The organism is Micromonospora sp. NPDC048040, assembly GCF_055587185.1.
Genome location: NZ_JBVJGT010000007.1, coordinates 114434 through 170928 on the forward strand (window position 1 = coordinate 114434; position 56495 = coordinate 170928).

Annotated in this window: 49 protein-coding genes (2 of these 49 running past the window's edge); 30 read left to right on the forward strand and 19 right to left on the reverse strand. The window is 73.0% G+C overall.

Going from position 1 to position 56495, the window contains the following annotated elements; all coding sequences use genetic code 11:
• The 4 genes in view from argF to argH are tightly spaced (at most 17 nt apart) and all read left to right on the forward strand, a layout consistent with a single transcriptional unit that may run on beyond the window.
• Positions 1–492, forward strand: the 3' portion of a protein-coding gene (gene argF / locus ACZ6O2_RS10935; RefSeq protein WP_350708883.1) for an ornithine carbamoyltransferase. Its footprint begins 486 nt before the window's first position; the window shows 492 of its 978 coding nt (coding positions 487–978); its start codon lies off the left edge, out of view; the stop codon is at positions 490–492.
• Positions 489–1004, forward strand: a complete 516-nt coding sequence (locus tag ACZ6O2_RS10940) for an arginine repressor (RefSeq protein WP_350708881.1) — start codon at positions 489–491, stop codon at positions 1002–1004. The genes argF and ACZ6O2_RS10940 overlap by 4 nt, the downstream gene beginning before the upstream one ends.
• Positions 1001–2203, forward strand: coding sequence for an argininosuccinate synthase (locus tag ACZ6O2_RS10945; protein ID WP_466022709.1), 1203 nt, complete (start codon positions 1001–1003; stop codon positions 2201–2203). Before ACZ6O2_RS10940 ends, ACZ6O2_RS10945 begins: the two co-directional genes overlap by 4 nt.
• Positions 2204–2220: 17 nt before the next feature.
• Positions 2221–3684 carry an argininosuccinate lyase gene (gene argH, locus ACZ6O2_RS10950; protein ID WP_350709060.1) on the forward strand — a complete coding sequence of 488 codons (1464 nt, stop codon included), beginning with the start codon at positions 2221–2223 and terminating at the stop codon, positions 3682–3684.
• A 40-nt stretch (positions 3685–3724) separates the two neighbouring features.
• Here argH and ACZ6O2_RS10955 read toward each other — a convergent pair whose 3' ends face one another.
• Positions 3725–4081, reverse strand: a complete 357-nt coding sequence (locus ACZ6O2_RS10955) for an MmcQ/YjbR family DNA-binding protein (protein WP_350708879.1) — start codon at positions 4079–4081, stop codon at positions 3725–3727.
• A gap of 50 nt (positions 4082–4131) precedes the next feature.
• Positions 4132–4548 (reverse strand): DNA-binding protein, encoded by a 417-nt coding sequence (locus tag ACZ6O2_RS10960; RefSeq protein WP_393263732.1) that lies wholly within the window; start codon positions 4546–4548, stop codon positions 4132–4134.
• A gap of 108 nt (positions 4549–4656) precedes the next feature.
• On the opposite strand from ACZ6O2_RS10960, the gene ACZ6O2_RS10965 reads away from it, so the two are divergent.
• The 3 genes from ACZ6O2_RS10965 (at position 4657) to ACZ6O2_RS10975 (ending at position 7142) form a co-directional block, all read left to right on the forward strand.
• On the forward strand, positions 4657–5286 hold the full coding sequence (locus tag ACZ6O2_RS10965) for a DNA-3-methyladenine glycosylase (RefSeq protein ID WP_466022761.1): 630 nt from the start codon (positions 4657–4659) through the stop codon (positions 5284–5286).
• Positions 5287–5418: 132 nt separating this feature from the next.
• Positions 5419–6522: an LLM class flavin-dependent oxidoreductase gene (locus tag ACZ6O2_RS10970; RefSeq protein WP_357457738.1), complete on the forward strand. Its 1104-nt coding sequence runs from the start codon at positions 5419–5421 to the stop codon at positions 6520–6522.
• Complete coding sequence (locus ACZ6O2_RS10975; protein WP_350686777.1) at positions 6519–7142, forward strand: FMN reductase; 624 nt, start codon at positions 6519–6521, stop codon at positions 7140–7142. The genes ACZ6O2_RS10970 and ACZ6O2_RS10975 overlap by 4 nt, the downstream gene beginning before the upstream one ends.
• Positions 7143–7193: 51 nt before the next feature.
• On the opposite strand, the gene ACZ6O2_RS10980 is transcribed toward ACZ6O2_RS10975, so the two are convergent.
• The 3 genes from ACZ6O2_RS10980 to ACZ6O2_RS10990 all read right to left on the reverse strand — a co-directional run bounded on the left by ACZ6O2_RS10980 (position 7194) and on the right by ACZ6O2_RS10990 (position 11988).
• Positions 7194–8075, reverse strand: a complete 882-nt coding sequence (locus ACZ6O2_RS10980; RefSeq protein WP_466022710.1) for a universal stress protein — start codon at positions 8073–8075, stop codon at positions 7194–7196.
• A gap of 248 nt (positions 8076–8323) precedes the next feature.
• Complete coding sequence (locus ACZ6O2_RS10985; protein ID WP_466022711.1) at positions 8324–9202, reverse strand: universal stress protein; 879 nt, start codon at positions 9200–9202, stop codon at positions 8324–8326.
• Between the two features lie 47 nt (positions 9203–9249).
• A complete protein-coding gene (locus ACZ6O2_RS10990; protein ID WP_466022712.1) occupies positions 9250–11988 on the reverse strand; it encodes a cation-translocating P-type ATPase in 2739 nt (912 codons plus the stop codon).
• 208 nt (positions 11989–12196) lie between these two features.
• On the opposite strand from ACZ6O2_RS10990, the gene ACZ6O2_RS10995 reads away from it, so the two are divergent.
• Positions 12197–12673: a cyclic nucleotide-binding domain-containing protein gene (locus ACZ6O2_RS10995; protein ID WP_350708868.1), complete on the forward strand. Its 477-nt coding sequence runs from the start codon at positions 12197–12199 to the stop codon at positions 12671–12673.
• 21 nt (positions 12674–12694) lie between these two features.
• Here the strand turns inward: ACZ6O2_RS10995 and ACZ6O2_RS11000 are convergent, their stop codons facing one another.
• Positions 12695–13351 (reverse strand): bifunctional 4-hydroxy-2-oxoglutarate aldolase/2-dehydro-3-deoxy-phosphogluconate aldolase, encoded by a 657-nt coding sequence (locus ACZ6O2_RS11000; RefSeq protein ID WP_350708866.1) that lies wholly within the window; start codon positions 13349–13351, stop codon positions 12695–12697.
• Positions 13352–13516: 165 nt separating this feature from the next.
• On the opposite strand from ACZ6O2_RS11000, the gene ACZ6O2_RS11005 reads away from it, so the two are divergent.
• The 6 genes from ACZ6O2_RS11005 to ACZ6O2_RS11030 all read left to right on the forward strand — a co-directional run bounded on the left by ACZ6O2_RS11005 (position 13517) and on the right by ACZ6O2_RS11030 (position 19173).
• Positions 13517–14452, forward strand: a complete 936-nt coding sequence (locus tag ACZ6O2_RS11005) for a sugar kinase (RefSeq protein ID WP_466022713.1) — start codon at positions 13517–13519, stop codon at positions 14450–14452.
• Between the two features lie 124 nt (positions 14453–14576).
• Positions 14577–15752: a mandelate racemase/muconate lactonizing enzyme family protein gene (locus ACZ6O2_RS11010; RefSeq protein ID WP_466022714.1), complete on the forward strand. Its 1176-nt coding sequence runs from the start codon at positions 14577–14579 to the stop codon at positions 15750–15752.
• On the forward strand, positions 15749–16666 hold the full coding sequence (locus ACZ6O2_RS11015) for a dihydrodipicolinate synthase family protein (protein ID WP_350708860.1): 918 nt from the start codon (positions 15749–15751) through the stop codon (positions 16664–16666). The genes ACZ6O2_RS11010 and ACZ6O2_RS11015 overlap by 4 nt, the downstream gene beginning before the upstream one ends.
• A 13-nt stretch (positions 16667–16679) precedes the next feature.
• On the forward strand, positions 16680–17819 hold the full coding sequence (locus tag ACZ6O2_RS11020; RefSeq protein WP_466022715.1) for a mandelate racemase/muconate lactonizing enzyme family protein: 1140 nt from the start codon (positions 16680–16682) through the stop codon (positions 17817–17819).
• Complete coding sequence (locus ACZ6O2_RS11025; protein ID WP_393456536.1) at positions 17816–18544, forward strand: SDR family NAD(P)-dependent oxidoreductase; 729 nt, start codon at positions 17816–17818, stop codon at positions 18542–18544. Before ACZ6O2_RS11020 ends, ACZ6O2_RS11025 begins: the two co-directional genes overlap by 4 nt.
• Positions 18541–19173: a YesL family protein gene (locus ACZ6O2_RS11030; protein ID WP_466022716.1), complete on the forward strand. Its 633-nt coding sequence runs from the start codon at positions 18541–18543 to the stop codon at positions 19171–19173. Before ACZ6O2_RS11025 ends, ACZ6O2_RS11030 begins: the two co-directional genes overlap by 4 nt.
• Positions 19174–19225: 52 nt before the next feature.
• Here the strand turns inward: ACZ6O2_RS11030 and ACZ6O2_RS11035 are convergent, their stop codons facing one another.
• Together ACZ6O2_RS11035 and ACZ6O2_RS11040 are read right to left on the reverse strand one after the other, a co-directional pair.
• Positions 19226–20047 carry an IclR family transcriptional regulator gene (locus ACZ6O2_RS11035; protein WP_350708852.1) on the reverse strand — a complete coding sequence of 274 codons (822 nt, stop codon included), beginning with the start codon at positions 20045–20047 and terminating at the stop codon, positions 19226–19228.
• Between the two features lie 93 nt (positions 20048–20140).
• Positions 20141–24835 (reverse strand): golvesin C-terminal-like domain-containing protein, encoded by a 4695-nt coding sequence (locus tag ACZ6O2_RS11040; protein ID WP_466022717.1) that lies wholly within the window; start codon positions 24833–24835, stop codon positions 20141–20143.
• 293 nt (positions 24836–25128) lie between these two features.
• On the opposite strand from ACZ6O2_RS11040, the gene ACZ6O2_RS11045 reads away from it, so the two are divergent.
• Genes ACZ6O2_RS11045 through ACZ6O2_RS11070 form a run of 6 tightly spaced genes read left to right on the forward strand, consistent with a single transcriptional unit; the run spans position 25129 to position 31185 of the window.
• Complete coding sequence (locus tag ACZ6O2_RS11045) at positions 25129–26604, forward strand: ABC transporter substrate-binding protein (RefSeq protein ID WP_466022718.1); 1476 nt, start codon at positions 25129–25131, stop codon at positions 26602–26604.
• Entirely contained in the window at positions 26601–27587 is a 987-nt protein-coding gene (locus tag ACZ6O2_RS11050; protein ID WP_350708846.1) for a carbohydrate ABC transporter permease, read from the forward strand. The genes ACZ6O2_RS11045 and ACZ6O2_RS11050 overlap by 4 nt, the downstream gene beginning before the upstream one ends.
• A complete protein-coding gene (locus ACZ6O2_RS11055; protein WP_466022719.1) occupies positions 27587–28405 on the forward strand; it encodes a carbohydrate ABC transporter permease in 819 nt (272 codons plus the stop codon). Before ACZ6O2_RS11050 ends, ACZ6O2_RS11055 begins: the two co-directional genes overlap by 1 nt.
• Complete coding sequence (locus ACZ6O2_RS11060; RefSeq protein WP_466022720.1) at positions 28389–29279, forward strand: SMP-30/gluconolactonase/LRE family protein; 891 nt, start codon at positions 28389–28391, stop codon at positions 29277–29279. The genes ACZ6O2_RS11055 and ACZ6O2_RS11060 overlap by 17 nt, the downstream gene beginning before the upstream one ends.
• Positions 29276–30421: a mandelate racemase/muconate lactonizing enzyme family protein gene (locus ACZ6O2_RS11065; RefSeq protein WP_466022721.1), complete on the forward strand. Its 1146-nt coding sequence runs from the start codon at positions 29276–29278 to the stop codon at positions 30419–30421. Before ACZ6O2_RS11060 ends, ACZ6O2_RS11065 begins: the two co-directional genes overlap by 4 nt.
• Positions 30422–30426: 5 nt before the next feature.
• Positions 30427–31185, forward strand: a complete 759-nt coding sequence (locus ACZ6O2_RS11070) for an NAD-dependent epimerase/dehydratase family protein (RefSeq protein WP_350708838.1) — start codon at positions 30427–30429, stop codon at positions 31183–31185.
• A gap of 12 nt (positions 31186–31197) precedes the next feature.
• Here ACZ6O2_RS11070 and ACZ6O2_RS11075 read toward each other — a convergent pair whose 3' ends face one another.
• Positions 31198–31788, reverse strand: a complete 591-nt coding sequence (locus tag ACZ6O2_RS11075) for a dienelactone hydrolase family protein (protein WP_350708836.1) — start codon at positions 31786–31788, stop codon at positions 31198–31200.
• Positions 31789–31851: 63 nt separating this feature from the next.
• Here ACZ6O2_RS11075 and ACZ6O2_RS11080 point away from each other — a divergent pair, with 63 nt between their 5' ends.
• The 3 genes from ACZ6O2_RS11080 to ACZ6O2_RS11090 all read left to right on the forward strand — a co-directional run bounded on the left by ACZ6O2_RS11080 (position 31852) and on the right by ACZ6O2_RS11090 (position 37887).
• Positions 31852–32472 (forward strand): helix-turn-helix domain-containing protein, encoded by a 621-nt coding sequence (locus tag ACZ6O2_RS11080; RefSeq protein WP_466022722.1) that lies wholly within the window; start codon positions 31852–31854, stop codon positions 32470–32472.
• Positions 32473–32741: 269 nt separating this feature from the next.
• Positions 32742–33947: a low temperature requirement protein A gene (locus ACZ6O2_RS11085; RefSeq protein ID WP_466022762.1), complete on the forward strand. Its 1206-nt coding sequence runs from the start codon at positions 32742–32744 to the stop codon at positions 33945–33947.
• Between the two features lie 193 nt (positions 33948–34140).
• On the forward strand, positions 34141–37887 hold the full coding sequence (locus ACZ6O2_RS11090; RefSeq protein WP_466022723.1) for a S8 family serine peptidase: 3747 nt from the start codon (positions 34141–34143) through the stop codon (positions 37885–37887).
• A gap of 55 nt (positions 37888–37942) precedes the next feature.
• Here ACZ6O2_RS11090 and ACZ6O2_RS11095 read toward each other — a convergent pair whose 3' ends face one another.
• Together ACZ6O2_RS11095 and ACZ6O2_RS11100 are read right to left on the reverse strand one after the other, a co-directional pair.
• Positions 37943–38899, reverse strand: a complete 957-nt coding sequence (locus ACZ6O2_RS11095; RefSeq protein ID WP_466022724.1) for a helix-turn-helix domain-containing protein — start codon at positions 38897–38899, stop codon at positions 37943–37945.
• Between the two features lie 391 nt (positions 38900–39290).
• Entirely contained in the window at positions 39291–39782 is a 492-nt protein-coding gene (locus ACZ6O2_RS11100) for a hypothetical protein (RefSeq protein WP_350708828.1), read from the reverse strand.
• 238 nt (positions 39783–40020) lie between these two features.
• Here ACZ6O2_RS11100 and ACZ6O2_RS11105 point away from each other — a divergent pair, with 238 nt between their 5' ends.
• The 5 genes from ACZ6O2_RS11105 (at position 40021) to ACZ6O2_RS11125 (ending at position 44241) form a co-directional block, all read left to right on the forward strand.
• Entirely contained in the window at positions 40021–40338 is a 318-nt protein-coding gene (locus ACZ6O2_RS11105; RefSeq protein ID WP_466022725.1) for a WXG100 family type VII secretion target, read from the forward strand.
• A 3-nt stretch (positions 40339–40341) separates the two neighbouring features.
• Complete coding sequence (locus tag ACZ6O2_RS11110) at positions 40342–41556, forward strand: hypothetical protein (protein ID WP_466022726.1); 1215 nt, start codon at positions 40342–40344, stop codon at positions 41554–41556.
• Entirely contained in the window at positions 41556–42197 is a 642-nt protein-coding gene (locus ACZ6O2_RS11115; RefSeq protein ID WP_466022727.1) for a hypothetical protein, read from the forward strand. The genes ACZ6O2_RS11110 and ACZ6O2_RS11115 overlap by 1 nt, the downstream gene beginning before the upstream one ends.
• Before the next feature lie 182 nt (positions 42198–42379).
• On the forward strand, positions 42380–43174 hold the full coding sequence (locus ACZ6O2_RS11120; RefSeq protein WP_466022728.1) for a helix-turn-helix transcriptional regulator: 795 nt from the start codon (positions 42380–42382) through the stop codon (positions 43172–43174).
• Positions 43171–44241: a flavin-containing monooxygenase gene (locus ACZ6O2_RS11125; protein ID WP_466022729.1), complete on the forward strand. Its 1071-nt coding sequence runs from the start codon at positions 43171–43173 to the stop codon at positions 44239–44241. The genes ACZ6O2_RS11120 and ACZ6O2_RS11125 overlap by 4 nt, the downstream gene beginning before the upstream one ends.
• 294 nt (positions 44242–44535) lie before the next feature.
• Here the strand turns inward: ACZ6O2_RS11125 and ACZ6O2_RS11130 are convergent, their stop codons facing one another.
• Genes ACZ6O2_RS11130 through ACZ6O2_RS11145 form a run of 4 tightly spaced genes read right to left on the reverse strand, consistent with a single transcriptional unit; the run spans position 44536 to position 48302 of the window.
• A complete protein-coding gene (locus ACZ6O2_RS11130) occupies positions 44536–45126 on the reverse strand; it encodes a GTP-binding protein (RefSeq protein ID WP_350708818.1) in 591 nt (196 codons plus the stop codon).
• A complete protein-coding gene (locus ACZ6O2_RS11135) occupies positions 45107–45496 on the reverse strand; it encodes a DUF742 domain-containing protein (RefSeq protein WP_350708816.1) in 390 nt (129 codons plus the stop codon). The genes ACZ6O2_RS11130 and ACZ6O2_RS11135 overlap by 20 nt, the downstream gene beginning before the upstream one ends.
• 6 nt (positions 45497–45502) lie before the next feature.
• Complete coding sequence (locus tag ACZ6O2_RS11140; protein ID WP_466022730.1) at positions 45503–45925, reverse strand: roadblock/LC7 domain-containing protein; 423 nt, start codon at positions 45923–45925, stop codon at positions 45503–45505.
• Positions 45918–48302 carry a sensor histidine kinase gene (locus ACZ6O2_RS11145; protein WP_466022731.1) on the reverse strand — a complete coding sequence of 795 codons (2385 nt, stop codon included), beginning with the start codon at positions 48300–48302 and terminating at the stop codon, positions 45918–45920. The genes ACZ6O2_RS11140 and ACZ6O2_RS11145 overlap by 8 nt, the downstream gene beginning before the upstream one ends.
• Positions 48303–48954: 652 nt before the next feature.
• Here ACZ6O2_RS11145 and ACZ6O2_RS11150 point away from each other — a divergent pair.
• Both ACZ6O2_RS11150 and ACZ6O2_RS11155 read left to right on the forward strand, forming a co-directional pair.
• Positions 48955–49434 carry a DUF2975 domain-containing protein gene (locus tag ACZ6O2_RS11150; protein ID WP_350708810.1) on the forward strand — a complete coding sequence of 160 codons (480 nt, stop codon included), beginning with the start codon at positions 48955–48957 and terminating at the stop codon, positions 49432–49434.
• The gene (locus ACZ6O2_RS11155) at positions 49434–49640 is read left to right on the forward strand and encodes a helix-turn-helix domain-containing protein (RefSeq protein ID WP_091094605.1); all 207 of its coding nucleotides are present in this window, start codon (positions 49434–49436) and stop codon (positions 49638–49640) included. The genes ACZ6O2_RS11150 and ACZ6O2_RS11155 overlap by 1 nt, the downstream gene beginning before the upstream one ends.
• Positions 49641–49686: 46 nt before the next feature.
• On the opposite strand, the gene ACZ6O2_RS11160 is transcribed toward ACZ6O2_RS11155, so the two are convergent.
• The 4 genes from ACZ6O2_RS11160 to ACZ6O2_RS11175 form a co-directional block, all read right to left on the reverse strand.
• The gene (locus ACZ6O2_RS11160) at positions 49687–50838 is read right to left on the reverse strand and encodes an MFS transporter (RefSeq protein ID WP_466022763.1); all 1152 of its coding nucleotides are present in this window, start codon (positions 50836–50838) and stop codon (positions 49687–49689) included.
• A gap of 478 nt (positions 50839–51316) precedes the next feature.
• Positions 51317–52012 (reverse strand): hypothetical protein, encoded by a 696-nt coding sequence (locus tag ACZ6O2_RS11165; RefSeq protein WP_466022732.1) that lies wholly within the window; start codon positions 52010–52012, stop codon positions 51317–51319.
• A 76-nt stretch (positions 52013–52088) separates the two neighbouring features.
• Positions 52089–53792: a tetratricopeptide repeat protein gene (locus tag ACZ6O2_RS11170; RefSeq protein ID WP_466022733.1), complete on the reverse strand. Its 1704-nt coding sequence runs from the start codon at positions 53790–53792 to the stop codon at positions 52089–52091.
• A 466-nt stretch (positions 53793–54258) separates the two neighbouring features.
• Positions 54259–56495: the 3' portion of an ATP-binding protein gene (locus tag ACZ6O2_RS11175; protein ID WP_466022734.1), read on the reverse strand. Its footprint extends 3229 nt past the window's final position; 2237 of the gene's 5466 nt are visible here — the last part of the coding sequence; its start codon lies beyond the right edge, outside the window — the gene reads right to left on this strand; its stop codon occupies positions 54259–54261.

The window sequence follows — 56495 nt, forward strand, 5'->3', positions numbered from 1 at the left end:
CACTCGTACCTGCTGGCCGGGGCGACCGCCGGGATGCACGTGCGGGTCGCCGGGCCGGCCAACTTCGGCCCCGACCCGGAGGTGCTCGCCCGGGCCGAGAAGATCGCCGCCGGCACCGGCGGCTCCGTGCAGGCGCTGACCGACCCCGTCGCGGCGGTGGCCGGGGCCGACGTGGTCGCCACCGACACGTGGACCTCGATGGGTCAGGAGTCGGACGGCCTGGACCGGATCACCCCGTTCCTGCCGTACCAGGTCAACGCCGCGCTGCTGGGCCACGCCGCGCCCGACGCGATCGTGCTGCACTGCCTGCCCGCGCACCGGGGCGAGGAGATCACCGACGAGGTGCTCGACGGCCCGCACAGCGCCGTGTTCGACCAGGCGGAGAATCGGCTGCACGCCCAGAAGGCGCTGCTGACGTTCCTCCTCGGGGCCGCGCCCGCCGCCCCGGACGCGGCGGCGCCGGGCGCCGCCGCGACCAGGGAGACTCCATGACCGCCCCGTTGACCCGCGCCGCCCGCCACGCCCGCCTCGTCGAGCTGATCCGCGACAAGGCGATCCACTCGCAGACCGAGCTGGCCGACCTGCTCGCCGGCGACGGCATCCAGGTCACCCAGGCCACCCTGTCCCGCGACCTCAAGGAGTTGGGCGCGGTGACCGTACGCGGCGGCGACGGGCGGGCGGTCTACCTGATCCCCGAGGACGGCCACCGGCCGCTGCGCGACGCCGAGGCGGCGCCGGCCCGGCTGGTCCGGCTCCTGCGCGAGCTGCTCAACGGGGTCGACTCCAGCGGCAACATCGCCGTGCTGCGCACCCCGCCGGGCGCAGCCCACTACCTGGCCAGCGCGTTGGACCGAGCGGGCCTGCCCGAGGTCGTCGGCACCATCGCCGGCGACGACACCATCCTCGTCGTGGCCCGCGAGGCCGTCGGCGGGGCCGCGCTCGGCGACAAGCTCGCCGGCTGGGCCCGCCGGGAAGAGAACGTTGAAGGGAGCACCACACCATGACCGAGCGGGTCGTTCTTGCCTACTCCGGAGGGCTCGACACCTCCGTCGCCATCCCGTACCTCGCCGAGCAGACCGGCGCCGAGGTGATCGCGGTCGCGGTCGACGTCGGGCAGGGCGGCGAGGACCTCGACGCCATCCGGCAGCGCGCCCTGGACTGCGGGGCGGTCGAGTCCGAGGTGGTCGACGCGCGCGACGAGTTCGCCGCCGAGTACTGCCTGCCGGCCATCCGCGCCAACGCGCTCTACATGGACCGCTACCCGCTGGTCTCCGCGCTGTCCCGGCCGCTGATCGTCAAGCACCTGGTGGCCGCGGCCCGCAAGCACGGCGGCACCATCGTGTCGCACGGCTGCACCGGCAAGGGCAACGACCAGGTCCGCTTCGAGGTCGGCCTGGGCGCGCTCGCGCCCGACCTGAAGATCATCGCGCCGGCCCGGGACTTCGCCTGGACGCGGGACAAGGCGATCGCCTTCGCCGAGGAGAAGGGGCTGCCGATCGACGTGTCGGCGAAGTCGCCGTACTCCATCGACCAGAACCTGTTCGGGCGCGCCGTCGAGACGGGCTTCCTGGAGGACATCTGGAACAGCCCGATCGAGGACCTGTACTCGTACACCGCCGACCCGACGCAGGAGCGCGACGCCGACGAGGTCGTGATCACCTTCGACGCCGGCGTCCCGGTGGCGATCGACGGCGAGACCGTCACCCCGTACCAGGCGATCCTGGAGCTCAACCGGCGCGCCGGCGCCCAGGGCGTGGGCCGGCTCGACATGGTCGAGGACCGCCTCGTCGGTATCAAGAGCCGCGAGGTGTACGAGGCGCCCGGCGCGATCGCGTTGATCACCGCCCACCAGGAGTTGGAGGCGGTGACCGTGGAGCGGGACCTGGCCCGGTTCAAGCGCGGCGTCGACCAGCGCTGGGGCGAGCTGGTCTACGACGGCCTCTGGTTCTCCCCGCTGAAGAACAGCCTGGACGCGTTCATCGACGACGCGCAGCGGCACGTCAGCGGCGAGGTGCGGCTCGTCCTGCACGGCGGCCGGGCCACCGTCACCGGCCGGCGCTCCGAGGCCAGCCTCTACGACTTCGGCATGGCCACCTACGACACCGGCGACACGTTCGACCAGTCCCTGGCCAAGGGATTCGTCCAGCTCTGGGGCCTGCCGAGCAAGATGGCCGCCGCGCGGGACGCCCGGCTGGGCGGCTGAAGATCGTGGGCACCACAATGGGCGGCGTGGACGACAAGAGCCTGACCGAGAACAGCGCCGCCACCAACCGCACCAGCCTCTGGGGCGGCCGGTTCGCCGGCGGCCCCGCAGAGGCCCTGGCACGGCTGTCGGTGAGCGTGCAGTTCGACTGGCGCCTCGCCCCGTACGACATCGCGGGTTCCCGGGCGCACGCCCGGGTCCTCGCGGGCGCGGGCCTGCTCGACCCGGAGGAGCTGGGCCGCATCCTCGCCGCCCTGGACGACCTGGAGGCCGCCTGCGCCTCGGGGCAGTTCCGCCCCACCGTCGACGACGAGGACGTGCACACCGCGCTGGAGCGCGGGCTGCTGGAGCGCCTCGGCAGCCTCGGCGGCAAGCTGCGCGCCGGCCGGTCCCGCAACGACCAGGTCGCCACCGACCTGCGGCTCTACCTGCGCGACCACGCCCGGGGCGTGGCGTCGCGGCTGGTCGAACTGGCCGAGGCGCTGGTCGAGCAGGCCGGGCGGCACGTGGACACCGCCGCGCCGGGGATGACCCACCTCCAGCACGCCCAGCCGGTCACCTTCGGGCACTGGCTGCTCGCCCACGTGCAGCCGCTGCTGCGCGACCTGGAACGGCTGCGGGACTGGGACCACCGCACGGCGATCAGTCCGCTCGGCGCGGGCGCGCTGGCCGGTTCCGGCCTGCCGCTGGACCCGGTGGCCGTCTCCAAGGAGTTGGGCTTCCGCACGTCCTTCGCCAACTCCATGGACGCCGTGGCCGACCGGGACTTCGTCGCCGAGTTCCTCTTCGTCACCGCGATGGTCGGGGTGCACCTGTCCCGCCTCGGCGAGGAGGTGGTGCTCTGGACGTCGCAGGAGTTCGGCTGGGTGGAGCTGGACGACGCCTTCGCCACCGGCTCGTCGATCATGCCGCAGAAGAAGAACGCGGACATCGCCGAGCTGGCCCGGGGCAAGTCCGGCCGCCTCGTCGGCGGGCTGATGAGCGTGCTCACCATGCTCAAGGGCCTGCCGATGACCTACGACCGGGACATGCAGGAGGACAAGGAGCCGGCCTTCGACGCGGTCGACACCCTGGAGCTGCTGCTGCCGGCCCTGGCCGGGATGATCTCCACGATGACCGTCCGGGTGGACCGCCTCGTCGCCGCCGCGCCGGTGGGCTTCTCGCTGGCCACCGAGGTGGCCGACTGGCTCGTCCGCCGGGGCGTGCCGTTCCGCGACGCGCACGAGATCACCGGGAAGCTGGTCGCGCTCTGCGTGGCCCGGGACTGCGCCCTCGACGAGGTCTCCGACGCCGACCTCGCGGCGGTCAGCGAGCACCTCGACCCGTCCGTGCGGGACGTGCTCTCGGTCCGGTCGGCGCTCGCCGCCCGGACCACCCCCGGCTCGACCGGTCCCGGCCCGGTCGCCGACCAGCTCGCCGCCGCCGCGGACAAGCTGGCCGGCTGGCGGGAGTGGGCCGCCGAGCGGGTCGTGCCGCGCTGAGTGCGTGACCCCGCGCGGCGCGACATGCGCCGCGCGGGGCTCAGGCCGTCGGCCGCTCCCGCTTCGGCAGCTTCGCCACCACCGCGTCGTACGACCCGTCGACCGCCTCGGTCAGCTCCTCGTCGTCGATCCCGCCGGCCAGGCGCAGCGTGTTCCAGCCGGAGCGCCCGATGTACGCCGAGGCTCGTGCGTCGCCCGGGTGCCGGTGCAGCCACTCGTCGGCGATCTCCCGGCTCGGGCCGCACTTCACCCCGACCGTCGGGTCGTCGCCGCCGGCGGAGCCGAGGAAGGCGAAGATCCGGCTGCCGACCTTCACCACCTCGTCGCCCTCCCACGGCTGGTCCAGCCAGGCGCCCGGCTTGCCCAGGCAGTACGCCAGCATCTCCTCGCGCGTCATCGCGTCCTCCTCGACAACGGTCCCGCGCCCAGTCTGGCCCATCGGGGGCGTCAGTCGGTGGCGGCGGTGCGGGCGGAGAGGCGCTCGAAGCGCTGCTTGGCGGCCTGCGCGCTGCCCAGCCCGAGCCCGTACGCGATCTGCTGCCAGGTCAGCCCGCGGCCACGGGCCAGCGTCAGCAGCCCCGCCTCCATGGCGTCGACCTCGGCGCGCAGGTGCGGTACGAGGGTGAGGGCCGCGACGAGGTCCGCGTCGTCGACCCGCTCCTCCCCGGGCTCCACCTCCGCCCCGCCGGCGGCGAGCGCCGTGACCAGCGCGACCGCCTCGTAGGTGTCCGGGACGTAGGGGTTGGTGTGGCGGCGGCGGCGCGTCTCGGTGCCGGCGTGCCGCTCGGTGATCCGGTGCAGCGCGTCGTACGTGCGGTGCGCCCGGGCCCGGCCGGCGTCGGGCGTGGTGAAGGAGTCGGTCATGGCCCGACCCCATCACATCAACGATTGCTTGTCAACGAATTGTTGATACGCCGAGCGGTCGAGCGCCGGAACGAGGCGGCGTCGCGGCGGGATAGGGTCGGGTCCGTGGTGGCGTCCTCCGACCGCCGTCCCGCCGACCTCGCGGGGCTGGCCGACCTGCTCTCCGGGCCCGTGGTGCCGGCCGCGCGCGGCCTGCTCGGCTGCCTGCTCGCCACCGGCGGCGTCACCGTCCGGATCACCGAGGTCGAGGCGTACGCCGGCACGGCCGGCGACCCCGCGTCGCACGCCCACCGGGGCCGCACCCCGCGCAACGCGGTGATGTTCGGGCCGGCCGGGCACGCCTACGTCTACTTCACCTACGGCATGCACTGGTGCGTGAACGTGGTCACCGGGCCGGACGGGGAGGCGTCGGCCGTGCTGCTGCGCGCCGGCGAGGTGGTCGACGGGCTCGACGTCGCCCGGGCCCGGCGCACCGCCGTACGCCGGGACGTCGACCTCGCGCGGGGGCCCGCCCGGCTCTGCGCGGCGCTGGGGATCGACAAGGGTGTCTACGGCCGCTACCTGCTCGGCGACGGCCCCGTCCGGCTGCGTCCGGCCGACCGGCCGGTGCCGGCGGACTCGGTGGCCGCCGGCCCGAGGGTGGGCGTGACGGGGGCGCACGACGTCCCCTGGCGGTTCTGGATCGCTGGCGACCCCACGGTGAGCGCCTACCGCCGGCACGTCCCGCGCAGCCGCTGAGCCTCCGCCTGCCGGCGTGACGGCGCCCACCACGGTCGCCTCCGCGGGCGGAATAGTTGACTCGTCAAATATGTTGTGCGGTGCGATACGGGAACCGCACCGGCCCCGGCCGGACAACGCGAGGAGCTGGTCATGCAGTTCGGAGTCTTCACCGTCGGCGACGTCACGGTCGACCCGACCAACGGTCGCGAGCCGACCGAGCATGAGCGGATCAAGGCGATGGTCACCATCGCGCTGAAGGCCGAGGAGGTCGGCCTGGACGTCTTCGCCACCGGCGAGCACCACAATCCGCCGTTCGTGCCGTCGTCGCCCACCACCATGCTGGGATACATCGCGGCCCGCACCGAGCGCCTGCTGCTGTCCACCTCGACCACGCTGATCACCACCAACGACCCGGTGAAGATCGCCGAGGACTACGCGATGCTCCAGCATCTCGCCGACGGCCGGGTGGACCTGATGATGGGGCGCGGCAACACCGGGCCCGTCTACCCGTGGTTCGGCCAGGACATCCGCAACGGCATCCCGCTCGCCATCGAGAACTACGACCTGCTGCGCCGGCTCTGGCGCGAGGACGTGGTCGACTGGAAGGGCCGCTTCCGCACCCCGCTGCAGTCGTTCACCTCGACGCCGCGCCCGCTCGACGGCGTGCCGCCGTTCGTCTGGCACGGCTCGATCCGCAGCCCGGAGATCGCCGAGCAGGCGGCCTACTACGGCGACGGCTTCTTCGCCAACCACATCTTCTGGCCGAAGGAGCACACCCAGCGGATGGTCGGGCTCTACCGGGAGCGGTTCGCGCACTACGGCCACGGCTCCGCCGACCAGGCCATCGTCGGGCTGGGCGGGCAGGTGTTCATGCGGCGCAACTCGCAGGACGCCGTGCGGGAGTTCCGGCCGTACTTCGACAACGCCCCCGTCTACGGGCACGGCCCGTCGCTGGAGGAGTTCAGCGCGCAGACCCCGCTGACCGTGGGCAGCCCGCAGCAGGTCATCGACCGTACGCTGGGCTTCCGCGACTACGTCGGCGACTACCAGCGCCAGCTGTTCCTCATGGACCACGCCGGCCTGCCGCTGAAGACCGTGCTGGAGCAGCTCGACCTGCTCGGCGAGGAGGTCGTCCCGGTGCTGCGCAAGGAGTTCGACTCGCTGCGCCCGGCGCACGTGCCCGAGGCGCCGACGCACGCGTCGCTGCGGGCCGCCGCCGAGCAGGCCGGGGCGGGCACGGAGGCCGGCCGATGACCCGCCGCACCCTCGCCGTGGTGTCGGCCGGGCTCGGTCAGCCCTCGTCGACGCGACTGCTCGCCGACCAGCTCGCCGCGGCCACCCGCGACGAGCTGGCCCGGCGGGGCGACGACGTGGACGTGCGCCCCGTCGAGCTGCGCGAGCACGCCCACGACATCGTCAACCACCTGCTCACCGGCTTTCCGCCGCCCGCCCTGCGGGAGGTGCTCGACACGGTTACCGGCGCGGACGGGCTGATCGCCGTCACGCCGATCTTCAACGCGTCGTACAACGGGCTGTTCAAGTCCTTCTTCGACCTGGTCGACTCGGGCGCGCTGGCGGACCGGCCGGTGCTGGTCGGCGCCACCGGCGGCACCGCCCGGCACTCGCTCGCCCTGGAGCACGCCCTGCGGCCGATGTTCGCCTACCTGCGGTCGGTCGTGGTGCCCACGGCGGTCTTCGCCGCGCCCGAGGACTGGTCCGACGGCGGCGCCGACGGTGCGCTGCGCGCGCGGATCGCCCGCGCCGGGGGCGAGCTGGCCGACCAGATCCACCGGCGCCCGCCGGCCGCCGGCCCCGCCGACCCCTTCGCCCTCACCACCAGCTTCGAGGAACTGCTCGGGGGCCGGGACCACTGACCGCCGCCGCCGACCCGCCGGCCCGTCGTGGGCCGGCGGGTCCGCGCCGGCTCAGCGGGCGTGGCCGTACGGGTGGGCGACCAGCACCGGGCAGCGCGCGTGCTGCACCAGGGCCTGGCTGACCGAGCCGAGCAGCATCCCGGCGAACCCGCCCCGGCCCCGCGAGCCGACCACCACCAGCGCCGCCTCGCCGCTCGCCTCGATCAGCGCCTGCTCCGGCTTCTCCGCCCGGAGCACCCGCTCCTCGACGGCCAGCCCGGGGTGGCTGCCGCGCACCGCCGCCCCGGCGGTGGCCAGCAGCTCGGCGGACTCCGCGTGCGCGGCGGCCGGCGTCTCGGCCACCTCGTCCGGCGTCCGGCGCTCCCCGTCCGGCGGTCGGACGTGCGCCAGCACCAGCCCGACCCCGCGCCGGGTCGCCTCGTCGGCGGCGTACCCGACGGCCAGTTCGGCGGGCTCCGAGCCGTCCACCCCGACCAGCACCGGCCCGTCGACCGGGATCGGTTCCTCGGCCGGGCGGACCACCAGCACCGGGCAGTGCGCGTGCGCGGCCACCTGCGTGCCGACCGAGCCGAGCAGCAGCCCCGCGAAACCGCCCAGGCCGCGGCTGCCCACCACCACCAGCTCCGCCCGCCGGGACTCCTCGACGAGCGTCGCGCCCGGCCCGCCGGCGACCTGGCGCACCTCCACGGTCAGCCCCGGCCAGCGGTCCACCAGGTCGGCGGCCGTCTGCTCCAGCATCTTCTGCCCCTGCTCGGTCGGCGCCGGCAACCCCAGGTCGTACGGGTTGACCGGCACGCCGTAGCCGAGCGGATGCAGGTAGCCGTGCACCAGGTGCAGGGGGCGGGACCGCAGCACGGCGGCCCGGGCGGCGTGCTCCGCCGCCACCAGGCTCGACGGCGATCCGTCCACACCCACCACGACGGGTCGATTCATCAGCTCTCCCAGAGGTCGATCAGGTCATTGTCGACGCGGCTCCACCGGCGCACCCGGATTTCCCGACGCGCCACCCACCGAACCGGACCTGTCACCACGCCCGCCGGCCACCCCGTGAGGCCCGGTGTGGCGGCTGTCCACGCTGCGCCCGCGCACCGGCCTTCCACCGGGTCCCGTCGCGCCGGCCGGGGGAGCGGCCGACGCGACGGGAAGGGTGGTGGCCGGGAAGGTCGGGACGCGTCGGCCCGCTACGGGTGCCGCACGATCGCCAGCGGGGAGTGCGCGTGGTGCAGCACGGCGTGGCTGACGGAGCCGAGCAGCAGCCCGCTCAGTGGGCCCCGCCCGCGCGCCCCGACGACCACCAGCTGGGCCGTTTTCGACTCGTCGACCAGCACCCGGGCCGGGGAGCCCCGGACCAGCCGGTGCCGCACCGGCACGTCCGGGTAGCGCTCGGCGAAGCCGGCGACGGACTCGGCGAGCGCGCGCTCCTCCTCCGCGGCGTAGGCGTCCAGGTCGTACACCAGGGGCAGGATGTCGCCCGGACCGACCGGCGAGGGGTAGAGCCAGGCCTGCACCGCGAGCAGCGGGGCGCCCCGGTGGGACGCCTCCTCGAAGGCGAACGCGACGGCCTCGGTGGAGTTCGCGGAGCCGTCGACGCCCACCACCACCGGACCGTCGGCGCGCGGCTCGCCGCGCACCACGAGGACCGGGCACAGCGCGCGGGCGGAGACCTGCACGGTCACCGAGCCGATCAGCAGCCCGGCGAAGCCACCCAGACCGCGGTGCCCGAGCACCACCAGCGCGGCGTCCCGGGACTCGTCGAGCAGGACGGGGGTCGCCGCGCCGTCGACCACCACGCCGGTGACCGCCACCTCGGGGGCGGCCTTGCCGGCCTCGGCGATCGCCTCGGCGACGTACCGCTCGGCCTGGTTGCGCAGGCCGGCACCGGCCGGCGCGCCCGGCGCCGGGTCGACCGGGACGCGGGTCAACGGCCAGATGAAGGCGTGCACCACCCGCAGCGGACGCTGTCGCTGCGCCGCCTCCCGCGCCGCCACCCGGACCGCGTCCAGTGCGGCGGCCGAACCGTCCACACCCACCACGACGGGGGCACCGGTGTTGATGGCCATGATTCCTCCTTGTTCACCTTCATCCTGCTCTGCCCGAACGCTACCGGTCAGAGGCGCTCGTCCCGGCCGTCGGGACCTTGGTCCCGATCCGCCGCTCCGACGGTCACGGCCGGGTCGCCCGCCGCCCGCGTGCCCTGGCCGGGCCCGCCGACCAGGGCTGGCGTGACCGCGTCGTGCGGCGCGGTGCCCGACGACGACCCGGCGGCGGGGTCGACCGGTCGGCGGGCCAGCCGCAGCACCAGCCCGGGCAGCACGCTGACAGCGGCGCAGGCCAGCAGCTCCACCGCGCCGAGCGGCTCCGTGCCGAGCAGCTCCCGCAGCGGGGGCAGCAGCACCCCGGCGATCTGGAGCAGCGCCGAGACCGCCACCGCGACCGGCAGCGCGCGGTTGCCGCGTCGGGCGCCGCCCGCCCGGGGTGCCCGGACCGCGAGCGCCACCCCGAGCTGGGCCAGGCCGAGGACCACGAAGACCACGGACTGCCAGGGCCGGTCCCAGTGCGCGGCGAGCACACCGGCGCCGAGCACCACGGCGGCGATCAGGGCGCCGGTGACCAGCACGTCCCGGCCCAGGCCGGCCCCGAGCACCGATTCGGAGGGGGAGCGGGGCGCCCGGCGCAGCGTGCCGGGCTCCGCCGGCTCCGCGCCCAGCGCCACGCCCGGCACGCCGTGGGTGAGCAGGTTCACCCACAGGATCTGGGCCGGCAGCAGCGGCACGGCCAGCCCGAACAGCGGACCGAGCAGCATCACCGCGATCTCGGCGACGCCCCCGGAGAGGGCGTAGCGCAGGAACCGCCGGATGTTGTCGTAGATGCGGCGGCCCTCGCCGATCGCCGCGGCCACGGTGGACAGGTCGTCGTCGACGAGCACCAGGTCGGCGGCCTGCCGGGCGACCTCCGTGCCGCCGCCCATCGCCACGCCGATGTCGGCGCGGCGCAGTGCCGGAGCGTCGTTCACCCCGTCGCCGGTCATCGCCACCACGTGGCCCCGGGACTGCAGCCCGGCGATGATGTCGAGCTTCTGGTCCGGCTGCGTACGCGCGAACACCCGCGCCTGCGGGTGCGCCCGCGCCGGGTCGCCGTCGTCCCCGCGTACCAGCGGGTCGCCCTCGTGCCACAGCCCGAGCTGGCCGCCGATGGCCGCGGCGGTCGCGGGGTGGTCGCCGGTGACCAGCACCAGCCGGACCCCGGCGTCGTCGAGGCTGCCCGCGATGTCGGCCGCGCCCGCGCGCAGCGGGTCGCCGACGGCGACCAGCCCCACCGGCCGCAGCCCGGTCGGCCGGGCGGGGTCCGCCGGCGGCGCGTCGGCCACGGCGGACGCGACCGCGAGCACCCGCAGCCCCTCGGCGGCCAGCCGGTGCGCGGCGGCCGACAGCTCGGCGAACTCCTCGTCGGAGGCGTCGACCAGCGGCGCGACCAGCACGTTCTCTGGCGCGCCCTTGCACACCACCAGGTACCGGCGGTCGCAGGAGCGGTGCACCGTGGTCATCCGGCGCAGCTCCTGGTCGAAGGGGTGCTCGGCGACCCGGGGCCAGGCGGCGCGGGTGGTCTCCGGCTCCAGCCCGCAGCGGGCGGCGAACGCGACCAGCGCCGCCTCCAGCGGGTCGCCCACCGCGGCCCACTCCGGCCGCTCGTCGGTGGGCGGCGCCAGCGTGGCGTCGTTGCAGAGCAGCCCGGCCCGCGCCAGGCGGCGCAGCTCGTCCGGTACGGCCACCGGCTCGCCCCCGTGGTGCACGGTCCCCTGCGGCGCGTAGCCGGTGCCGGTGACGCCGTAGCGGGAGCCGTCGGCGGTGACGGCGTGCTGCACCGCCATCCTGCCCTCGGTGAGGGTGCCGGTCTTGTCGGAGGCGATCACGGTGACGGAGCCGAGCGTCTCCACCGCGTGCAGCCGCCGGGGGATCGCCCGCGCCCCGGCCATCCGGCGGGCGCCGAGGGCCAGGGCGAGGGTGACGACCGCCGGCAGCGACTCGGGCACGGCCGCCACCACGAGGCTCACCGCGGTGACCGCCATGTCGACGACCGGCCGCCCGCCGACCACGCCCACGACGAACACCAGCCCGGAGAGCAGCACCGCGGCGAAGCCGAGGATCCGGCCGAGCCCGGCGAGACGGCGCTGCAACGGGGTGGCGGCGGGCCGGGTGGACGCCACCAGGGCCGTGATCCGGCCGAGCGCGCTCGCGGCGCCGGTGCGCACCACCGTGCCGGTGGCGCGCCCGGTGGTGACCACCGTGCCCGCGCTGGCCTCGTCGCCGGCGCCCCGTCCCACGGGCACCGACTCGCCGGTCAGCGCCGACTCGTCGAGGGTCAGCCGGGCGGCCTCGGCCAGGAGCAGGTCGGCGGGGACCACGTCGCCGGCCTCGACCCGCACCAGGTCGCCCCGGACCAGGTCGGCGGCGGGCAGGACCAGGTCCCGCCCGTCGCGGACGACCCGGGCGGTGGGTGCCGCGAGCTGGTCCAGCGCGGCGATCGCACGGTCGGCGCGGACCTCCTGCACCACGCCGATGGCGGTGTTCACCAGCACGACCAGCACGATCACGGCGGTGTCCGGGTAGTCCCGCAGCACGGCGGTGACCACGGCGGCGGCCAGCAGCAGCGCCACCAGCGGGTCGGTGAGCTGGTGCAGGACCCGGGTGGCCAGGTGTCGGCGGGGCGGCGCGACCGCCGCGTTCGGACCGTCGGCCCGCAGGCGGGCGGCGGCCTCCGCCGAACTGAGCCCGGTCGCCGGCCTGGTCGAGGTGTCAACGGGCACGGCTGGGCCCCCGTCCTCGCCGTTCCCCGGACGTTCCCACATCACCCTCCGCCCTGCCGCGGCGCCGTCCCGGCGCATCGTCCCGGTTCCACCCTGGCTCCGCCGGTGACGGGCCGACCAGGGCAGTTCGCCCGCGCGGCCCGGGACCAACGGCCCTGTCGCCAACGGACACGGCGCGGTGTACTGGGAGATAGGACGACCGACCGTCGCAGGGCCCGCGCCGCGCCCTCCCGACGAAAGGGGCACCCGCATGACGACGCTCGACGTGCTCCGCGCGCACCCGTTCCTCGCCGGCCTGCCCGAGCCGTGGCTGCCCCGGCTGGCCGGATACGCCCGGCCGGTGGTGTGGCACCCCGGGCACCGGCTGTTCCGGGCCGACCAACCGGCGGAGCGTTTCTGGCTGGTCCGCGCCGGCCAGGTGGCGCTCGACTTCCCGGTGCCCGGTCGGGGCGACGTGGAGATCGAGACGATCGGTCCGGGCGGGGTGCTCGGGTGGTCGTGGCTGTTCCCGCCGTACCGCTGGCAGTTCGGGGCGGTGGCGGCGCAGCGCAGCACGGCGGTGGAGTTCACCGCCCCGGGGGTGCGCCGGCTGATGGAGTCCGACGACGCGCTCGGCCGGCAGCTCACCACCCGCTTCATGAGCGTGGTGGTGGACCGGCTGCACGCGGCCCGGGGTCGGCTGCTCGACCTGTACGGCTATCCCGCGGTCGCCCCGCCCGCGGCCTGATCACCGTCGCCGGCCGCCGCCCTACCTGTCGGGCCAGTGCGCGGCTGCGGCGGCGGAGAGGAACGCCCGGGCGCGGCGCCGCAACGCCGCCCAGTCGCCGACGGCGACCTCGGCGGCGTCGACCAGGGCGCCGCCCGCACCGACGGCGACCGCTCCGGCCGCCGCCCACTCGGCCACCGACTCCGGCCGCACGCCGCCGGTCGGCGCAAGCGGCACGTCGGGCAGCGGGGCGAGCAGTTCTCGGAGGTACGGCGGGCCGGCGACGCCGGCCGGGAAGAGCTTGACCAGGGCGGCGCCGGACGACCAGGCGACGTCGACCTCGGTGGGGGTGAACGCGCCGCAGACGACCGGCAGCCCGGCCGCCTTCGCCTGCGCGAGCACCTCGACCCGGGTGGTGGGCGTGACGAGGAACTCCGCGCCGGCGTCCCTGGCCGCGGTCACCTCGGCGGGGGTACGCACGCTGCCGACGCCGACCCGGCACGAGCCGGCCAGCTCGCCCCGGAGCGTCGTGACGGCGTCGAGCGCCCGGGGCGTGGTGAGCGTGACCTCGATGCTGTCCAGTCCCGCCTCGGCCAGTTCCCGGCCGGCGCGGACCGCTGCGCCGGGCTCGGACAGCCGGATGATGGCGATCACCCGGCCGAGAGGGACGGCGTCCCGCGTCTCGTGCCCTGATGACATGCCGGGCCCTCTTCTCTCTGGAACCGTCTCCCGGGATGTGGCAACGTATCCCGCATTATGCATGACACTCACCATAGTGCCGCTGGGGCGGCCGGGGAAAGTAGCGGTCCGGCGGCCGACGGGGGCCAGTTTCTCGCCTCGGCGTCCGGGCTGGAGATCGTCGGGATGGGCGAGGCGATGGCCCTGTTCCAGCCGCCGCCCGGCCAACTGCTCGCCGACACCGCGACCCTCGAGGTGCACGTCGCGGGGGCCGAACTGAACCTCTGCACGGCCGCCGCGCGGCTCGGCGTCCGCGCGGCGTTCTGCAGCCGGGTCGGCGCGGACCCGCTCGGCACCCGGGTGCTCACGGTGGCGGCGGCCGCCGGCGTGGACACCTCGCTGGTGACCGTCGACCCGGCACACCCGACCGGCCTGTTCGTCAAGGACGCCCGGCCGGACGGGCGTCGACGGGTCTACTACTACCGGGGCGGATCGGCGGCGACGCACCTCGACGCGTCCGACGCGGCGAGGCTGCTCGCCGCCCGGCCGCGGCTCGTCGCCGTCTCCGGGATCACCCTCGCCCTCGGCGCGGCCCCCCGGGCGGCGGTCGAGGCGGTGCTGCGCGCCGCCCGGGGTCGGGGCGTCGCGGTCGCGTTCGACCCCAACCTACGCCCCGCGCTCGGCGACGTCGGCCGGCAGGCCGGTGCGGTGCGGGCGCTGCTGCGGTACGTGGATGTCCTGCTGCTCGGCACCGACGAGGCCGGGCCGGTCCTGGGCGTACGGGACCCGGACGACGCGGAGGAGGTCTTCGCCGCCGCGGCCGCCGCGGGTGTCGGCGAGACGGTGCTCAAGGCCGGCGCGGACGGCTGCCACCACGCCGGACCGACCGGGGCCCCGGTGCACCTGCGGAGTACGGCGACCACGGTGGTGGATCCGGTCGGGGCCGGCGACGCCTTCGCCGGCGGCTACCTGGCCGGCCGGCTGCGCGGCGCCTCGCCGGCCGCTGCGGCCGGGTTGGGCAGCGCCCTCGCCGCCGGTGTGGTGGCCCGGGCCGGCGACACCGCCGGCCTCCCGGAACGCGCGGCCGCCACCGACCTGCTGCGCCGGGCGCTCGCCGGCTGATGCCGCTGGGCTGGACCTCGCCCGACCATTCCGGCCGCCCGGACGGGGGTTTGACGAACATGCAACCCGTAGTGTGGAATCTACTTCCGTAATGTGGCAGACAATGGTGAGGGGTGGAGTGGCGATGACCCGGCCACGGATCACAGCGGTGGACTGTTTCGTCCTCAAACTCCCGAACCCCGAGCGCTACCTCGGCCCCACCGACGAATCCTCCGACCCGGACCCGCCCGGGTACGCGGTGCGCCCCCCGTGGCGCAGCCTCTACTCGCCCCGCTTCGAGACGCTGCTGGTCCGGCTCACCACCGAGTCGGGCGTCAGCGGCTGGGGCGAGGCCCTCGCACCGGTCGCCCCGGAGGTCCCCGCGGAGGTGGTGCGCCGGCTCCTGGCGCCGACGCTGGTCGGGGCCGACCCGCGACGGGTGCGACCGCTCAGCGCGCGGCTGCGCGACCTGATGCGGGAGCGGGGACACCTCGGCGGGCACCAGGGCGACGCGCTCGCCGCCGTCGACATCGCGCTCTGGGACCTGACGGGACGGCTGGCCGGGTTGCCCGTGCACGAGCTGCTCGGCGGCGCGTTCCGCGAGCACGTCCCGACGTACGTCTCCGGGCTGCCCAGGCGGGACGACCCGGGGCGGGCGGCGCTGGCCGCCGAGTGGGCGGCGAAGGGCGTCGAGCGGATCAAGCTGCACCTCGGGAAGGGGGTGGCGGCCGACCTGGCCAGCGTGGAGGCGGTGCGGGCCGCCGCGCCGCAGGTGCGGTTCGCCGTGGACGCGCACTGGACGTACGACCTGGCCGCCGCGATCCGGTTGGCGCGCGGACTGACCGCCATCGGCGGGGTCGAGTTCCTGGAGGCGCCGCTGGCGCCGGAGGACCTGGCCGGCCACGCCGACCTCGCCCGCCGTACGGACCTGCCGGTCGCCGTCGGCGAGGCGATGCGTCACCGGTACGAGTTCCTGCCCTGGCTGCGGCAGCGGGCCGTCGGCCTGGTGCAGCCGGACGTCGCCCGCACCGGCATCACCGAGGCGATGGCGATCGCCGAGCTGGCCGGGGCGCATCACGTACCGACCGCGCCGCACCACTCGGTGGGGCTCGGTGTCGCGCTCGCCGCCGGTCTGCACGTCAGCGCCGCCGTCGAGAACCTGAGCTGTTTCGAGTACCAACCCACCACCACCGACGTCGGGCAGCGGATCCTCACCGCACCGCTGCCGGGCGGGCCGGACGGGTTCGCCGTACCGGCCGGACCCGGCCTCGGCGTCGAGGTGGACGTCGCCACTGTCAGCGCCCTCGCGGAGGAAAGTTGAGCACCCTCGAGCCCCGGGCCCGCGTACGCGGGCTGGTCCCCATCCTCGCCACCCCGTTCGACGACGCCGGCGCGCTGGACGTGCCGAGCCTGCGCCGGCTGGTGGAGTTCCAACTCGCGGCCGGCGCGGACGGGCTCGCCGTCTTCGGCATGGCCAGCGAGGGGTTCGCGCTCACCGCTGCCGAGCGGGCCACGATCCTGACCGAGACCCGGGCGGTCGCCGGCCCGGGCGTGCCGCTGGTCGCCGGGATCAACGGCACCAGCACGGCCACCGCCGTCGAACTGGCGTTGGCGGCGCGGGACGGGGGTGCGGACGCCCTGATGGTCCTGCCCCCGTACCTGGCCAAGCCCGCGGGTGGGCAACTCGTCGATTTCTATGCCGGCGTCGCCGAGGCGAGCGGGTCGCACGTGATGGTGCAGGACGCGCCGGCGGCGACCGGGGTGACGATGCCCGTCGCCCTGATCGTGGAGCTGAGCAAGCTGCCCGGCGTCGAGTCGGTGAAGGTGGAGACCCAGCCCACCGCGCCGAAGGTGGGGGAGGTGGTGACCGCGACCGACGGCGAGTTCGACGTGCTCGGCGGCCAGAACGCCTTCTTCGTGCTCGAGGAGTACGCCCGCGGCGCCGTCGGCACGATGCCGGCCTGCGAGTTCACCGACGTGCTCGCGCCGATCCTGGCGGACTGGCGGGCCGGCCGGCAGGAGGCGGCCCACGTCGCGTTCAACCGGCTGCTGCCGCTGGTCCGCTTCGGCCTGCAACCCCGCCTGGCCTGGGCGGTGCACAAGGAGGTGCTGGTGCGCCGGGGCATCATCGAGTCCGCCTTCGTGCGCGACCCCGCCGTGCCGCTGGACGCCGGCAGCCGCGCCGCGCTCGACGCGGTACTGCGGCACGCCCCGCTGCCGGCCTGGCGGCCGTGAGAGGCTGGCCGCCATGACGAAGATCGTTTCGGTGGACGTCTACCCCCTGGCGCTCGGCCGTCCGGACGGCGCGCCCCGCGCCTACGCCACGCGGCCGCCGTGGCCCAGCGTCTACGGCAACCAGCGGGAGACCCTCGTGGTCCGGCTGACCGCCGACGACGGCACGACCGGCTGGGGGGAGGCACTCGCCCCGGTCGCCCCCGAGGTGCCCGGCGAGATCGTCCGCCGGCTCCTGGCGCCGGTGCTGCTCGGCGCGGATCCTCGCCGGGTGCGCCCGCTACGGCACCGGCTCGGCGAGCTGATGCGCGAGCGGGGGCACCTCGGCGGCCACCAGGCCGACGCGATCGCGGCCGTGGACATCGCGCTGTGGGACCTCGCCGGCAAGCTGGCCGACCGGCCGGTCGTCGAGCTGCTCGGCGGCGCGTTCCACGACGCGGTCCCGACGTACGTCTCCGGGCTGCCCGGCCGCACCGACGCCGACCGGGTCGCGCAGGCCCGGGACTGGGTCGCGCAGGGGGTCCGGCGGGTCAAGGTCGGTCTCGGGTACGGCGTGGACGCCGACCTGGCGACCGTGTCGGCGCTGCGCCAGGTCCACCCCGACCTGCGGGTCGCCGTGGACGTGCACGGCGTCTACGGGCTGGCCGACGCGGTGCGGCTCGGCCGTGGCCTGGCCGACCGGGACGGCTGGTTCCTGGAGATGCCACTGGCCTTCGAGGACGTCGCCGGCCACGCCGACCTGGCCGCGCGCGTCGACGTGCCGGTGGCGCTGGGGGAGAGCCTGCGGCACCGCTGGGAGTTCCAGCCGTTCGTGACGGCCCGGGCCGCGGGCCTGCTGCAACCGGACATCGGACGGACCGGGATCACCGAGGGGCTGGCGATCGCCCAGTACGCCGAGACCCACCACCTGCCGGTGGCCCCGCACCACTCGGCCGGGCTCGGGCTGGCCCTCGCCGCGGGACTGCACGTCGCCGCCGCCTGCGCGAACCTGGTCGCCTTCGAGTGGCACCCGACCCTCTTCGACCGGGTCAACGACATCCTCACCGTGCCGATCGAGCCGACGCCGACCGCGATCCCGCTGCCCACCGGCCCCGGGCTGGGGGTCTCGGTGGACGCCGAGGCGGTCGCCCGGCACAGCACGTGGGGCTCGCGGTGAGGCGCGTACTGCTGGTCGGCGCGTCGACCCCGATCGGCCGGGCCATCGCGGCCCGCTTCGCCGCCGCCGGCGACCGGGTCGTCGGCTACGGCCTGGAGCCGGCCGGCGAACCGAGCCTGGTCGCCGACCTCACCGGCGACTGTTCCACCGCCGACGGGGCCGCCGCCGCCGTCGAGGCGGCGCGGGAGCGGTTGGGCGGGCTGGACGTGCTGGTCGCCGCCGCCGGGGCGATGCCCGTCGCGCCGGCCCACCGCACCAGCGACGAGCAGTGGCGGGCCGCCCTGACGGGCTGCCTGGACACGCTCTTCTTCCCGCTGCGCGCGGCGTTGCCGCTGCTGCCGGCCGGCGGGGCGGTGGTCGCCGTCTCCTCGGTGAACGCGTTCCTGGCCGCCCCCTGGGTGGCCGCCTACGCCGCGGCCAAGGGCGCGGTGGAGGCCCTGGTGCGCCAGGTCGCGCTGGACTACGGCGCGCGTGGCATCCGGGTCAACGCGGTGGCGCCGGGCATCGTCGGTGCCGAGTGGCTGCCCGACGCCGCCGGGGGTTACCCGATCGGGCGGACGCTGCGCCCCGAGGAGGTCGCCGCGGCGGTGCACTTCCTCGCCTCCGACGCCGCCAGCGGCATCACCGGGGTGGTGCTGCCGGTCGACGGCGGACTGTCGATCGCGTCGCCCGCCGCCTACGCCCGGGCCGACCTGCGGCAGCGCCTGGCCGAGTTGGCCCCGTGACCACCCCGCAGGTGCCGATCGACGGCCGGTACGCCCGCCTCTACCGGCTGCTCGACTGGCCGCCGCGGCTGGCCGGGCTGAACCTGCTGTGGCTGGCCGGGGTGCTCGCCGGTGGCGTGGTCGCCGGCGTGTCACCGGCCACCGTGGCGCTCTTCGCGCTGCTGCGGGACTACCAGCGGGGCGGGCATCCGCAGCCGTGGCGCGACTTCTGGCGGCACTGGCGGGCGGAGTTCGGGCGCTCGCAGATCCGGCTGGGCCTGCCGCTGCTGACCGTGTGGGTGCTCGCGTTCTACCTGCTCGCCGCGCGGGGCACTCCGCTCGCCGGCGCGGTGGCCGTGCTCGGGCTGGTCTATCTGGCGGTGCTGGCGTACCTGCCCCCGGTGCTGGCGCACTTCGACGTGCCGACCACCACCGCCTGGCGGATCGCCGTGCTCACGGCCGCGCGCACCCCGCTGTGGACGCTCGGCCTGGGTGCGACGGTGGCGTTGCTGGTCCTGGCGATGCTCGTCGCCGTACCCGTCGCCGTCCCCCTCTTCCTGCCCAGCGCCCCGGCGGCGCTGGTCGCCCTGGTCGCCGCGCGAGGCTTCGCCTCGTTGCCGCCGGCCGTCGGCGGCCACGAACCCGGGTGAGACCGTCCACCGTCGCGGCGTCCGCCGTCGTCGGTCGGGGCGGCTCCCGCCGTCAGACGACGGCGGAGAGCGGGGCGGCGCTGGCGTGGTAGCCGAGTCCGGTGGAGATCTGGTCGGCCTGTTCGATGACCTTCATGGCCAGTTCGTCCTGGCGCCTCGGTAGGTCCATCGCCGAGAGCGGGCCGGAGACCGACAGGGCCGCCACGGCCTTGCCCGAGCGGTCCCGGATCGGCGCGGCCAGGCAGGCCCGGCCGAAGGCCAGTTCCTCCAGTTCGGTGGCGTAGCCGCGCCGTCGTCCCTCGCCGATCGCGGCGAGCAGCCCGTCGAGGTCGGCGACGGTCTTCGGGGTGTACGCCGGATAGCGCGTCCCGATCAGGGACTCGATCTCCTCGGCGGTCAGGTCCGACAGGAGCGCCTTGCCCAGGGCGGTCGCGTGCAGCGGGCCCCGGCGGCCGACCAGGGTGAACGAGCGGGGGGCGAGTCGGCCTTCGAAGTTGCAGAGGTAGAACAGCTCGGTGCCGTGGCGCTCGGCGATGTTGGCGCCGAGGCCCAACTCGCCGGCGAGGTCCTGGGCGATCTGCCGGGACTGGCGGTGCACCGCCGACTGGTTGAGCGCGACGCCCGCCAGCCCCACCACCGTCGGCCCGATCCGGTAGAGGCCGCTGCGCTGGTCGTGGGTGACGAAGCCGAGCGCCTCCAGCGTCCCGACCAGCCGGGACACCGTCGACTGGCCCAGCCCGGTGAGCTGGACCAGCTCGGAGACGCGCCGCTCCGGGTGCTCCTCGGTGAACGCACGCAGCAGCGACAGCGCGCGCTCGACACTCTGCGTGCCGCCGCCGACCTCGCGGGTGGTGGAGCGTGGCATTCTGCCCATCCCTCAAAGCGTAGGAGTGTAATCCAGATTACGGATCATACATCGCGTGGCGGTGCGGGCCGCCGACCGTCACGACCGGCGGCCCGCACCCTGTCAGCAGCTTGGCGTCCGCGCCGGGACGACCGGCTCGAACCGGACCGCGTCGGCCCGGTGATGCCCGAGCTGCTGCGCCGACAGGCTCACCGCGGCGGTCGCCGGGTCGAGGTGCCAGGCGCCCAGCACCCGCCACTGCCCGGCGTCCTTGGTCTGGTCGACCGTCCGGGTGTCGGTGCCGGTGCTGTGCGCCACCCGGTAGGTGGCCGCGTTGGTCGTGGTGGCGTTCGTCGGATACCACACACTGACCCGGTACACACCGGTCGCCGACAGCGTCGGCCGCCAGGTCGCCACGGCACCCGTGCCACCGCCGGCGACCCGGGTGGTGCCGTCCGCGTACCCCTTGAGCGCGCTGGCGCTCCAGCCGCCCGTCTCGGTGTAGCCGTCCTGGCCGTCGTCGACGACGACCGCCGCCGCCGGGTCAGGCGTCCCGACGGGTACCGCCGTCCGCCCGACCGCCCCGGCCACGTGCAGGGCCACCTCGTGCAACGCGCCGACGCTCGCGCCGGGCGGAGCCGTGATCGTGAAGCTCACCTGCTGGGTGGCGTTCGGGGCCAGCGCGACCGGGACGGACGCCGGGGTGCTGCTCCAACCCTCCGGCAGGCCGAGGGCCGCGCAGCCGGTCGCGCCCGCCACCGCGGCCGCGGTGACGGTGGCCTTGACCGTGGTGCTGCCCCCCGGTGCCGCCACCGGATCGGCCGAGAGCCCGCTGATCCTGGGCTGCACCACCGCCGGATCCACCGGCCGGAACCGGGCGGCGCTGACCCGGTGGAAGGCCGGGTCGTCGACGCTGATCCGGACGAGGCCGTCCTCACCGGCGGCGAACGGGAAGGTCCCGAGGACCCGCCAGCTGCGCGGGTCCTGCTGCTGGTCGACCCGGATCGGGGTCTCCCCGTCGCGGTGCCGCACCACGTAGTCGGCCTCCCGGGTGGTGTCGGCGTTGGACGGGTACCAGACCGCGACCTCGTACCACCCGGCCTCGGCCAGCGCCGGCCGCCAGGTCGCGGTGCCGCCGAGCCTGCCCTCCGCGCTGAAGCGCGACTGGGTGCCGTTGAACCCGGCGAGGCCGCTGGCGAGCCACTCGCCGGTCTCCGTGTACCGGGGACGGATGTCCTGCGTGGTGATGACGATGTCCTGGCTGGCGATCCGGACCTGTGCCGTGGTCTCGGCGCCGCCGTCGAGCGCGGCGCTCACCCGGTACGTCTGGTCGCGTTGGGCGTTGGCCGGCGCGGTGAGGGTGAAGGTGTACGCACGTTCCCCACGGGCGTCGACCTCGTACTCCGCGCTCGCCGGGCTGATCGTCCACCCGGCGGGCGGCGTCAGACGGAGAGTGCCCCGGGCGGCGGCCGGGCCGACGTTGAGCACGCTGGCGGTGACCGTGGTCGAGTCACCCGGCTTGGCGAGTTCCGCCGGTGCCGCGACCAGCGAGCTCAACCGGGTCGGCGGACGGACGGTGAGCCGTCCGGCCGTCAGCGCGACCTCGCCACCGTTCCACCGCGCCGTGCCCTTGAGCGCCACCGTGCCACCGGCGGCGTCGGGTGCGACGGTCATCTTGTAACGCCAGGTGGCCGCGCCCTCGGCCGGCACGGTGGACGGCTGGGTGCCCTCCGGCCGGGCCGACCAGCCCGCCGGGAGGTCCAGCGTGACCGCGGGGTCGGTGAGGGCGGCGGCACCGTCGTTGCGGACGGTCACCGCGAGCCCCACGGTGTCGCCGGGCGTGGTGTCCGGCGAGGCCGGGGTGGCCGCACCGCAGACGGTCGTTCCCGCCGGGCAGCGGCCGGTGACCGCCGGCGGCAGGCGCAGGGTCGTCTCGCTGGTCTGCGCGGCCTCGGTGCTGATCCGGTACCGGAACGACGTGTCGAGGTCCTCGACCGGGATCGTCCACTCGTTCGGGTAGATCCGGTCCTCCTGCTTCTTCCAGGTGGTGCCCCCGTCGGTCGACCAGTGCAGCGTCGCCGGTGCCTCGGTCGCCGCCTGCAGGTAGGCGTCGTAGCCGCTGCCGTCCGGTCGGGTCAGCAGCATCCCCCGGGCGGTCCCGATCGGGCTCGCGTCGTCGAAGTGGTAGCTGTCCTGCCCGACGTCGGCCTGCCCGCCGCCGACCTGGTGGGCGACGTTCGGCACCGACACGTCGCGGACGACCAGCGCGGTGATGCCCCGGGCGGAGACGGTGACCGGCAGGACGCCCCCGCGCATCGTGGTGACGGTCCGGTTGCCGTTGTCGCGGATCACCTCGACCTGGTACTCCCGGTCCGGGCGCACCCCGCTGACCTTGGGGTCGAAGCGCACGACGCTGCGGGAGGTGCCGGTCGCCTCGTTGGTCAGGCTGAGGTAGAGGCTGTCGTTGCCGTGCCCGGTGACCCAGTTGAGCTGCGGGTCGGCGACGTCGACGATGCCCTTCGGCAGGTACGGCCAGACGCCGTCCTCACCGTAGAACGTGCCGGGCTGGTGCCCGTAGACGTGGTACTTGAAGTAGACGTAGTTGGTCTCGAACACGGCCGGGAAGCTGATCCTGCCATCCGAGCGGTGGGTCTGCTCGGAGATCAGGTAGTCCATGGCCAGCCCGAGCTGCGCCGGGATGTGGTGGTAGTAGATGGAGGTGAGTCCGGCGGGGCCGGTCAGCGGGAAGTCCGGGCGCATCTGGGCCGCGGTGAACTCGCGGTAGTAGTAGCCCGGGTAGTTGGTGAAGCGGCCGACGACGAGGTTGTGCGCCACGTCGGCGAGCAACTGGTCGTCGGTGTGCGCGGAGAGCCGCAGCAGGAACGGCGCCCAGATCGGGTTCATCACCAGACCGCCGCCGGGGTTCTCCCGACCCGCTGCGATCTTGTAGGTGCTGAGCTGTTCGAAGGTCATGCCGTTGGTGGAGACCATCCAGGCCGGTACCTCCTCGGCCGGCACGTCCTTCTTCGGGTAGTCGTAGGTCACGGGAGGCTTCCAGCGGTCCACCTGCGCGTCGATCCAGTCGTCGGCGTTGACGGTGATGTTGCCCTCGGGCACCGGGCGCACCATCGTCTGCGTGACGAACCGCTTCGCCTCGGTGTAGGCGGCGTTCAGGTAACGCTTGTCGCCGGTCTCCTCGTACAGCTCGAGCAGCTCGATCCAACCCTTGGAGTAGTTGAACTGGAAGCCGTTCTCGGCGATGTTCGTCGTGTACGGCGGGTCGATCTGGGCGGTGATGTAGCGGTCCGCCTCGGCCTTCGCCTCCGCCAGGTACGCCGGGTTGCCGGTGAGCCGCCACGCCGCGAGGGGGGTGCTGACCGGCGTCCGGCTGTCCTTGCGGACCCGGTCCTCGATCGACTTCAGGGCCAGTTCGTGCAGGCCGGCCACCTGGCCCCGGGTCTGCTGGTAGAGCGGTACGAGGGTGGAGGCGTCCCCGGCCACGCTGCCGACGCGCCAGGCGTTGGTGTCGCCGTAGACCGGGTTCTCCTTGATCGGGGTCCACCCGATGTTGTTGCGCGACACCTGGTACTCCAGGGACGGCCGGGCCCGCTTGTCGTAGAGGTCCCGGTTTCCCGTCAGGTAGTAGGCACCGAGCAGGACACCGCTGGTGGCGGTGCGCACCGCCCGGTCGTTCTCGGTGTCCACGAAGCCCTTCGCCCGGTCCCACCACCCCGACAGCGAACGCTGGTAGGTCTCGCTGTCGTCGGCCTCGGTGTCCTTCATCGTCAGGTCGACCAGGTTGTGCACCGTCTCGGTGAGCGAGGTGTCGTAGATGTTCTGCCGGTACGCGCTGTAGTCGTACTCGTCGCGCGTCAACTGCGTGTACGCCTGGTACATCGTCGCGGGCCGGGCGTAGACACCGAAGGTGAACCGGTGCTGCTGTCCGGTCTGCAGCGGCGAGAGCCGGCCGACCTGCGGCGCGAAGGCGATCGGCTGGATGGCGCCGTTCTCGTTGCGCAGGCTCATCCCGAAGGGTTGTCCGTCCGCGCCGGCGTCGCGCTGGTGTTCGAAGGGGATCACCTCGCCGGGTGCGTAGACCCCGCTGGTCACCTGCTGTCCGGCGACGGTGCGCTCCAGCAGGCAGGCCGGGGTCATCAGCTCCCAGGCGCTGAGCGCCTCGGCGCCGTAGATGACCCGGGCGTGCTGGCGGCTGCCGCAGAGCACCTCGTCGACGTCGTTGAACGAGGTGACGTCGAGCGACTGGTAGCCGACGACGAAGTTGTCGGCGCGGCGGGCGGTCAGGGTCCAGGACGCCTCGGGATTGTCGCCCGCGACCGACCAGCGGACGGTCAGTTCGTACGCCCCGGGAGCTTCGGTGGTCAGCTCGACGGTGCGGCTGTCGACGGTGCGGAGTCCGGTGAAGCCGACCCAGCCGGGGTTCATGGAGCTGTAGTAGTCGGTCGGTGTGCCGTTCGTGCCGCTGAGCACGAGCCACTGCTCGTCGAAGCGTCGCTCGGCGTCGGTGACGGGCAGCCAGCCGCCGGGGGTGCGGACCCGGATGTCCCGCAGGTACGTCTGCCCGCCGCGCCAGGTGGCGTGGTGGAAGATCATCCGGTGGTGGTCGCCCTCGATGGTGGCCACCTGCCGGATCCGCAGGTCGGGCTTGTCCGTCTCGCGCAGCGGGGTGGCGAAGGGGGCCTGGTCCTGGGTGGCCGGTGCCGCGACGGCCGCCCCGGAGGGCAGCACCAGTGCCGTCAGGACGAGGAGGAGGGTGAGTAAGGAACGATGTCGCCTCGATACTGTGGGCTTCACATCCATGAAATGGATAGTTAATGCAATCAATTCCCGTGTCAAGGGCGTCCGTCGGGAGAGGCATGCGCGCTCGGCCGTAGGCGCTCCGCCCGGCTCTGCGCCGTGCGACGCGGCGTCAGTCGCCCCAGGGCAGCTCGCGGCCTCCGTGCGTATCTGACCCACATAGCGGATGCCTATTGCACGAGGTGGTAGGTGAAGCTACTGTCCTCAACACGCTCTTCACCGCGACGAAACAGACCGAAGCCTCGCCCTCGTTGGCCGAGCGGCTCCGCCAACCGGTGATCGAACAGGAGTAGGACATGAAGCAACCAGAGCTCACCCGCCGGTCCTTGCTGCGGATCCTGGGCGTGGGTGCGGCCGCGACCGCGGCGGGCGGGCTGACCACCGCGTGCAACCTGGTCGGCAGTGGCGACGGGTCCAGCGGGGACACGGTGACGATCAAGGTCATGCTGGTGCCCGACCCCTCCGGCGCCTCCCAGTTCTACCGCGAACAGTTCGACCTGTTCGAGGAGAAGAACCCCGGCATCAAGGTCCAGGTCATCGAGAACCCGACCGACCAGCAGATCAACGCCATCGAGCTCAGCTTCCAGCAGGGCAACGCGCCGGACGTCTTCCGTGCCCAGGACCAGGGCTTCGACCGTATCTTCGCGCGGGGCTGGGTCGCGCCGCTCGACCAGTACGTCACCGACGAGTTCAAGGCCCGGTTCCCCGAGGGCGCTCTCGACCCCGCCACCTCGGGTCTGCACCGCGACGGAAAGCTCTACACGCTGCCGCTGGTCTGGGGCAAGTGGTCCGTGGTGCGGTTCCTCCTGGTGAACAACACCGCCGCGAAGCTCGGCGGCGTCACCGCCGCACCGAAGACGTGGGAGGAGTTCGAACAGGCTGCCGCCGCGATCACCCGCGCCGGCGGGGGCAGGACGTTCGGCTTCGCCGGCCCGTGGAGCAAGAGTGTGCTGGCCCGGATGCTCCAGCACACCGCGGGACCGTCCTCGATCGACAACGGCATCGACCTGCGCACCGGCAAGGCGGCGATCACCCACCCGTCGCTCGCCGGGGCCGTCGACCTGCTCCGGCGGATGCACGCCGCGAAGACAATGACCCCGGGCTGGGAGACCTGGACGGACCCGGGCAAGATGCACACGGCGTTCGCCAAGGGCGAGCTGGCGATGTTCCTCGCCGCGCCGTTCCAGATCAACGAGGTCCGCAAGCTGAACCCGCAGCTCGACATGACCATCGCGGCCGTGCCCGTGCCGGCGGCCGGGCGCGGCGGCTACGCGGGGCAGACGGCGAGCTTCAGCCCGCTGTGGTCCATGTCGGCCCAGTCGAAGCACCCTGAGCAGGCGTGGAAGGTGATGGACTTCCTCGCCTCCAAGGAGTTCCACCGGGCGTACTACGAGAAGTTCGGCACCCTGACCGCACTGGAGAGCGCCTGGCAGGACAAGGCGGCGGCCAACCCGGATCAGAAGGCGATCATGGACATCGCCGCAGAGACCGTCCGGCTCATCCCCAACCCGATCCTCGCCAGCAAGGGCGGCGCGCAGCTGCTCGCGGCCATCCGCGGCAAGCAGGACCTCCAGTGGTCCGAGATCGCGCTGCCGGCCATCCTGCGCAACCAGCCCTTCGGCCCGGCCGCCGCGGGCCTCAACGGCAAGCTCGACGCCTTCATCGACGAGCAGATCAAGACCCTGTCGGGCAAGGGGGTGCCGGCCTCGCGCGCCGACCTCACCTTCCCGGGTTGGGACCCGCTGCAGCCGTTCACCCCGAGCCAGAAGTGACCAGCACCCCCACCATCGTCCCGGGTGGCGCCGCCGGGAAGGCGGCGCCGCCCCGGCGCACCCCCGCCGCCCGGCGGCGCCGCCCCGGCAGGCTGCGCCGGCACGCCTGGCAGTACGTCTTCCTCGCCCCGATGCTGCTGCTCTTCGTGGCCTTCACGCTCTGGCCGATGGTGGCGAGCTGGTGGTACTCGTTCTTCGACTGGGACGGGGTGGGCCCGGCCACCGAGTGGGTCGGCTTCGCCAACTTCACCGAGGTGCTCGGCAACGAGCGGTTCTGGCACGCGTTCCGCAACTCGTTCCTCTTCTCCCTGGCCGCGATCTGCGTCGAGATGCCGCTGGCGCTGCTCGTGGCGATCCTGCTCAACAGCCGCCGGCTGCGCGGGCGCAACCTCTACCGGCTGTTCCTGTTCCTGCCGGTGGTGACCACCACGGCGGTGGTCGGCATCGTCTTCGCGGTCCTGCTGGACCCGGCCGGCGGGTTCGTCAACGAGGTGCTGCGCTCCGCCGGGATCGTCGACTCGCCGGTGAGCTTCCTGTCCGAGTCGTCGGCCCTGCCGACGGTCATGGCGGTCGACGTGTGGAAGGGCTTCGGCATCACCCTCGTCTACTGGCTCGCCGCGCTGCAGACCGTCCCCGAGGACCTGTACGAGGCGGCGAAGGTCGACGGCGCGAACGGGCGCCAGACGCTGCGGCACGTCACCCTCCCGGTGATCGCCCCGATCGGCGTGGTGATCCTGCTGCTCACCTTCCAGAAGAGCATGAACCCGTTCGACCTGGTGCAGGCGATGACGCAGGCCGGCCCCAACTACGCCACCGACGTGGTCGCCACCTACATCTACCGGTACGCCTTCAACCCCGAACTCAACGCGCCCCGCTACGGCTTCGCCTGCGCCGCCGGCGTCGTCTTCGGGGTCATCACGCTGGTGATGACGGCACTGCAGGCACCGCTGCTGCGCCGGCAGTACCTGAAGGGGAGCCGCTGATGCGTCGGATGCACCTCTGGCACCTGCTGCTGGTGCCGCTCTGCCTGGTCTGGATCTACCCCTTCGTCTGGATGGTCTCCACGGCCTTCAAGTCGGAGCGGGAGGTCTTCCTCGGCGGGCTCTCGGTGCTGCCGGAGGAGTGGAGCCTCGACAACTTCACCCGGGCGTGGGACACGGCGCACTTCGGCACCTACCTGTCCAACACGGTCGTCTTCTCCGTCACCACCGTGGCCATCGTCCTGCTGGTCTCCGCCACCTCCGGGTACGCCCTCGGCCGGGGCGACCTGCCCGGCAAGAAGGTGATCGTCGGGCTGCTCATCGCCACCATGTTCATCCCGCACGGCTACACGATCATTCCGATCTTCAAGCTGGTCGACGGGCTCGGGCTGAGCAACGGGCTGCTCGGTGCGGTGCTGGCCACCGCCGGGCCGGCCCACGTCGTACCCATCCTGCTGTTCATGGGGTACTTCGCCGGCATGCCGCAGGAACTGGAGGACGCGGCCCGGATCGACGGCGCCGGCTACCCGCGCATCTTCTTCCAGATCATGTTGCCGCTGGCCAAGCCGGTGATCGGCACCGTGGCGCTGTTCAACTTCATGGCGGCGTGGAACGCCTTCTTCATCCCGCTGGTGTTCACCCTGGGTCGGCCGGAGCTGCGCACGCTCGGCGTCGGCATGTACAGCTTCTTCGGCCAGGAGGCCACCGACTGGGGCGGACTGGCCGCCGCGGCGACGATCAGCCTGCTGCCGATCATCGCGATCTTCCTGTTCCTGCAGCGCACGTTCGTGGAGGGGATCGCCGGTGCCGTCAAGTCCTGACACTGCGCTCGCGCACCCGGTGTCCGCCGAGCGCTACGAACTCGGCGAGGGCCCGCGGCTGGATCCGCGCACCGGTGAACTGCTCTGGGTGGACATCCGCGCCGGCCGGCTGTGGCGGGGGCGGTTCGGCGGCGACCGGATCGAGGTGCTGGCCGGGTACGACGTCGGGGCGGCGACCGGGGCCGTGGCACCGCTCGCCGCCGCCGGCGCGGGCTGGGTCGTGGCGGCCGGGCGGGGATTCCGGCACGTCTCGACCGACGGCACGGTACGCCCGCTCGGTGGTGACGTCGCCGCGCCGCGCACCCAGATGAACGACGGCGGCTGCGACCCGTACGGCCGGTTCCTCGCCGGAAGCCAGATCCTGGGCGGCGCGGAACCCTGGTCCGGCGCGCTCTACCGGCTGGATCCGGACGGCTCGGTGGCGACGGTGCTGGACGGCGTCGGGTGCGCGAACGGGCTCGGGTTCGACCCGGCGGGGGAGACGATGTACCACGTGGACAGCCGGCGCCGCCGACTCACCGGCTACCGCTACGACCCGGCAACCGGCGAGGCCGGCGACCCGCGGGTCCTCGTCGACTGCGACGACGCCACCCCCGACGGCCTCTGCGTCGACGCCGAGGGCTGCCTCTGGGTGGCGATGTGGGACGGCTGGTGCGTCCGCCGCTTCGCCCCGGACGGCACCCCGCTGGCACGGGTGCGGCTGCCGGTGCCCCGGCCGACCGCCGTCTGCCTGGTCGCCGGCACCCTCGTGGTGACGACGGCCTGGATCGGGCTGGACGAGGCGACCCGGCGCGCGGCGCCGGACAGCGGCCGGATCTTCGCCGTCGAGGTCGGGATCGACGCGGCGCCGGCGCACACCTGGGGGGCGGCGTGAAGATCACACACCTGGAGCTGCTGACGGTGCCGCAGGGCACGAGCGCCATGCTGCTGGTGGTCGTGCACACCGACTCCGGCGAGTACGGCGTCGGCGAGGTCGGCATGCGCTCCCGCTGGCGGGCCGTCCGCGGCGCGGTCGAGGACTTCGCCGAGCAGTTGGCGGGTGCCGATCCGAGCCGGATCGAACACCTCTGGCAGTTCCTCTCCCGGTCGGGGTTCTTCCCGGCGACCGGGGTGCTCGCCTCCGTGCTCGCCGCGATCGACGTGGCGCTGTGGGACCTGCGGGGCAAGACACTCGGCGTGCCGCTGCACCAACTGCTCGGCGGGGCCTCCCGGGAGCACGTCGAATGCTATGTGCACGTCCGCGTCGGCGACGCCAGGGACCCGGCCGCGACGGTGGCCGAAGCCGAGCGGCTCGTGGCGGCCGGATGGCGGTACCTGCGGGTGCCGGCGAACAGCCCGGACGCCGACGGCGAGTACGACCAGCGGAGCGCCCTGCGGCACACCGTCGCCACCGTGGAACGGCTCCGCGCCGCGCTGGGCGACGACGTCGAGCTGCTGCTCGACGTACACACCCGGTTGGAGCCCCCGCAGGCCGTGACGCTGTGCCGGGAGTTGGAGCCGTTGCGGCCGTACTTCGTCGAGGACCCGCTGCGCAGCGAACACCTCGACGGCTACCGGATGCTGCGCCGGCGCACCGCGGTCCCGCTCGCGGCGGGTGAACAGCTCGGCACGAAGTGGGAGTTCCGGCCGCTGATCGAGGGTGAGCTGATCGACCACGCCCGCGTCGACGTGGCCAACACGGGGCTCACCGAGGCCCGCAAGATCGCGGCGATGGCCGAGGTCCACCACATCAACCTGGCCACCCACAACCCGCTCGGCCCGGTCACCGCCGCCGCCTCCGCACACCTGAACCTGGTCCTGCCCAACGTCTCCGTCCAGGAGCAGCCGTGGCCCGAGTTCCCGCCCTCGCCGGTGCTGACCGCCGGCCCCGTGCTGACTCCCGGCCGGATCAGGCCGGCGGAGCGGCCCGGCCTCGGCATCGAGCTCGACCTCGCCGCCGCCCGCCGGCTCGACCCCGGCGGTCCGGCCCCGCTGCCGGTCTACCACCGCCGCGACGGCTCCTTCACGAACTGGTGACCGGGATGCGGGTACTGGTGACCGGCGCGGCCGGCGGGGTGGCCGGGCTGCTCGTGCCGCAACTCGCCGGAGAACACGAGCTGCGGCTGACCGACCTGCGCGCCCCGCAGCCGGTCGGGCCGGCGGAGGTGGTGCCCGGCGACCTCGCCGACCGGGGGTTCGCCGAGCGGCTCTGCGCCGGGGTGGACGCGGTCGTGCACCTGGCCGGGAACCCGCGGCCGGGCGAGGACTGGGACCGGCTGCACGGCCCCAACGTCGAGGTGCCGACCCGGGTCCTGGCGGCGGCCGCGGAGGCGGGCGTACGCCGGGTGGTGCTCGCCAGCTCCGTCCACGTCCTCGGCGGCTACCGCCCACCGGACGCCCGGCCCGCGCCCGGCCCGATACGCGACTCGTGGCCACCCCACCCGTGCTGCCGCTACGGCGCCACCAAGGTCTTCGGCGAGGCCGCCGCCCGGGTGTACGCGGACTCGGGTGCCCTCTCCGTGGTCTGTCTGCGCCTCGGCGGCTGCCGTCCCGTGCCGCCGACGCACGGCTGGTTCGACACCTGGCTCGGCCCGGCGGACCTGGGCCAGGCGGTACGCCGCGCGCTGCGGGCCGACGTCCGTTTCGGGGCGTACACCATCACCTCGGCGAACACCCGGGCGGTCTTCGACCTCGACGCGGCCCGGCGCGACCTGGGTTACGCGCCGGTCCTGGACTCGGAGGCGTACCGGGACAGCGCGCCCGACGGCCCGTCGACGCTGTGCCGGGGCGGGCAGGGCTGAGCCCGTCGCGGGTCAGCCCACCCGGTCGAGGAACTGCCGCGATCGCCGCACCACCAGCGCCGTTGCCTCCGCGTCGTACGACGGCAGCGAGCTGTCGGCGAACAGGTGCTGGTCGCCCGGGTAGACGCACAGCTCGCCCAGGTCGGCGCCGACCGTCGCGACCAGCTCGCGCGCGGCGTCGATGTCGCCCTCCAGCGCGAAGAACGGGTCCCTGTCCATGCCGTGGATCTGCACCGGGACCCCGGTGGGCCACGGCCCGACGGCCCATTCGCCGGTGATCGGAAGGCAGGCTTCGTAGAGCAGCGCGCCGCGCGCGCCGGGCCGGGTCTGGGCCATCCGCTGCGCCGTTCCGACCCCGAAGGAGAAGCCGGCGTAGACCAGCTCGCCGGGGAGGTCGGCCACGGCACGGTCGGCGCGCTCGTCGAGCACCTCACCTCCGATGCGCCGGGTCAGCGCGAGCCCGTCCTCGAGGGTCGCCGGTCGTTCGCCGTCGAACAGGTCCGGCGTGTGCACCGTGTGCCCGCCGGCGCGCAACTGCTCGGCGAACGCGCGCATCCCGTCGGTGAGCCCCTGCACGTGGTGGAACAGCACGACTTCGGCCATCTCTACACTCCAGACATCGGACGGCGAGGATCAAACGATCCACAATTCTAGAACGGTCGAGAAATGTCGGTCAATGAGCGGATCCCGGACTACGACCTCGAAGAGATGCACGTGGTCACCGCGCCTGAGCAGCTGCGGGCGCTGGCCGACCCGCTGCGCGCCACTCTCCTGGAGCTGCTCCTCGAACGGGCCGCCACGGTCACCGAGATGGCCCAGGCGGTCGACCGCCCCAAGAGCAGCGTCGCCTACCACGTGAACCTTCTCGTCGACGTCGGTCTCCTGCGCGTGGTCCGCACCCGCCGCGTTCGGGCGATCGAGGAGCGGTACTACGGCCGGGCCGCCCGCACCTTCTACGTCGGCGTGCTCAGCCGCGGCGAGGACAAGCAGGTCGTGGCCGCCATCAACGGGCTCGCGCAGGCGACCGCCGAGTCGGCCGCCGCCCACGCGGCCGACGACCTGCGGTGCACACTCGTGCACGCCCGTATTCCCGTCGAGGAGGTACGCAACTTCTGGGCGCAGGTCCAGGAACTCGCCCGCCGGTTCGCCCAGATCCCCCGGTCCGGCGACCAGGTGTACGGCTTCGTCGCCGGCCTCTACCCCACCGACGTTCCCACCCTCCCCGACGCCGAGCCATCGGATGCCGTCAATCGCGCCGTGCCGGCCGATCCGTCCGATGTACCCTGACCGGCAGGCCCTCCGGTCGGACGTCGCACCCTTCTAACCTGCCCCGGGTGACCTGCACTTCCCCTCGACCGGCGCGCCGGACCTGGCCGTCGACGCGCGGCACAGGACCGGACAGGCCAACCCCACCCGGCATGCAGGTCGCCGCAGTGGTTGCGGAGAGCGGGAGGCGCGGGTGTTCGACATGCGTCGGCGTGAGCCAGGCCGACGGCGGCGCGGCGCACGGTACGACTGATGGCAGGTATGCCAGGACCGACGGAACGGGCGTGTCGATGACTGCCGGCGACCCGCGCGACCTCCTGAGGGATCACGCCGAGCCCCAGCGCGCCACCTACGTCGAGCTCTTCTTCGACGTGATCTTCGTCTTCGCGCTGACCCGGCTGTCCCACACCCTGTTCAGCGACCTCACCTGGCTCGGCGCGCTGCACACCGGGATCCTGCTCGCCGCGTTCTGGTGGGTCTGGGTCTTCACCGCCTGGACCACCAACCGCCTCAACCCCGCCCAGCCCGCGATCCAACTCGTGATCATCCCGATCATGCTCGGCACCCTGATCATGGCGGGCGCGGTGCCCAAGGCGTTCGCCGAGGACGGCATGATCTTCGCCGCCGCCTACGTCCTCATCCAGGTCGGCCGCGCCCTGTTCGTCACGGTCGCGATGCACGGCCAGGAGGTGACGATCGGCTCCCTGCAGCAGTTCATCTGGTCCTGCATCTCCGGAGTGCTGTGGATCGCGGGCGCGCTGACCGACGGCACCACCCGGGTGGTGATCTGGCTCGTCGCGGCCGTCCTCGGGTACGTCATGAGTCGGCTGGACTTCCGGCTGCCCAAGCTCGGTCCGGCCCGGATCACCACGCAGGCGGTCTCCGCGGAGCATCTCGCCGAGCGCTACCAGCAGATCATGATCGTCGCGTTCGGTGAGTCGATCCTGGCGGCCGGCGGACAGTTCGCCGCGCTCGGCTTCGAGCGGGACCGGGTGATCGCGTTCCTGCTGACGTTCGCCATCACCACGCTGCTGTGGCGGATCTACTTCTACCGGGCCGGGCTGCTGCTCCCGGCCGTGATCGCGGCGAGCACCACGCCGGCGGTGTTCAGCCGCTCCGCCTCGTACGCCCACCTGCTCATGGCCGGCGGCATCGTGCTCAGCTCGGTCGGCGACGAAATCATCATCACCCACCCGTTCGCCGGGCCCAACCTCGCCTGGTCCGCCGTCATCCTCTGCGGACCGGCGATCTACCTCGCCGGCCGGGCCCGACTCGACTACCTGTCCTTCAGCCGGGTCGCCCTGTCCCGGGTGATCGGACTGCTCCTGCTGGTCGCGCTGGCGCCCGTGGTCGCGTTCCTTCCGCCAATCCTGATCGCCGTGGTGGCCGTCGTCATCCTCGGCGGGATCGCCGCGACGGACGCCGTCTCCTGGAGGGTCCGTCCCAGCGAACCGACCCCGCCACCGCCGCCCCGCGGGCGAGAACCACGCCCCTAGCGCCCCGCCGCGCGCCAGCCGACGGTGCTCACGGGTCGGTAGCGACGCATGCGCACCCTCCGATCGGCTGTGGCGGCGACCTGACATGTCCAGTGTTCGCCAGGCGCAGCCGTAGCGCCGCCGCCCCCGTCTTCACGAAGCTTTGCCCCACCGGTACGGAGCTCAGGTACCGGCAGAAGGAGGGGCCAGGTCAATGCGAACAAGAAGATCGACGCTGCTCGGCGTCGCGCTCGCCGCGACACTCGTCGCGACCGTCGGCGCGAGCGCGCACGGCAAGCCGCCGGCGCCTGCCGGCGAGGTAACCGCCGCCGTACCACCGCCGTCGAAGGCGGCACGGGTCACCCTCGTGACCGGTGACGTGGTCACGGTGACGACGCAGGGCGGCAAGCCGGCGATCACCGTCACCCCGCACGACGGCCCGGTCGGCAACTTCCGCACCTACTCGGTCGGCACCGACGTGTACGTCGTGCCGTTGGCTGTCGAGCCGCTCATCGCGTCCGGCCAGGTCGACACACGGCTGTTCAACGTCACGGGCCTGATCGCGCAGGGCTACGACGACGCGCACGCCACGTCGATCCCGCTGATCGTGAAGTACCCGGCCCGGGCGGCGGGCAAGGCCGCACCGGCCGCCCCCGCCGGCAGCCGGATGAAGCGGAGCCTGCCCAGCGTCCGGGGCGCCGCCATCGCCGCTGACAAGAAGCAGGCCGCCACGTTCTGGGAGGCCGTCGACGACGACACCGCCAGGGCCCGTACCCCCAAGGCCCGGCTCGCCGGGGGCATCGAGCGGATCTGGCTGGACGGCAAGGTGAACGCCCTGCTCGACGAGAGCGTGCCGCAGATCGGCGCGCCGGCCGCGTGGGCCGCCGGATACGACGGCACCGGCGTGAAGGTCGCCGTGCTGGACACCGGCGCGGACCTGAACCACCCGGACCTGGCCGGCAAGGTCGCTGAGAGCCAGAGCTTCGTGCCGGGTGAGTCCGTCCAGGACGGGCACGGGCACGGCACCCACGTCGCCGCCACGATCGCCGGCACGGGCGCGGCCTCCGGCGGCAGATACAAGGGCGTCGCGCCCGGCGCGCAACTCCTCGTCGGCAAGGTGCTGAGCGACGCGGGTGGCGGCGAGGAGTCGTGGATCATCGCCGGGATGGACTGGGCGGCCCACTCGGGCGCGAAGGTCGTCTCGATGAGCCTGGGCGGCCCGGCCGGCGACGGAGGCGACCCGATGTCCGAGGCGGTCGACCGGCTGACGGCCGAGACGGGCGTGCTGTTCACCATCGCGTCCGGAAACTCCGGGCCCGGGGCGACGACTGTCGGCTCGCCCGGCATCGCCGCGTCGGCGCTGACGGTCGGCGCCGTGGACCGCGCCGACGCGGTCACCTCCTTCTCCAGCCGTGGCCCGCTCGCCAGCGGCGCCCTCAAGCCGGAGATCACCGCCCCCGGCGCGAACATCGTCGCCGCCCGGGCGGCCGGCACCAGCATGGGCACCCCCGCGGGCGACCACTACACCGCCGCCAGCGGCACCTCCATGGCCACCCCGCACGTGGCGGGTGCGGCCGCGATCCTGGCCCAGCAGCACCCGGACTGGACTCCGGCGCGGCTGAAGGGCCAACTCGTCAGCACGGCGAAGACCACGGCGGACACCTCGGTGTACGCCCAGGGCGCCGGCCGCACCGACGTGAGCCGCGCCGTGCGGCAGACCGTGTCCGGGCCCGGCGTGGTCGACTTCGGCATGCAGGCGTGGGAGTCGACCGCCCCGGTCGCCAAGCAGATCACCTACGTCAACGACGGCGACCAGCCGGTCACCCTCGCGCTGGCGACCAAGGGCTCCGACGGGCAGTTGCCGGCCGGGGCGCTGACGTTGGGCGCCGACACGGTGACCGTGCCGGCCCGCGGCACGGCCGACGTGACGGTCACCGCCAACCCCGGCGTGGTGCCGGTCGGGACGTACGGCGCGCACGTCACTGCCGCCTCCGCCGACGGCGGGACGGTCGTGACGACGGCCGTCGGTTTCGTCCGGGACCCGCAGCGCTTCAACGTGAGCGTGAAGCTGACGGACCTGGACGGCAAGGCGCCGGCGTCCACCTACAGCAGCATCTGGGTCTTCGATCTCGACAATCCCGGGCCCGCCGACATCCACTTCATCCTCGGCGCCGAGGGCACCCTGGAGCTGAGGCTGCCCCGCGGCGAGTACGCCTTCGCATCGGGTACCTACCGGTTCACCCCTGACTACCTGCAGGTCCGGGACCACGTCTACGGCGCGGAATCAGGCGTGCTCGTCGACTCCGACCGCACCATCACCTTCGACGGCAGCAAGTCGAGCCAGGTCGGCATCCAGACGCCCAAGCCGAGCCAGCCGCAGCGCGTCCGGCTGGGGATGTCGCTGCTGAAGGACGACAAGTCGCTCATGTACGGGATGCAGACCGAATTCAACGGCCACACGAAGCTGCACGCCATCCCGTCGCAGCTCAAGGACGAGAACCTCGAGCACCGGCTGGCCTGGACGCTGACGGCGCCGTCGTTGGAGGCGCAGCTGGTGAGTCCCGGAGCCTTCCCGATCACTCCGGAGTACGTCGGCGGCTGGGTCGGCTCCGCGCGCTTCGACGGCACCCAGGTCCTGCGCGTCGTGGACGCCGGCATCGGACGGCCGCAGGACTACGCGGGCAAGGCCGTCAAGGGCAAGCTGGCGCTGGTCCGGCGCAGCGACGACGTCCCCCCGTCGCAGCAGATCACGAACGCGGCGGCGGCCGGCGCCGGCATGATCATCATCTACAACGACATCCCCGCCGAGTGGGGTACCGACGTCTACCGGACGGCGCCGACCGCCATCCCGGCCATGACCCTCTCCGGCGAGCAGGGCGCTCGACTGGCCGGTCTCGCTCGCCGCGGCGACGTCATGATCCAGCTCAAGGGGACGGCAGTGAGCCCGTACTCCTACGAGCTGCTCAAGTACCAGCACGGCATCTCGGCCGACCAGCGCTACCAGGTCAGCGCCGCGGAACTGGCCACGGTCGACACGTCCTTCCACGCCTCGACGCCCGGCACCGAAGCGGGCTACGCCCGGTTCCTCACCTCGCCGCTGCAGTCCTTCATCGTCATGACCCTCATCCGGACGACCATGCCGAGGTCCCTCACCGAGTACGTCACCGCCGGCCGGCCGACGTGGGAGCTGATGGCACCGGCCGGCGTGTGGGAGCCGTTGCCCGGCTTCCAGCAGACGGCCACGTCGGTGTTGCAGCCCGGGCAGCGACTGACCCGGGCATGGAACAAGCCCGTCGTCCGGTCCGCCATCCCCGCCGAGCACCCCGAGGGAGCCGTCCGGATCGGCGACGTGGGCGTCGTGCTGAACACCGGCCTCCTGGACGCGGCGACCGGCCAGTACTGGACGATGCCGAACAACACCGACAAGGCACTGACCGCCGTGTACCGCGACGGCCAGTTGCTCGGGTCCGCTCCGGCCGCGGCGGTGGCCTTCCCGATGACGCCCGAGCGTGCCGAGTACCGCGTGGTGACGGACGTGCGGCGGGACCAGCCGTGGTGGACGACCTCCACCAAGGTGAACACCGCTTGGACGTTCCACTCCCAGCCGGGCGGCGACCGGGCGCTTCTGCCGGTGCTGTCGGTCGGTTACGACCTCGACGTCGCTCTCGACAACAGCGTGCAGGCGCAGTCGACGGCCGACATCAGCCTCGACTTCTGGTACCCGAAGGGCCTGGCCGGCCCGCGGATCCGCGAGGCGAAGCTGTGGGCCTCCTACGACGACGGCGCCACCTGGCAGCAGGTGACCGTCACCGCCGGGGGTGACGCCACCGTCAAGGGCGCCGTCAAGAGCCCGGCGCTGGCCGACACCAACGGATTCGTCTCCCTGCGGGTGCAGGCCACCGACGCCGACGGCAACACCGTCGAGCAGACCGTGACCCGCGCCTACAAGCTGCGGGGATAACCGTCCCACGGTCGTCCCCGCCCGCGCCGCGGGCGGGGGCGACCGGCATTCCCGGTCAGGGCGAGATGAGCCCCGACCGGGCGGCGTACCAGGCCAACTGCATGCGGCTGTCCGTCCCGGCCAGCCTCATCAGCCGCTGGATCCGGCGCTGCACCGTGCGTTCGCTGGTCCCGAGCCGGCTGGCCACCGTCTTGTCCGGCATCCCGGAGAGCAGGTACGTCAGCAGCGCGACGTCGACGTCGTCCCACGCGGGAGACCCCTCGGCGAGACCCGTGGCGGTGAGCCGCAACGGCGTGGCCGCCTGCCAGATCCGTTCGAAGAGCGCCACCAGCAGGTGCACCAGCGCCTGACCCCGTACCAGGAGGAACCCGGGATGGACGCTCGTCTGGTCGGGCAGCATCGGCAGCAGCACCGTCTCCCGGTCCACGATGATCATCTTGCTGGGCAGCTCGGCAGCGATCCTGATCTCGTACCCGCTCTTGAGGAACCTGCCGATCTCGGCGGGGGTACGCGGATCGTCGAGGGCGGCGCGCTCGTACACGTAACGGTAGGCGGGCACGTCGGTGGAGACCTCGAGGTCGCCGTCCAGCACGTACGGAGGCCGGAAGAACGCCATTATCTCCCGTTTCGCGCCCCGCTCCATGTTGTCGATCCAGGTGGCGAGCTCCTCCGGGGTGGTCAGCGCCTCCACCTCACCCACGGTCGAGGTCGCCCCGGTCCGGTACACCTGCACCAGTTCCCCCAGCCTGCCCTGGACCTGTTGCAGTGTGGCCTGACGCTGGACGATGAGGGTGCCGAGCCCGACGTCGGGTGGTACGACGGTGTACAGGCCGCCGTCGTCGCCGGTGACCAGGCCGAGCGCGACCAGTCGCGCCATCGCGGCTGTCACCGCCGGCGCCGCCATCTGCACCGCCTCCGTGAGATCCGCGACGGTCGCCCGGCGGCGGCGCAGCAGCTCCACGTAGACCGCTTCGTCCTGCTCGCCGATCCCGAGCCCACGCAGCATTCTCATCCCACTTCCCGCCCCCGCCCTCCGGGCGCCGGCCACGTAAGGACCGGCCAGCCAGTATTGCCCTGACCCCGCCGGGCCGTCCAGACCCTTCGCCCGCCACCCGCCGCCCAGCCCGCGACCCGGGGAAGGATGCGGATCGGGTTGTCATGCGGGCGTGACCGCGATGGGGCGGTTCGCCCTGCGGCGGGACGATCGGTGCTGAGCGGCATGGTGACGTGCCGGGGGAGCCGTGCGGCATCACCGGTCCTGGCTCTCGTGCCCGCCGGGCCGATGGACGAGCGCGTCCAGGGACGGCAAGAGCGCCGGCCCGCTCGCACGAGAGAAGCCGGCGCTCCTACCTGACGTTGCGGTCGGCCCCCGGACCGGTCCAGGCCGGACACGGCCGGCGGCCTCAGCCTCCGCAGCCGGTGCTGATGTCGAACTCTGTGATGATCCAGCCGCCGTCCTGCTTCTTCCAGGTCACCGCGGCGAAGTTCGGCTGGAAGTCGCCGCTCGCGTCCTTCGGACAGGCCCCCAGCATCGCGAAGAACTGGTTGGGGTACTCGACCTTGCCGTACATCGTGGGCCCCCACTCCTTCGGCGGCGGACCCGACTGCTGGCTGGCGAAGGAGTCCACCACCCCCTCGCAAGTCGTGCCCTCGGCGTCCTTCCACCGCCTCATCTCCCTGATGAACTTGTCCGCGGCGTCGGGAGTCATCAGTGAGCACACCCGAGGCCCGTCGGCGGCGTAGATGGCCTTCATGACCGCCGCGTACGAGTCTTCCGGGGACTTCGGGATGCCGGTGTCACTGTCGCCGCCAGTCTCGTCCTGGCCACCGCCGCAGGCGGACAGCAGCGCGACGGCGACCAGCGGCAGCGCGACCTTTGCAACGCGAAGACGCAAGAGGGGTTCTCCTTCGTAGTGCTTGACGATGCGGGGACGCAGGCATGCCGGGCGCGCGTCCACCGGCGTGAACCAGGCCCAAGATCATATTGCAATGATCTTGCGGGTTCGCCACCGCGTCACCGTTCGCGCTTCGCCGCTGGCGGCGTCCCGACCTCGCATGTCAGTCATGATCCCGAGACGGACCGCCGTGGCGGTGGCCGTACCATATGGCGGCAGTCGAGCGAGGATGGACGGTTTGGACGGGTTCAAGGTCGAGGTGAACGCGTTGCGTTCCATGGGGACACGGATCGAGGGCATCAGGGGCGACATCAACGCAGCCGAGCAGCGACTCAGGTCGGGAGATCCTGGCGACCTCGGATCTGGCGACCTGGACGACGCCGCCGAGGACTTCGTCGACCGCTGGGGCAGCACGCTCGACAAGATGGCCGCGGGAATGCAGGGCATGCAGAACAGGCTGACGTTGTCCGCCGACCGGTACTCGCAGACCGAACTCGGCAACGCCCAGTACTTCAAGGGCGTGCCCGAGCCTGATCTGGTTCCGAAGGGGAACTGACTCGTGCTCGACCTGTTCAGCTTCGCACCCGAGAACTACCCCGCCCTGGGTTTCGACCCTGCGCCCGGAAGCCCCGAGAACGTCGCGGCCTTCACCGCCGTCCTGACGTACGCCGCTGGCAGGATGCAGGAGGCCAGGGGCGAGATCGACGCGGTGGCTCGTGACGTCGGCGGCTGGGAAGGCCAGGCGGCCGAGGGTTTTCGCCACCGCCTCCACGGATTCCCGAAGAAGCTGGACGAAGCCGCCAACACGATGACCAGTGCCGCCAACCTGCTGCAGCAGTGGAAGCAGGACCTCGTCACGCTGCAGACGAAGGCCCGCGCCTACGAGCAGGACGCCGCAGCGGCCAAGAAGAAGGTGGAGGCGGCCGAGGACGATCCGGCGCTCAGCCTCGTCGGTCAGCTCTTCCACAACGACCTGGACCTCGCCGCCGCCCAGGCCAAGGTCAACGCCGCCACCCGGCGGCTCGAGACAGCACAGGGCGAGTACGACGACATCGTCGCGAGCGCCGAGACCCTGAAGGGGTACCACGAGGAGTTGTCGGCGGAGGTCGCGAGGAAGCTCGGCCGGCTCGCCGAGTCCGCCAGCGATCCTGGGCTGCTCACGGAACTCCTGGACGACCTGAGCGCGCCGTTCGACGCGCTCGGGGACTGGATCACGAACAACGCGAACCGGATCGCCAACCTGGGCGACGTCTTCGGCGACATCGCCATGGGCACCGGCATCCTGTCGCTGCTCATGATCGGCGCCGGCACCCTGCTCTCCGGGACGGTGATCGGCGCCCCGCTGGGCGGGGCGCTCATCATGATCGGCGGCAGCGGTCTGGGTGCCAGCACGATCCTCGGGGTCGGCGCCCTCGTTCTGCACGGCACCGCCTGGCTCGGCGGCGGCGACGTGTCCGCCCAGGACCTGACCTTCGACATCGCCGGAGCCGTCACCATCGGCCTCGGAAGGCTGATGCAGCCGGCCCTCGAGGGACTCGACGACGTCAGTCGCGGCGTGACCGAGGCGTTCTTCGACGGAAGCTGGCAGTCGAGCGCGAACTCGATGCAGCAGGAGGACATCGCCAACCACGTCGACGACTACTGGCAGGACGGCTGGTACGACATCTCGGCCGCCATGGAGCGGGCGTGGAGCCTGGGCGCGGGCGAGGACGACGCCGCACAGCAGGAAAAGGCGGAACAGTTGCAGGAAGCGAAGAAGGCGGTGGCCCACTAGTGCTCCCGCCCACCGAGAAGGCGCCGCCCGCGCTGCCCCGCGTCAGATTCGCCGTGCCCTCCTGGTTCCACGCGGTGCCCATGCACCCCGACCCGGACGAGCGCCGGCAGGCTCTGTTCGAGCTCGCCGCCCGGGTCCTGCCACACGGCGCCCCCGACCAACGTCTGTTGCTGGCCGCACTGTACGACCGGCAGGTCGTCGAGTTGAGCCGCTACCCGCTGCTCTACTACGGGTTCAGCTGCCTGGCGGTGGACGGCAAGGCAAGCGTGTCTTCCCTGTTGGCCGCCCTGGAACCCACGGAGCAGCAGGACGCGAACCTCGCCGTGGAGCAGTTGGCCGCGCGGTTCGAACGCGAGGCGGGCCCGTACCACCGGGTGGAGCGACGTGACCTGCCGTGTGGTCCGGCGGTGGTCGTGCTGGCCGGTTCCAGCACGCCGATCCCCACGCGGCTCGGCGCGCAGCCGGAACCGGCCGTCGTCCCGGTCGCCTACGCCCAGGCGGTCGTGCCCCTGCCCGACGCGCCGTACCTCCTGGTCCTACGCCTCACCACCCCGAGCCTCGCCGACTGGGCGGAGTACTGCCAGACGATGGTCTCGATCCTGCGCAGCATCCGGTTCGAACAGCTCGATCCGGCGCCCTGACCGGCCCGCTTCCCGTGGCCAGGATCGCCGCCACCTGGCAGCCCCTTCACGCCACGCCGGTTCTGCGGTCCCCGTCCGATGAACGCGACCGTCAGCGGTCGGCGGCCGAGCGTACGCTCGCTGCGTCGACGAGGCGCCGGCAACCGTGGTCCTGTGCCGGCGACGCGCAAGGAGCAGGTGAGTTGAACGCCACGTGGCGGGGGTGGGTGGGGCTGGCACCGGGCCGGATCTACTACCGCGGCGAGATCGGTGCGGCAGGGATGCATTCGCACCACGCGGTGCAACTGCTCGTCGCCCGCGACACCGTCCTGGTGCTCCGGGGCGCCGACGGCACCGACCATTCCTGCCGTGCGGCGCTGATTCCGGCGAACACCGCGCACGCCGTCGTCCAGGGTGCGGCGGACGGCCTGCTCGCGTTGATCGACCCGGTGTCCAGTCTCGGCCGGCTGCTCGACCGCGGCGGATCGCGATCCGCTTCGGCCGCGCGGTGGCGGCTGGATCCGCCTCCACCACCCCCGGCCCGCGACGTCTCGTCGGCGGAGGCGATCGACGCCGTGATCCGGTCCGTGCTGAGGGGCGAGATCCCGACCGCGCGCCCGCGGCACGCCGCCGTGGCCGAGGCGGTGAATCTTGTCCCTACCCTGCTGCCCGGCAAGGTGGGGCTCGGCGAGGTGGCGCGAGCCGTGCACCTGTCGCAGAGCAGGCTGTCGCACCTGTTCCGGCAGGAACTGGGGCTGCCGTTCCGTGCCTACGTGCGGTGGGAACGGCTGCGCACGGCCCTGCTGCTGTTGTCGTCGGGCGGGTCCCTGACGCAGGCCGCACACGAGGCCGGCTTCGCCGACTCCTCCCACCTGACCAGGGTGTTCCGGAGCATGTTCGGATTGGCGCCGTCCGAGCTGCTGCGGGGGCTGCGGTGGGAGGGTCAGCAGGTTCGTCCAAGCCCTGGACGCGGTGCCGCGGAATCGTGGGGGTCGTGACAGAGATTCTCATCATCGGTGCGGGCCAGGCCGGTCTCGCCGCAGGGTACGAGTTGCGTCGCGCCGGATTCGACGTCCTTCTGCTGGACGCGGGCACGCGGGTCGGGGACGCGTGGCGGAACCGTTGGGACTCGCTGCGGCTGTTCACCCCGGCGCGGCACAGCGCCCTGCCCGGCCTGCCCTTCCCCGCTCCGCCCGGCCACTATCCCGGCAAGGACGAGGTGGCGGACTACCTGGCGGCCTATGCCGAACACCATGCCCTGCCCGTCGAGCACGGCGCGGCCGTACGGCTGCTGCGCCGGAACTCCGAGGGCGCCTTCGAGGCCGTCACGGCCGACGGAGTCCGCACGGCGCGTGCCGTGGTCGTGGCGACCGGCCCCTTCCAGGTCCCCCGCGTCCCGGCGCTGAGCGATGGCCTGGCCCCGGAACTGGTCCAGTTGCACAGCGTCGCGTACCGGCGCCCCGCCGACCTTCCCGATGGCCCCGTCCTGGTGGTGGGGGGCGGCAACTCCGGCATGCAGATCGCCGCCGAGCTGGCGGCATCGAGGTCCGTCACGTTGTCGCTCGGGACGCGGCAACCGGTCCTTCCGCAGCGCCCCTTCGGCGTCGACATCTTCACCTGGCTGGACGTCCTCGGGGCGGTACGGGCCCCCGCCGAGGGCTGGCTGGGACGGCGGATCCGGGCGCGGGACCCCCTGATCGGGACCGGTCCGCGCGCCCTGCGCCGACGGGGTGTCCGGGTCGTCGGTCGCGTGACCGGCGCGCAGGGCCGAACACTGCGGACGGCCGACGGACAGGAGCTGACGCCTTCCGTCGTGGTCTGGGCGACGGGCTTTCGCGCCGACTTCGGCTGGCTGCGGGTGCCCGGCGCCGTCGACCCGGCCGACGGGCTGCCCGTCCACGTCGACGGCGTGAGCCCGGTGCCCGGCCTGTGTTACGTCGGCCTGCCGTTCCAGCGCAACAGGGGATCCGCGTTGCTCGGCTGGGGTCCGCACCCCGAGCCACCCGGCGGCGGATCGGGTGACGGCCCCACCGCCGCGCCCGCCGAGCCAGCCGCCCGCGCCTGACCCACCTCCGCCAGCGGGCGACGTGGGAGCTACGGCCCGAGCGGGGCTCCACAGCCCTGGAGGCGCCGGGGCCGGGGCGGCCGTCGGGTCCGGCGGGGAGCCGGATCCGCGGCCTGGGTTCCCGGCATGTGGACCGGTGGTAACGGAATCGGGCTCGGTGCCGCCCTGAGAAGGGGCCGGTGTTGCCGATCCGGTTCCTGGCCGGGGTGGGCACCTCCCGAACAGGGTCGCCCAACCCACCCCGGCCACCGTCGCAGGTGGGTCGCACAGTGCCGGGCCCCGCGGACGGGGTGGTCAGTGAGCGTGGGCCTTGGCGGTGAGCACGTGGGTGACCAGGGTGGTGAGAACGTACTTGGTCGACTCCCGGTCCCGCGCGTCACACAGGACGACCGGGACCGAGGGCGGCAGCTCCAGCGCGTCGGAAACCTCTTCCGGCAGATACCTGGGTGCGCCGTCGAAACAGTTCACGGCGACCACGAAGGGTGTGCCGCGCTGTTCGAAGTGGTCGATGACGGGAAACGAGTCGGGCAGCCGGCGGGTGTCTGCCAGGACGACCGCACCCAGCGCGCCGCGCGTCAGCTCGTCCCACATGAACCAGAACCGGTCCTGACCCGGGGTGCCGAACAGGTACAGGGCAAGTCGCGGACTGAGCGTGATCCGCCCGAAGTCCATGGCGACGGTGGTGGTTCGCTTGGCTTCGACGCCCGCGGTCGAATCGACCCCGACCGACCGGTCGCTGAGACTCTCCTCCGTACGGAACGGGCGCACCTCGCTGACCGAGCCGACCAGCGTGGTCTTACCACTGCCGAACCCGCCGGCGATGAGAATCTTCAGCGAGGCCGGCTCCTGCGACGATGCCTGGGTTTCAGAGTCTCTGAAGACCATCGAGCAGTTCCTCCAGAAGATGCACACTGGCGTGCAGTGCGCCGTGGTTCGGCGGGCGAATGGTGATCAGTTCCAACTCGTGGAGATCGGCGAGCAGGACGCGGAGCACGCCCAGGGGCAGGTCGAGATCGGCGCCGACCTCGACCACGGCGGTCGGCCGCGCGCACAACCGCAGGATCGCGAGATGCTCCGGGCCGAGATACTGGCTGCTGGCGGGATGGACGTCGGCGGCGGCGATCACACTGAGCAGATCCAGAGAGATCTTCGCAGCGTGGGTCCTGCCGGAGGTCACGCCGTAGAGTCGCACCAAGGGCCCTGCCTCGTCGTCGAGCCACTCGTTGCCTCCGGACGACCTCCGCCATGCCGCCATCAGAGGTCACCTGGTCTCGTACGCAGCGTTCTCGTACCTCGGAGGGATCGCCATGTGCTCACCCATCCGACGTACCAGCATCGACATCTCGTAGGCGATCAGGCCCGCGTCCGCGTCGGGCTCAGCCACGACGGCCAACCGGGCGCCGGCGCCGGCGGCCGTCACGAACAGGAAGCCACGAGTCAGATCCACCACCGTCCGGCGAACCTCACCGCAGTCGAAGTGGTCGCCCGCCCCGTTGGCGAGACTGTGGAAACCAGCCGCGACGGCACTGAGGTGGTCGGCGTCGTTGCGATCCAGATTTCTGGTACGCGCCACGAGGAGACCGTCACCGGACAGGATGACTGCGTGCCGGACGGCGGGGGCGCGGTCCGCGAAGCTGTCCAGCAGCCAGGCGAGGCCGCCAGCGTCCGCAGCCGTCTCAGTCATTCTGATCACTCTCCCGTGCGGGTGTGGACGACGGCGCACCGAAACTCACGCCGGCGTCATTATCGGTTCTGGATGTTGAGGGGCGCATCCCGTCCCAGCCCAGCTGGATGGCGGACATCAGTGACCGGACCTCCTCGGGGTTCCGGTCGTGCGCAGGTTCGGGCCGTGCGGGCGTGGCCCCCGCGCGGCGGGAACCGGCCCGAGGCTGTGGGGCGGCTGCTGCCTGGCGGGAACGTCGGGGCAGCGCCGGCCGGTCGATGTCGGGAACGACCTCCACCGGATTACGCGGGGCCGGCGGCAAGCTCAGCGCGGGCAGGTCCAGCGCCGGTCTCGCTGGCGTGTCGCCACCGGGCGGCCCGAGCAGCGACCAGGCCGCCGCCGTTTGCGGGCCTGACGTGCCTGCCACCGGCGAGCCGCGATGGCGCGTCGCCTCGGACGGAGCGCGGTTGGTGCCGGCCGCGTCCCGTCGCGGGGGATGCGGGTCGGCTCCGGCGAGCCGCCCGACCGGCACCCGCTCGACAGGGCTGTCGGCGTCGACATCGGCGAGCAGGGCGGGAGGCAGCAACACGATCGCCGTGGTGCCGCCGTAGGGCGAGCCGCGCAGCGAGACGCGGATGCCCTGCCGCGCGGCGAGCTGACCGACGACGAACAGCCCGAGCTGGCTTCCGTCTGTCAGGTCGAACTCCGGCGGATCCGCGAGCTGCGAATTCAGCTCTGCCATCACGGCCTCGCTCATGCTCACACCGGCATCCTCGACCTCGACCACGAAGCCGTTGGCCGCCCGCATGCCGCGCACCTGCACCTGCGTGTCGGCGGGCGAGTACAGCGCGGCGTTCTCGATGAGCTCGGCGAGCAGGTGGATGAGGTCGGCAACCACCGGGCCGACGATGCCCACCGACGGCGGCATGTGAACGGTGACCCGCGGGTAGTCCTCCACCTCGGTAACCGCCGCGCGCACCACGTCCCGCAGCGGCACCGGGCTGCTCCATCCCCGGCCCGGCGCCTCACCGGACAGGATGATCAGGCTTTCGGCGTGCCGGCGCATTCTGGTGGCCAGGTGGTCCAGGGAGAACAACTGGGCAAGCTGATCGGGGTCGTTGCTCTGCCGCTCGATCTGATCCAGCAGCTTGAGCTGGCGGTGCAGCAGCGTCTGGTTCCGTCGTGCCAGATTGACGAACACCCGGGACACGCCCTGTCGGAGCTGCGCCTCGCCGCTGGCTGCCTCGATGGCAACCCGATGGACCCGGTCGAACGAGCCGCTCAGGTCGTCGAGTTCCTTGGTGCGGGGCCGCTCGAAGGCTCGGCCCTCGGCGAACTCGTCGGGGTCGGCGACCGTGCCGGCACGAAGGCGCTGCACCAGTTCCGGCAACCGTACGGTCGCGACGTCATCCATCCGGTTGCGGAGCAGGGTGCCCTCCCTGATCAGGGTCCGGCCGATGCGAATCGACACGCTCACCAGCGCGATGACGCCGAGAAGACCGAATCCCGTGGCGATGGCGGCCCGCAGCAGGACCCAGCGGGCGATCGGCTCGGCGCTGGTGCCCAACATCGTGGCGGTCCTGAGTTCGAAGGCGTGCATCTCGTCGAGCACGGCCTTCGCCGCGGCGTCCCATTCCGCCGCGGTCACCTTGACGCGGGTGCCGGGCCGCGTCTGCGCAACGGTCTCTTCCAGCGTGCGCAGCCGACTCATGGCCTCGCTGCTCGCGATCCTGTTGTACTCCGCCGCGACGTCGGCAGGCAGGTTGGGCAGCGCCGTGGCGTACGAACCGTTGACCGCGCCGATGTTGGTGACCAGGGCGTACCAGTCGTCGCGGGTGAGGGCCCCGGCGGCGATCGCGGCGGACACCCGGGCGTCCACTTCCTCGAGCAGCGCTCGGGAGCGGGTGAGGCGGGACAGTGCCTCACCAGAACTGTGCACCGTTCTGTCGTCGACACCCGTGAGGGAGTTCAGAATACGAATACCGTTGTCGATGGCGGCGTTGTAGTAGGAAAAGACCTGCGTCGGTGCTGCCGTGCCACTGTCAATCGCAGATCGCTGACCGGACAACTGCCCGAGGCGGGCATCCATTTCCTGCGCCAACTGATTGGCGGATCCCTCGCCGATCCTGCCAATCACATCCATCGCGTCGTCGCGGAATTTCTCGGCGGCCTGGTCCGTGACGGCGCGCGCCTTGTCGAGTGCGGATCGGTTCGTGCCACGGTTTGCCAGATACACCACTGACGCTTTGCGTTCGGCGCTCAGCGCAGAATCCAGCGCGTCGGTGGGCACGCCGATCTCCAGATTCCGCTGCTGGCTCTGGCTGGTCGACACGGCACCCGGGACGGTGAGGTACATGCCGAAGGCCCACAGCGGAAGGAGCGTCGCGAACGCCACCACCAGCAGCGACCAGATCTGGAAACGTACCGACCGACGGTGCGGGCGCCGTCTGTCGCCGCCGGGCCGAGGCGTGTCCGACCCGGTGGCGCCCGTCGATGTTCGACGGCGGGCAGATTCATCAGGCAACGGTCCGGGCTCCCGTGGCGGGGAACCCGGGTGACGGCCGCCGCCCGGGTCGGAGACGAAAGATCAACACCGCTAGAGCATAAGGGCCTGTCAAGACCCTGAACAGTGCGACCGAGAGTAGTCGGGGGAGTCGACACCGTCACATCGGTCGTGATGTGGCGCGGCGCGTGTGCGCTACGTGAACCGAGGCGTGCTCGGCGGGATCCGGGCCGGCGCGCGTATTCAAAATGGGTGCACGAAGCGTGGTGGAAGCGTCACGGATTTCGCGAGGTCGCGCCGGTGTTGCCCCGAAGAAGTGTGTCGGCGGTCGGGCGGGAGGGTGAATCAATGTTCTCGTGGCGGCCAATTCCTGTTTCCCCTCGGCGGGTTTCGGGCGGCGTGGTCGAGCGTCTTCCCGCCGAGTGGGGTGAGACTCCTGTCCGCGTTCACGCCGGGCGCCGTGCCGGCCGCTGCCGCTGCGGCGGGTCTCCTGCCGGAGGCCGCCGAACCGATTGACAATCGATAGGTTCCGAGCGATAGTCGATGTATGTTCACCGAGCATCGAGCGGTGGCCCCGCTCCGAGTCTTCCTCGTGTTGCTGTTCGGGATCCTGGTCCTGTTCCAGACCATGTCGCTGCCCGGCCAGTTCGCGCACATGGCCAAGGAGTCCCCGGATCTCGCCTACCTCAGGTGGCCGATGACCGCCATCACGGTGTTCTGGGTGTTGTGCATCCAGGTGGTGATCGTGTCCACCTGGAAGTTGCTCACTCTGGTCAGGAACGACCGCATCTTCAGCGACGCATCCATGGGGTGGGTGAACGCGATCGTGTGGGCGATCGCCGCCGCCTGGGTGGTGCTTCTGGGCGTGTTTCTCTACGTCGGTTTCAGAGCGACAGATCCCGGGCTGCCCCTCCTGCTGTTCCTGATGCTGGTGGGTGTCGCCGTGCTGGGGCTCCTGATGGTGGTGATGCGCGCCCTGCTGCGGCAGGCCACGACGCTGCGCACCGACATGGAAGCGGTGATCTGATGCCCATCGTCGTCCGCATCGACGTCGAACTGGCGAAACGCAAGATGAGCGTCGGTGAGTTCGCCGAGCGCGTCGGGCTCACGCCGGCGAACGTGGCCGTGCTGAAGAACGGTCGTGCCAAGGCCGTCCGTTTCAGCACCCTCGAAGCCATGTGCCGGGTGCTGGACTGCCAGCCCGGTGACCTGCTCGAGTGGGTCGAGGAATGAGACGTCACGGTGCACCGCATGCCACGCACCGAGGGCGAGGCACCCCTCAGCCCCGGCGCGCGGTGCGGATCCCTGCCAGGATGCCCACGAGTGCCGTCGCTGCGGCGGCCTGCGAGACCCCCACGGCCACCACCAGGCTCGCCGCGGAGTGTTCGTACAGTCCCCCCGCGGCAGCGCCACCGGCCAGGGCGCCCGCACCCTGCACGGCGGCGAACACCCCGTACGCCGTGGCTCGCCGCGCAGCGGGCACGAGATCGGCCACGAGAGCCTTGACGGTGGAGTCCTGCACACCCACGGCGGCGCCCCAGACCAGCACCCCGGCCGTCGCCAGCAGTGGGCCTCCGCCGAACGTCAGAGCGGGCACGGCAGCAATCAGCGCGGGAAGCACCACCAGCACCCACGGGCCGGCCCGGTCGTAGATCAGGCCAGTCACCAGCGCGGCCAGCGCACCCGCGCCCATCGCCGCCGCGTACAGCAGCGGCACCGTGGCGGTCGCGACGACGCCGGCGCGTACGAGGTGGAAACCGATCAGCCCGAACGTCACCAGGCCCGCGGTGCACAGCGCCATCGCCGCCGCGAACCAGTGGAAGCGGGCCGGCAGCGACACCCGGCCCGCTGGACGGGCGGGTGGGCGCGGTGCGGCGTCGCCCTGGGGCGCGTCGGCCGGTGCGGGGGCAGCCACCCGGGCCCGCACGACGACCAGCAGCAGCATGGTGACGGCCCCGGGTACGGCAAGTGCGGCCAGTCCCGGCCACAGCGTTCCCGCGGCCAGCGCGACGACTCCGGCGACGAGCAGCGGACCCGCGAAGGCGCCGACCTGGTCCAGTGCCTTGTGCACGCCCAGACCCCGACCCAGTCCCACGCGTGCGGCGGCGTCGGCGAGCAGGGCCGACTTGGCCGGGCTGCGGATCGCCTTGCCCAGCCGTTCGGCGATGATCAGTGCCGCGGCGACGGCCATGCCGGCGCCACCCAGCAACGGGGTGACGGCGAGCAGCGGCACGCAGAGCGCGGTCAACGCGTACCCGAGGATCGTCAACGACCAGTAGCGGCGGGTCCGGTCCGCCAGCGGCCCGGACACCAGACGCAGCAGCAACGCCGCAGCCTCACCGGCCCCGGTGACCAGCCCGACCGCGACCGCCGAGGCGCCCAGCGAGGCCAGCAGCGGCCCGTACACCGACCGGGCGCCCTCGTACACCATGTCCGCGGCGAGGCTGACCACCCCGAACCCGACGACAACCCGCCACGGCGACCACCCGCGCCCGGCCACGTCGGACGTGCCATCGATCCCGCCCCGCGCCAGGCGTCGACTCAACACCCGACCCGCCACTCGACCTCCCCGCACCGTCTGCCCGTCGAGAACCCCGCGTACGACGTCGAAGCCCGCGGCCCGACGCGACCCGCCACGGTGTGGATACCAGTTCGACCCCAGGACCGCGTCACCGGCTCCTCCTCGTCCGGCCGACGCGGTCCGGCCGGACGCGACGTGGCTGCAGCCGGGCCCGACCTGGTCGCAGGCCAACTGCAACCGCCCCCTGTGGGTCACGGACGTGTGGGTCAACCTGGCCGACTGACGGTGCCGCGCGACGCAGCGGAGGCCCGTACACCCTTCCAGGGACTCCGCTGCGCCAACCTCCCGCCGGCGCGCGGATCCCGGTCGAGCCACCGGCCTCCCGACGTCAGGAGAGGCGCTCGATCGTCGCGGGGACCAGGCCGTGGCAGCGGGCCACGTCGGTGACCTGGCGCAGCACCCAGCGCAGCCCGTCACCACCGGCCGGGTCGGACGTCACGTCGATGCTCCACGCGACACCGCCGACCCGGCGGAGCTGCCAGAGGTGGTTCGTGTCGTTGACCCGCAGCCGGCCGGTGCCGACCACGCCAGGCTCCGTCGCGTCCGTGCCCGAGGCGCCGCCGAGCCGCAGTAACGCCGACAGGCGGGCGACCGCGTCGCCGTCGGGTTCACCGGCGAAGAGCACCCGGTGAACCGCCGGGCCGGTGCCCAGCCGCAGCGGTGTACCGGCCCCCAGCGGGACGTCGTCGCCGAAGTGCCGGCGCAGCGCGTCCTCGTCCGGCAACGCCCCGCCGCCGAGCCGGGCGTACGCCGCTTCCGCCCCGGGGCGGTTCACGGCCGTCAACCGGGAGCGCAGGCGCGGGTCCGCGCGGACCGCCCGCACGAACGCGGCCGAACTCCACCAGCCGGCGTCCGCCGCCGTCCAGCAGGCACTGCGCAGCCGTACGGCCGACAGGTCGTCGTCCAGCACGAACTCCTCGACCAACAGCCCCGCCCCCGTCGCGTCATCCCCGCTGGTCGCTTGCAGCAGGTAGTAGTGGAGCAGCGCGGTGTTCGCGGGCGGCGTCGGCGTTACCTGGGTCATCCCGGGACGATACTGCCCGATCGGGCCGCATGGTCGACGGGCTCGTCGAGTCCGTCGATTCCGCCCGGGCCGGCGGTCATCGGGGCATGGCCCGATGGCAGCGGGCCAGTTCCGCGCGCAGGTCGCGTCGCAGCGACCGGTCCAGGTCGGGCTGGGTGAGCGCGTGGGTGAAGTCCCGGGCGGCTTCTTCCCACCGTCCCAGCCGCATCAGCGCCGTGCCTCGGTTGTAGCGGGGGACAGGTGCCGCCGACAGCGCCACCGCCCGGTCCAGGTCGGCCAGGGCGGCGGGCACGTCACCGCGTTCGAACCGGATCGCGGCACGGTTCGTCCACGCCTCGACCAGCTCCGGATCCCCGGCCAGCGCCTGGCTGAGCAGGTGGTCGGCCTCGGCGAGGCTGCCCCGCTCCGAGCGGATCAGCCCCAGGGTGCACAGCAGCGCGGGCTCCTGCGGGGCCAGCGCCAGCCCGGCCCGCGCGTCCGTCTCGGCCTGTGCGAACGCGTCGCGTCGGACGTGCAGGTTGACCAGGGCGATCCGGGCGTCGAGATGCCCGGGGTCGATCGTCAGCACGCGTTCCAGGTCGTCACGCGCCCGCCCGGAACGGCCCCGCTCCTGGTGGAGCATGGCCCGGTTGTAGTACGCCTCCGGCAGGTGCGGTCCCAGACGGATCGCGGTGTCGTAGTCCCTGATCGCGGCCCGTGGCCGCCCCGCCGTCCGGTGCAGGGCGGCCCGGTCCACGTAGTACTCGCAGTTGTCGGGGTCGTGGGCGATCACGGTGTCGAGGTCCGCCAGGGCCTGCGCCGGATCGCCCAGGGCGAGGTGCACCTGCGCCCGGTTGTGGCGTAGCCGGGCCAGGTCCTGTGGGCGCTCGCCGGGGGCGAGCACCTCGGTCAACCGGGCCAGCCCGTCGTCGATCAGCCGTAGCGCGGCGGCGGGATCGCCTTCCCTGCTGTCCAGCAGGGCCAGGCCCTGCTCGTAGAAGACGGTGGACAGCACCCGCTGCCGCGGGTCGTCCAGCCCGGCGGCGAGGTGGAGCGCCTTCTCCAGCCAGTGCCGCGCCTGCGCCGGGTCCTGGTCGGCGGCCGGTAGGTGCCGGGCGTACAGCATGGCGGTGGCGTACGCGGCCGACATGGCGATCTTGGGGTTGTCGGTGGCGGCGCGTGCTTCGTGGTAGAGGCCGAGGGCTTCGGTGGCGCGGTCGAGCGCCGCCAGGGCGGTGGCCAGGCCGGTGGTGAACGCCCACCAGTGCCGCAGGTCGCCGTCGGGGGTCACCGCGGCGCGTCCGCGTCGGGCGGTTCGGGCCGCGTGGTGGTAGAAGCCGCGGGCCAGGCTGTCGCCCAGGGCCGTGCGCATCGCCTCCGGCGTCGGGGTGGCCGGCTCCGGCGGACGGGGGCCACTGTCGTGCAGGTGGAGGCGCACGGGGGACGGCCCGAGTCGGCGGGTCAGCGTCTCCAGCAGCTCGCGGGTGGTTTCGTCGGCGCTTCCGACGTGGGTGAACCGCACCGTGACCGGGCGGCGGAGCCGGTCTGCCCAGGCCGCCACGAACTCGGCCGCGCCGTAGGCCAGGTAGGCGGTGCGTCGGGCGGGATGGAACCGGATCGGCTCCTCCTCGGCGGCCGGTCGTGCCGCGCCGTCCAGCCCGGGGGCGATGGCGTGCAGCTCGACCCTGTGGCGGGACGCCAGGCGGGGGCGGTCGGCGGCGACTCGGCCGAGGAAGGCCCCGACCCCGGCGTACGGCCCGTGGTCGCGGTGGCAGCTGTAGCCGCCCGGCTCGTCGGTCAAGGCCGGGCCGATCGCCGCAGGGGCGGGCGCCCGGGGGCGCCCGCCGGGTCGGCTGCTACCAGCACCACTCGATCCAGAGCCGGCGGGCACCGGACAGCAGCCGCAGCGAGCTCTTGCGGCGGACGGTCATCTTCCTCACGAGGCGCCTCCATTGTGGATCATTACGGGACGGCTCAGAGCCTAATCGAGACCGATATGAATATGAAGAGGGCTCGCGATGGTTGTGGGCTGCGGCAGGCCGCCGGACGGGCCCAAGGCTCGGCCGGAGCACACCAGCCCGCCGGCGGCCGGTGCGATCTCGACGAAGTCGACCTCGGCCCAGCGGTGGAGACGGGTCAGCCGCGGGGTGTCGACGTCCCTCGGCCACGACGGCGTGCACCGGTGCGCGGAGGCTTCCGCGCACCGGTGCAGGCGCCCGGCGGACGAGCCGGCCGGGGGCCGAACGCCCCGGCCGGCGACGGTGGGGTCAGCGCGAACGGGACTCGATGGCCTCGATGATCCGTGGGCGCAGTTCCGCGGCGCGGATGACGGCGTCGACGGAGCCGACCTCGACGGCGCGCTGGATGTTGTGCACGCGGTCGAACTCCGTGGCCACCTCGCCGAGCTTCTCCGCGCGGACCGACGCGCGGAGCTCGTCGAGCTCCGCGGTCAACGCGGCACGGTCGGCGCCGGAGGCGGCCGCGACGCGGGCCTCCAGGTCCCGCACGCGGGGGTCGGCCGCGGTGCGGGCGTTGACGTCACCGGAGAACACCACCGCGGCGGCCGGGGCGCCGCCGAGCACCGAGGCGAACGAGCCCTCCAGCGCGAGGACGGTCATGTTCGGGTTCAGCGCCTTCGAGAACACCACGAACGCCCCGCCGTGGTACCGGGAGATCACGCAGAACACGATGGGCCCGCGGAAGTTCACGATGGCGCGGCCGATCTCGGCGCCGTACTCCAGTTGCAGCTTCCGCATCGACTCCGGCGAGCCGTCGAAGCCCGACAGGTTCGCCAGCACCACCAGCGGCCGGTTGCCGCTGGCCGCGTTGATCGCCCGCGCGGCCTTCTTCGACGACCGGGGGAACAGCGTGCCCGCGGTGTAGGTGTCCGGGCCGTCGGTGGGCGGGAAGCCGCGCCGCGGCACCGCCCGTGACTCGATGCCGACCAGGCACACCGGCATGCCGCCGAGATGCACGTCCTGCACCGCCACGGTCTCCGCGTCGGCCATGCCCGCCCAGCGTTCCAGCACCGGGTGGTCCTGGTCGGAGAGCGCCCGCATCACGGTCCGGATGTCGAACGGCTTCTTGCGGTCCGGGTTGGCCTCGGCCGAGAAGATCTCGCCGACGGTGGTGAAGTCGCTGCCCGCCAGGGCGTGCGGGAAGTCGGAGATGTCGCGGTCGACGGGGTCGGTCGTCTTCGCCCGCCGCGGCCCCGTCTCGCCGGGCGCGACGTACGTGTGGTCGTAGTACGACATCAGCACGTCCCGCGCGGCGGTCAGGTTCGGCGCCCAGTACTGCGCCTGCCCGTTCGGCCCCATCACCCGGTCGTAGCCGCCGATGCCGAAGTTGTCCTCGGCCGACACGCCGCCGGAGAAGTCGAGCGACTGCTTGCCGGTGAGCACCATCGCCGAGTCCGGCGTCATCACCAGGATGCCCCTGGTGTGCATGAGCATCGTCGCCTCGGCGTTCCAGTACGGCTGCGCGCCGACGGTGATGCCCGCGACCACGATGTTGATCTCGCCGCCGTCCTGGGTGAACTCGACGATCCGCTTGAGCGCCGCGGCCACCCAGTCCATGTTCTCCGTGCCGGACTCCATCGAGATCCGGGCACCGGCGGACAGCGCGTACCACTCCAGCGGCACCCGCATCCGCTCGGCCAGGTCCAGCGCGGCGATCACCCGGCGGCACTCCGGCTCCGACAGCGCGCCGAGCGACTTCGTCGGGTCGCCGAGCAGCACGACCCGGGTGACGCCCTGCGGGTGCCGCCGGGTACGCGTCCTGACCACGCCCGCGACGATCGCCGCGGTGTTGCGGCCCTTCGGCCGGTCGACCGGCACCAGCGCGTGGTCGTCGTCGAGGTCGTGCTCGACGAAGTCGCCGAGCAGGCCGGTCAGCTCGTACGGGTACACCGTGTTGCGGCTGCTCGCGCGCAGCACCTTCTGCCGGTAGCCGTCGAGCGGCTCGACCGGCTCGTCCGACGGCTGGCCGACGGTCAGCCTGGTGCCGCCGGTGGCGTCGAAGGAGACCCGCACCGCGATCTTGGTCAGCTCGCCGGTCGTCCGGTGACGCTGCCGCGCGATGAACAGGATCTCCTCCAGCCCGGCGCCCGCGGTCGTCGGCAGCACGCGCCCGGCGATCATCTCCAGCTCCGCGCGGGTGAGGTCGCTCGGCGGCCAGACGTAGACCACGATCCGGTTGGTGTTGAAGCGGTTCTTCGACGGTCGCCGCGACTGCGCACGGCGGATCGAGTCGAGGCAGGTGGCGACGACGTCCTCGGCCGTCGGCAGCGCGACCAGCCTGCCGTCGTGGTCCCGCAGCGCGGTCAGGTCACGCACCTGCGCGAACGCGACCAGGCGGTCGTCCGACGGGTTCTCCTGCGCCACGCACCGGAAGAGGTAGACCTCCTCGTCCGACGACGGCAGCCGGGTGAGGTCGAACTTGCGCAGCCGCTCCAGCTGCATCCGCTGCGCGATGTACGGGTGCAGGCCCCGGATCAGCCGCTCCT

Bases quoted from the DNA above. Each gene is read 5' to 3' on its own strand.
- ACZ6O2_RS10995 (WP_350708868.1), top strand. From the start codon at position 12,197: ATGACGACGCTCGACGTGCTCCGCGCGCACCCGTTCCTCGCCGGCCTG.
- ACZ6O2_RS11035 (WP_350708852.1), bottom strand. From the start codon at position 20,047: ATGGGCAGAATGCCACGCTCCACCACCCGCGAGGTCGGCGGCGGCACG.
- ACZ6O2_RS11095 (WP_466022724.1), bottom strand. From the start codon at position 38,899: ATGAGAATGCTGCGTGGGCTCGGGATCGGCGAGCAGGACGAAGCGGTC.
- ACZ6O2_RS11090 (WP_466022723.1), top strand. From the start codon at position 34,141: ATGCGAACAAGAAGATCGACGCTGCTCGGCGTCGCGCTCGCCGCGACA.
- ACZ6O2_RS10975 (WP_350686777.1), top strand. From the start codon at position 6,519: ATGACCCGCCGCACCCTCGCCGTGGTGTCGGCCGGGCTCGGTCAGCCC.
- ACZ6O2_RS11005 (WP_466022713.1), top strand. From the start codon at position 13,517: ATGGGCGAGGCGATGGCCCTGTTCCAGCCGCCGCCCGGCCAACTGCTC.
- ACZ6O2_RS10955 (WP_350708879.1), bottom strand. From the start codon at position 4,081: ATGACGCGCGAGGAGATGCTGGCGTACTGCCTGGGCAAGCCGGGCGCC.
- ACZ6O2_RS11165 (WP_466022732.1), bottom strand. From the start codon at position 52,012: ATGACCCAGGTAACGCCGACGCCGCCCGCGAACACCGCGCTGCTCCAC.
- ACZ6O2_RS11085 (WP_466022762.1), top strand. From the start codon at position 32,742: ATGACTGCCGGCGACCCGCGCGACCTCCTGAGGGATCACGCCGAGCCC.
- ACZ6O2_RS11155 (WP_091094605.1), top strand. From the start codon at position 49,434: ATGCCCATCGTCGTCCGCATCGACGTCGAACTGGCGAAACGCAAGATG.
- ACZ6O2_RS10940 (WP_350708881.1), top strand. From the start codon at position 489: ATGACCGCCCCGTTGACCCGCGCCGCCCGCCACGCCCGCCTCGTCGAG.
- ACZ6O2_RS11000 (WP_350708866.1), bottom strand. From the start codon at position 13,351: ATGTCATCAGGGCACGAGACGCGGGACGCCGTCCCTCTCGGCCGGGTG.
- ACZ6O2_RS10945 (WP_466022709.1), top strand. From the start codon at position 1,001: ATGACCGAGCGGGTCGTTCTTGCCTACTCCGGAGGGCTCGACACCTCC.
- ACZ6O2_RS10990 (WP_466022712.1), bottom strand. From the start codon at position 11,988: ATGTGGGAACGTCCGGGGAACGGCGAGGACGGGGGCCCAGCCGTGCCC.
- ACZ6O2_RS10970 (WP_357457738.1), top strand. From the start codon at position 5,419: ATGCAGTTCGGAGTCTTCACCGTCGGCGACGTCACGGTCGACCCGACC.
- ACZ6O2_RS11045 (WP_466022718.1), top strand. From the start codon at position 25,129: ATGAAGCAACCAGAGCTCACCCGCCGGTCCTTGCTGCGGATCCTGGGC.
- ACZ6O2_RS11150 (WP_350708810.1), top strand. From the start codon at position 48,955: ATGTTCACCGAGCATCGAGCGGTGGCCCCGCTCCGAGTCTTCCTCGTG.
- ACZ6O2_RS11140 (WP_466022730.1), bottom strand. From the start codon at position 45,925: ATGACTGAGACGGCTGCGGACGCTGGCGGCCTCGCCTGGCTGCTGGAC.
- ACZ6O2_RS10960 (WP_393263732.1), bottom strand. From the start codon at position 4,548: ATGACCGACTCCTTCACCACGCCCGACGCCGGCCGGGCCCGGGCGCAC.
- ACZ6O2_RS11020 (WP_466022715.1), top strand. From the start codon at position 16,680: ATGACGAAGATCGTTTCGGTGGACGTCTACCCCCTGGCGCTCGGCCGT.
- ACZ6O2_RS11130 (WP_350708818.1), bottom strand. From the start codon at position 45,126: ATGGTCTTCAGAGACTCTGAAACCCAGGCATCGTCGCAGGAGCCGGCC.
- ACZ6O2_RS11135 (WP_350708816.1), bottom strand. From the start codon at position 45,496: ATGGCGGCATGGCGGAGGTCGTCCGGAGGCAACGAGTGGCTCGACGAC.
- ACZ6O2_RS10980 (WP_466022710.1), bottom strand. From the start codon at position 8,075: ATGAATCGACCCGTCGTGGTGGGTGTGGACGGATCGCCGTCGAGCCTG.
- ACZ6O2_RS11160 (WP_466022763.1), bottom strand. From the start codon at position 50,838: ATGGTGTACGAGGGCGCCCGGTCGGTGTACGGGCCGCTGCTGGCCTCG.
- ACZ6O2_RS11040 (WP_466022717.1), bottom strand. From the start codon at position 24,835: ATGGATGTGAAGCCCACAGTATCGAGGCGACATCGTTCCTTACTCACC.
- ACZ6O2_RS10985 (WP_466022711.1), bottom strand. From the start codon at position 9,202: ATGGCCATCAACACCGGTGCCCCCGTCGTGGTGGGTGTGGACGGTTCG.
- ACZ6O2_RS11055 (WP_466022719.1), top strand. From the start codon at position 27,587: ATGCGTCGGATGCACCTCTGGCACCTGCTGCTGGTGCCGCTCTGCCTG.
- ACZ6O2_RS11080 (WP_466022722.1), top strand. From the start codon at position 31,852: ATGTCGGTCAATGAGCGGATCCCGGACTACGACCTCGAAGAGATGCAC.
- argH (WP_350709060.1), top strand. From the start codon at position 2,221: ATGGGCGGCGTGGACGACAAGAGCCTGACCGAGAACAGCGCCGCCACC.
- ACZ6O2_RS11075 (WP_350708836.1), bottom strand. From the start codon at position 31,788: ATGGCCGAAGTCGTGCTGTTCCACCACGTGCAGGGGCTCACCGACGGG.
- ACZ6O2_RS11070 (WP_350708838.1), top strand. From the start codon at position 30,427: ATGCGGGTACTGGTGACCGGCGCGGCCGGCGGGGTGGCCGGGCTGCTC.
- ACZ6O2_RS11010 (WP_466022714.1), top strand. From the start codon at position 14,577: ATGACCCGGCCACGGATCACAGCGGTGGACTGTTTCGTCCTCAAACTC.